The organism is Pedobacter jamesrossensis (genome assembly GCF_042650905.1).
GTDB lineage: Bacteria > Bacteroidota > Bacteroidia > Sphingobacteriales > Sphingobacteriaceae > Pedobacter > Pedobacter jamesrossensis.
Window position 1 is genome coordinate 57,672 of record NZ_JBHSBY010000142.1, and the last position, 57,671, is coordinate 115,342.

Annotated in this window: 49 protein-coding genes and 1 pseudogene (2 of these 50 cut by a window edge); 31 read left to right on the forward strand and 19 right to left on the reverse strand. The window is 35.6% G+C overall.

From position 1 onward, the window contains the following. The 3 genes from ACFOUY_RS18580 to ACFOUY_RS18590 form a co-directional block, all read left to right on the forward strand. Window positions 1-351 carry the 3' end of a DUF4350 domain-containing protein gene (locus ACFOUY_RS18580; protein WP_378962755.1) on the forward strand. It extends 843 nt beyond the left edge of the window, so 351 of the gene's 1,194 nt are visible here — the last part of the coding sequence; its start codon lies beyond the left edge, outside the window; it ends in the stop codon at window positions 349-351. After that, entirely contained in the window at window positions 332-1,309 is a 978-nt protein-coding gene (locus ACFOUY_RS18585) for an AAA family ATPase (RefSeq protein ID WP_378962756.1), read from the forward strand. Before ACFOUY_RS18580 ends, ACFOUY_RS18585 begins: the two co-directional genes overlap by 20 nt. Before the next feature lie 79 nt (window positions 1,310-1,388). Next, complete coding sequence (locus ACFOUY_RS18590) at window positions 1,389-2,735, forward strand: DUF58 domain-containing protein (RefSeq protein WP_378962757.1); 1,347 nt, start codon at window positions 1,389-1,391, stop codon at window positions 2,733-2,735. Between the two features lie 69 nt (window positions 2,736-2,804). Here the strand turns inward: ACFOUY_RS18590 and ACFOUY_RS18595 are convergent, their stop codons facing one another. Together ACFOUY_RS18595 and ACFOUY_RS18600 are read right to left on the reverse strand one after the other, a co-directional pair. Beyond that, window positions 2,805-3,863 carry a nucleoid-associated protein gene (locus ACFOUY_RS18595; RefSeq protein ID WP_378962758.1) on the reverse strand — a complete coding sequence of 353 codons (1,059 nt, stop codon included), beginning with the start codon at window positions 3,861-3,863 and terminating at the stop codon, window positions 2,805-2,807. Window positions 3,864-4,067: 204 nt separating this feature from the next. Continuing rightward, entirely contained in the window at window positions 4,068-4,640 is a 573-nt protein-coding gene (locus ACFOUY_RS18600; protein ID WP_378962760.1) for a TlpA family protein disulfide reductase, read from the reverse strand. 85 nt (window positions 4,641-4,725) lie between these two features. Between ACFOUY_RS18600 and ACFOUY_RS18605 the strand changes: the two genes are divergently transcribed. Then, window positions 4,726-5,058: a hypothetical protein gene (locus ACFOUY_RS18605; protein ID WP_378962761.1), complete on the forward strand. Its 333-nt coding sequence runs from the start codon at window positions 4,726-4,728 to the stop codon at window positions 5,056-5,058. Between the two features lie 121 nt (window positions 5,059-5,179). Beyond that, window positions 5,180-7,495, forward strand: coding sequence for a TonB-dependent receptor (locus tag ACFOUY_RS18610; protein ID WP_378962762.1), 2,316 nt, complete (start codon window positions 5,180-5,182; stop codon window positions 7,493-7,495). A 303-nt stretch (window positions 7,496-7,798) separates the two neighbouring features. Here the strand turns inward: ACFOUY_RS18610 and ACFOUY_RS18615 are convergent, their stop codons facing one another. Together ACFOUY_RS18615 and pdhA are read right to left on the reverse strand one after the other, a co-directional pair. Continuing rightward, window positions 7,799-9,466 (reverse strand): pyruvate dehydrogenase complex dihydrolipoamide acetyltransferase, encoded by a 1,668-nt coding sequence (locus tag ACFOUY_RS18615; protein WP_378962764.1) that lies wholly within the window; start codon window positions 9,464-9,466, stop codon window positions 7,799-7,801. 32 nt (window positions 9,467-9,498) lie between these two features. Further along, the gene (pdhA, locus tag ACFOUY_RS18620; protein ID WP_378962765.1) at window positions 9,499-10,494 is read right to left on the reverse strand and encodes a pyruvate dehydrogenase (acetyl-transferring) E1 component subunit alpha; all 996 of its coding nucleotides are present in this window, start codon (window positions 10,492-10,494) and stop codon (window positions 9,499-9,501) included. A 786-nt stretch (window positions 10,495-11,280) separates the two neighbouring features. On the opposite strand from pdhA, the gene ACFOUY_RS18625 reads away from it, so the two are divergent. The 3 genes from ACFOUY_RS18625 to ACFOUY_RS18635 all read left to right on the forward strand — a co-directional run bounded on the left by ACFOUY_RS18625 (window position 11,281) and on the right by ACFOUY_RS18635 (window position 13,455). Then, the gene (locus ACFOUY_RS18625; RefSeq protein WP_378962766.1) at window positions 11,281-11,838 is read left to right on the forward strand and encodes a C40 family peptidase; all 558 of its coding nucleotides are present in this window, start codon (window positions 11,281-11,283) and stop codon (window positions 11,836-11,838) included. Between the two features lie 208 nt (window positions 11,839-12,046). Further along, a complete protein-coding gene (locus ACFOUY_RS18630) occupies window positions 12,047-13,141 on the forward strand; it encodes a CapA family protein (protein WP_378962767.1) in 1,095 nt (364 codons plus the stop codon). A 131-nt stretch (window positions 13,142-13,272) separates the two neighbouring features. After that, complete coding sequence (locus ACFOUY_RS18635; RefSeq protein ID WP_378962768.1) at window positions 13,273-13,455, forward strand: hypothetical protein; 183 nt, start codon at window positions 13,273-13,275, stop codon at window positions 13,453-13,455. Between the two features lie 95 nt (window positions 13,456-13,550). On the opposite strand, the gene ACFOUY_RS18640 is transcribed toward ACFOUY_RS18635, so the two are convergent. Both ACFOUY_RS18640 and ACFOUY_RS18645 read right to left on the reverse strand, forming a co-directional pair. Then, complete coding sequence (locus ACFOUY_RS18640) at window positions 13,551-13,736, reverse strand: hypothetical protein (protein WP_056848243.1); 186 nt, start codon at window positions 13,734-13,736, stop codon at window positions 13,551-13,553. Between the two features lie 168 nt (window positions 13,737-13,904). Next, window positions 13,905-15,947 carry a M13 family metallopeptidase gene (locus ACFOUY_RS18645; protein ID WP_378962769.1) on the reverse strand — a complete coding sequence of 681 codons (2,043 nt, stop codon included), beginning with the start codon at window positions 15,945-15,947 and terminating at the stop codon, window positions 13,905-13,907. 91 nt (window positions 15,948-16,038) lie between these two features. Between ACFOUY_RS18645 and ACFOUY_RS18650 the strand changes: the two genes are divergently transcribed. Further along, entirely contained in the window at window positions 16,039-16,983 is a 945-nt protein-coding gene (locus ACFOUY_RS18650; protein ID WP_378962772.1) for an SPFH domain-containing protein, read from the forward strand. 72 nt (window positions 16,984-17,055) lie between these two features. On the opposite strand, the gene ACFOUY_RS18655 is transcribed toward ACFOUY_RS18650, so the two are convergent. The 4 genes from ACFOUY_RS18655 to ACFOUY_RS18670 form a co-directional block, all read right to left on the reverse strand. After that, window positions 17,056-19,245: a carboxy terminal-processing peptidase gene (locus tag ACFOUY_RS18655; RefSeq protein WP_378962773.1), complete on the reverse strand. Its 2,190-nt coding sequence runs from the start codon at window positions 19,243-19,245 to the stop codon at window positions 17,056-17,058. A gap of 323 nt (window positions 19,246-19,568) precedes the next feature. Beyond that, window positions 19,569-20,237: a tetratricopeptide repeat protein gene (locus tag ACFOUY_RS18660; RefSeq protein ID WP_378962774.1), complete on the reverse strand. Its 669-nt coding sequence runs from the start codon at window positions 20,235-20,237 to the stop codon at window positions 19,569-19,571. A 44-nt stretch (window positions 20,238-20,281) separates the two neighbouring features. Beyond that, the gene (locus tag ACFOUY_RS18665; protein WP_378962775.1) at window positions 20,282-21,124 is read right to left on the reverse strand and encodes an isoaspartyl peptidase/L-asparaginase; all 843 of its coding nucleotides are present in this window, start codon (window positions 21,122-21,124) and stop codon (window positions 20,282-20,284) included. Between the two features lie 129 nt (window positions 21,125-21,253). Further along, window positions 21,254-22,129 (reverse strand): cyanophycinase, encoded by an 876-nt coding sequence (locus ACFOUY_RS18670; protein ID WP_378962776.1) that lies wholly within the window; start codon window positions 22,127-22,129, stop codon window positions 21,254-21,256. 294 nt (window positions 22,130-22,423) lie between these two features. On the opposite strand from ACFOUY_RS18670, the gene cphA reads away from it, so the two are divergent. The 4 genes from cphA (at window position 22,424) to ACFOUY_RS18690 (ending at window position 27,607) form a co-directional block, all read left to right on the forward strand. Next, the gene (gene cphA, locus ACFOUY_RS18675; protein WP_378962777.1) at window positions 22,424-25,039 is read left to right on the forward strand and encodes a cyanophycin synthetase; all 2,616 of its coding nucleotides are present in this window, start codon (window positions 22,424-22,426) and stop codon (window positions 25,037-25,039) included. 426 nt (window positions 25,040-25,465) lie between these two features. Next, entirely contained in the window at window positions 25,466-25,780 is a 315-nt protein-coding gene (locus tag ACFOUY_RS18680) for a hypothetical protein (RefSeq protein ID WP_378962778.1), read from the forward strand. 114 nt (window positions 25,781-25,894) lie between these two features. Beyond that, window positions 25,895-26,209 carry a hypothetical protein gene (locus ACFOUY_RS18685; protein WP_378962780.1) on the forward strand — a complete coding sequence of 105 codons (315 nt, stop codon included), beginning with the start codon at window positions 25,895-25,897 and terminating at the stop codon, window positions 26,207-26,209. A 66-nt stretch (window positions 26,210-26,275) separates the two neighbouring features. Beyond that, on the forward strand, window positions 26,276-27,607 hold the full coding sequence (locus ACFOUY_RS18690; protein WP_378962781.1) for a sigma-54-dependent transcriptional regulator: 1,332 nt from the start codon (window positions 26,276-26,278) through the stop codon (window positions 27,605-27,607). 98 nt (window positions 27,608-27,705) lie between these two features. Here the strand turns inward: ACFOUY_RS18690 and ACFOUY_RS18695 are convergent, their stop codons facing one another. Further along, on the reverse strand, window positions 27,706-30,177 hold the full coding sequence (locus tag ACFOUY_RS18695) for a hybrid sensor histidine kinase/response regulator (protein WP_378962782.1): 2,472 nt from the start codon (window positions 30,175-30,177) through the stop codon (window positions 27,706-27,708). 123 nt (window positions 30,178-30,300) lie between these two features. Here ACFOUY_RS18695 and ACFOUY_RS18700 point away from each other — a divergent pair, with 123 nt between their 5' ends. Further along, on the forward strand, window positions 30,301-30,990 hold the full coding sequence (locus ACFOUY_RS18700) for a helix-turn-helix transcriptional regulator (RefSeq protein WP_378962783.1): 690 nt from the start codon (window positions 30,301-30,303) through the stop codon (window positions 30,988-30,990). 129 nt (window positions 30,991-31,119) lie between these two features. Here ACFOUY_RS18700 and ACFOUY_RS18705 read toward each other — a convergent pair whose 3' ends face one another. Next, the gene (locus ACFOUY_RS18705; RefSeq protein WP_378962784.1) at window positions 31,120-31,305 is read right to left on the reverse strand and encodes a hypothetical protein; all 186 of its coding nucleotides are present in this window, start codon (window positions 31,303-31,305) and stop codon (window positions 31,120-31,122) included. Between the two features lie 368 nt (window positions 31,306-31,673). On the opposite strand from ACFOUY_RS18705, the gene ACFOUY_RS18710 reads away from it, so the two are divergent. From ACFOUY_RS18710 to ACFOUY_RS18735, 6 genes and pseudogenes are all read left to right on the forward strand, one after another. Then, complete coding sequence (locus tag ACFOUY_RS18710; protein WP_378962786.1) at window positions 31,674-32,234, forward strand: DinB family protein; 561 nt, start codon at window positions 31,674-31,676, stop codon at window positions 32,232-32,234. Between the two features lie 102 nt (window positions 32,235-32,336). Beyond that, window positions 32,337-33,299, forward strand: a complete 963-nt coding sequence (rluF, locus tag ACFOUY_RS18715; protein ID WP_378962787.1) for a 23S rRNA pseudouridine(2604) synthase RluF — start codon at window positions 32,337-32,339, stop codon at window positions 33,297-33,299. A 115-nt stretch (window positions 33,300-33,414) separates the two neighbouring features. Continuing rightward, window positions 33,415-33,657, forward strand: coding sequence for a DUF2683 family protein (locus ACFOUY_RS18720; RefSeq protein ID WP_378962788.1), 243 nt, complete (start codon window positions 33,415-33,417; stop codon window positions 33,655-33,657). Continuing rightward, window positions 33,639-33,920, forward strand: a complete 282-nt coding sequence (locus ACFOUY_RS18725; RefSeq protein WP_378962789.1) for a Txe/YoeB family addiction module toxin — start codon at window positions 33,639-33,641, stop codon at window positions 33,918-33,920. The genes ACFOUY_RS18720 and ACFOUY_RS18725 overlap by 19 nt, the downstream gene beginning before the upstream one ends. 1 nt (window position 33,921) lies before the next feature. Beyond that, window positions 33,922-34,983: a 23S rRNA (adenine(2503)-C(2))-methyltransferase RlmN gene (gene rlmN / locus ACFOUY_RS18730; RefSeq protein WP_378962790.1), complete on the forward strand. Its 1,062-nt coding sequence runs from the start codon at window positions 33,922-33,924 to the stop codon at window positions 34,981-34,983. 416 nt (window positions 34,984-35,399) lie between these two features. Further along, window positions 35,400-35,588, forward strand: a pseudogene (locus ACFOUY_RS18735) (hypothetical protein); the annotation flags it as partial. Between the two features lie 343 nt (window positions 35,589-35,931). Here ACFOUY_RS18735 and ACFOUY_RS18740 read toward each other — a convergent pair. Genes ACFOUY_RS18740 through ACFOUY_RS18750 form a run of 3 tightly spaced genes read right to left on the reverse strand, consistent with a single transcriptional unit; the run spans window position 35,932 to window position 38,387 of the window. Next, the gene (locus tag ACFOUY_RS18740; RefSeq protein ID WP_378962791.1) at window positions 35,932-36,234 is read right to left on the reverse strand and encodes a hypothetical protein; all 303 of its coding nucleotides are present in this window, start codon (window positions 36,232-36,234) and stop codon (window positions 35,932-35,934) included. Further along, window positions 36,215-37,507 carry a hypothetical protein gene (locus ACFOUY_RS18745; RefSeq protein ID WP_378962792.1) on the reverse strand — a complete coding sequence of 431 codons (1,293 nt, stop codon included), beginning with the start codon at window positions 37,505-37,507 and terminating at the stop codon, window positions 36,215-36,217. The genes ACFOUY_RS18740 and ACFOUY_RS18745 overlap by 20 nt, the downstream gene beginning before the upstream one ends. Further along, complete coding sequence (locus ACFOUY_RS18750; protein WP_378962793.1) at window positions 37,500-38,387, reverse strand: HEPN domain-containing protein; 888 nt, start codon at window positions 38,385-38,387, stop codon at window positions 37,500-37,502. Before ACFOUY_RS18750 ends, ACFOUY_RS18745 begins: the two co-directional genes overlap by 8 nt. A gap of 123 nt (window positions 38,388-38,510) precedes the next feature. On the opposite strand from ACFOUY_RS18750, the gene ACFOUY_RS18755 reads away from it, so the two are divergent. After that, window positions 38,511-38,873 carry a helix-turn-helix domain-containing protein gene (locus tag ACFOUY_RS18755; RefSeq protein WP_378962795.1) on the forward strand — a complete coding sequence of 121 codons (363 nt, stop codon included), beginning with the start codon at window positions 38,511-38,513 and terminating at the stop codon, window positions 38,871-38,873. A 346-nt stretch (window positions 38,874-39,219) separates the two neighbouring features. Beyond that, a complete protein-coding gene (locus ACFOUY_RS18760; RefSeq protein WP_378962796.1) occupies window positions 39,220-40,596 on the forward strand; it encodes a hypothetical protein in 1,377 nt (458 codons plus the stop codon). A 350-nt stretch (window positions 40,597-40,946) separates the two neighbouring features. Here the strand turns inward: ACFOUY_RS18760 and glyA are convergent, their stop codons facing one another. After that, window positions 40,947-42,218, reverse strand: a complete 1,272-nt coding sequence (gene glyA / locus ACFOUY_RS18765; protein ID WP_378962797.1) for a serine hydroxymethyltransferase — start codon at window positions 42,216-42,218, stop codon at window positions 40,947-40,949. A gap of 64 nt (window positions 42,219-42,282) precedes the next feature. Then, window positions 42,283-43,026: a segregation and condensation protein A gene (locus tag ACFOUY_RS18770; protein ID WP_378962799.1), complete on the reverse strand. Its 744-nt coding sequence runs from the start codon at window positions 43,024-43,026 to the stop codon at window positions 42,283-42,285. 197 nt (window positions 43,027-43,223) lie between these two features. Between ACFOUY_RS18770 and dxs the strand changes: the two genes are divergently transcribed. Beyond that, window positions 43,224-45,152, forward strand: a complete 1,929-nt coding sequence (gene dxs, locus ACFOUY_RS18775; RefSeq protein WP_378962800.1) for a 1-deoxy-D-xylulose-5-phosphate synthase — start codon at window positions 43,224-43,226, stop codon at window positions 45,150-45,152. A 78-nt stretch (window positions 45,153-45,230) separates the two neighbouring features. Here dxs and ACFOUY_RS18780 read toward each other — a convergent pair whose 3' ends face one another. Then, the gene (locus ACFOUY_RS18780; RefSeq protein ID WP_378962802.1) at window positions 45,231-46,838 is read right to left on the reverse strand and encodes a gliding motility protein RemB; all 1,608 of its coding nucleotides are present in this window, start codon (window positions 46,836-46,838) and stop codon (window positions 45,231-45,233) included. Between the two features lie 114 nt (window positions 46,839-46,952). Beyond that, window positions 46,953-48,344, reverse strand: a complete 1,392-nt coding sequence (locus ACFOUY_RS18785) for an undecaprenyl-phosphate glucose phosphotransferase (RefSeq protein ID WP_378962803.1) — start codon at window positions 48,342-48,344, stop codon at window positions 46,953-46,955. Between the two features lie 268 nt (window positions 48,345-48,612). Between ACFOUY_RS18785 and ACFOUY_RS18790 the strand changes: the two genes are divergently transcribed. The 8 genes from ACFOUY_RS18790 to ACFOUY_RS18825 form a co-directional block, all read left to right on the forward strand. After that, on the forward strand, window positions 48,613-49,812 hold the full coding sequence (locus ACFOUY_RS18790) for an oligosaccharide flippase family protein (protein ID WP_378962812.1): 1,200 nt from the start codon (window positions 48,613-48,615) through the stop codon (window positions 49,810-49,812). Further along, window positions 49,805-50,722: a glycosyltransferase family 2 protein gene (locus ACFOUY_RS18795; protein ID WP_378962804.1), complete on the forward strand. Its 918-nt coding sequence runs from the start codon at window positions 49,805-49,807 to the stop codon at window positions 50,720-50,722. The genes ACFOUY_RS18790 and ACFOUY_RS18795 overlap by 8 nt, the downstream gene beginning before the upstream one ends. Continuing rightward, window positions 50,719-52,131 (forward strand): O-antigen ligase family protein, encoded by a 1,413-nt coding sequence (locus tag ACFOUY_RS18800; RefSeq protein WP_378962805.1) that lies wholly within the window; start codon window positions 50,719-50,721, stop codon window positions 52,129-52,131. The genes ACFOUY_RS18795 and ACFOUY_RS18800 overlap by 4 nt, the downstream gene beginning before the upstream one ends. After that, a complete protein-coding gene (locus ACFOUY_RS18805) occupies window positions 52,124-53,227 on the forward strand; it encodes a glycosyltransferase family 4 protein (protein WP_378962806.1) in 1,104 nt (367 codons plus the stop codon). Before ACFOUY_RS18800 ends, ACFOUY_RS18805 begins: the two co-directional genes overlap by 8 nt. 66 nt (window positions 53,228-53,293) lie before the next feature. Further along, window positions 53,294-54,229, forward strand: a complete 936-nt coding sequence (locus ACFOUY_RS18810) for a class I SAM-dependent methyltransferase (RefSeq protein ID WP_378962807.1) — start codon at window positions 53,294-53,296, stop codon at window positions 54,227-54,229. Continuing rightward, complete coding sequence (locus tag ACFOUY_RS18815; protein ID WP_378962808.1) at window positions 54,226-55,458, forward strand: glycosyltransferase family 4 protein; 1,233 nt, start codon at window positions 54,226-54,228, stop codon at window positions 55,456-55,458. The genes ACFOUY_RS18810 and ACFOUY_RS18815 overlap by 4 nt, the downstream gene beginning before the upstream one ends. A 10-nt stretch (window positions 55,459-55,468) precedes the next feature. Next, a complete protein-coding gene (locus tag ACFOUY_RS18820; protein WP_378962809.1) occupies window positions 55,469-56,569 on the forward strand; it encodes a DUF1972 domain-containing protein in 1,101 nt (366 codons plus the stop codon). Between the two features lie 139 nt (window positions 56,570-56,708). After that, on the forward strand, window positions 56,709-57,671 hold the 5' end (the start) of the coding sequence (locus ACFOUY_RS18825) for an SLBB domain-containing protein (RefSeq protein WP_378962810.1). 1,350 nt of this gene lie beyond the right edge of the window; only the first 963 of its 2,313 coding nucleotides appear in the window; its start codon is at window positions 56,709-56,711; its stop codon lies off the right edge, out of view.

The window sequence follows — 57,671 nt, forward strand, 5'->3', positions numbered from 1 at the left end:
ATTCCAATAGCCGATCCCTATACCAATACTTCTGTTGCATTTGCGAATGTTGTAGGCAGCGTATATTACCACGAGCGAAATAATTTAGATATTGCTAAAAAGAAAATTAACTATTTAATGGAACATTTGCGCAGCAGATATTACCTAAAAACCAATGAAATTGATGCCAATTTCGCTGAGATATTGAGATTAAAAACGGGGATAAATGAGCCGATGGCTAAAAACATAACCAGGTATTTCATGCAAATTCCTTTGGCAAATAGCTTTGGCGACGGCGAATTAATTAACCTGAACGATATTATAGAACAATTTTATAAAAATACTAAACCTAATGGAGCAGGAACAATTTAACCAACGTACTGATTTAAGCGCTTTGAATGAAGCGGTAACTCAAATCAGAACTGTACTTGGCAACATCATCGTAGGGCAAAAGCAAGTCATCGATTTTTTAATTGTGGGCTTGCTTGCCGACGGACATATATTAATTGAAGGTGTGCCTGGAGTTGCAAAAACTTTAAGTGCCAAATTACTTGCAAAATCTATCGATGCCCGGTTCTCAAGAGTGCAATTTACGCCCGATTTAATGCCTTCTGATGTTTTAGGAACTCCAATTTTCAATACTAAAACCGGCGACTTTGAGTTTCGAAAAGGTCCCATTTTTGGTAATATAATTTTAGTTGATGAGATTAATCGTGCTCCGGCAAAAACACAATCAGCATTATTCGAAGTAATGGAAGAACGCCAGGTTACAATTGATGGAACAACTTACCAAATGGATGAACCTTTTATGGTTTTGGCTACGCAAAATCCAATTGAGCAAGAAGGAACTTATCGTTTACCAGAGGCACAGTTAGACAGGTTTTTGTTTAAAATTGAGGTAAAATATCCATCACTGGAAGAAGAAACAGAAATTTTATTAGCCCAACATACTTTAGTTAATAAAACATTGTTGAACGAGGTAAAACCGGTGCTTTCTGTTCAGCAAATTCAAGAAGCAAGAAGTATTATCAGAGGTTTATTTGTAGAACCAAAATTGCTTGAATTTATTGCAAAAATCGTTAACGAAACCCGTAATAATTCTTCACTTTATCTAGGTGCTTCGCCTAGAGCCTCACTAGCAATTGTACATAGTGCAAAAGCTTTGGCAGCCATTCAAAACCGCGATTTTGTAACTCCAGATGATATTATTACCGTTGCAGTTCCGGTTTTAGCACATCGTATTATTTTATCTCCAGAGAAAGAAATGGAGGGCATAACCACAACAGATGTGGTAAATCAAATTATTAAGAGAATAGAAGTACCAAGATAAAGTAGTTAACAGTTGTCAATTTACAGTTCCAAGAAAAACCTGTCAGCTTAAACTTGTTGAAGGATAAAAATCTAAACACTTGAAAAAAATATTTCAGCAATATTATGCCAATCTATTTCTAACCGATCGTTTATTCGTCGCGTTAGCTTGCTGTGTTTTGCTTTTTGTTTTAAAGTTCTTTTTCAATTGGCTCGGCGAAATTCCAGAGATTGCAAGCGGTGTCACATTCGTTTTACTTTTCCTTGATATTTTTATTTTATACCGAAACGAAAACGGCATTGAAGCAAAAAGAATAACAGCTAAAAGATTAAGTAATGGCGATGAAAATCCAATCGAAATCTTGCTGAAAAACAGATACGGTTTTGGCGTTAAGCTTCGTGTTATTGATGAAGTTCCTTTTCAATTTCAACTACGTGATAAGGATTTTAAACTGGCACTAAAACCTTACGAGCTAAAGTCTATTCACTACAACTTACGCCCAACCAAACGTGGCGAATACGATTTTGGTTTTATCAGGGCTTACACAGGCTCACCACTGGGTTTTGTAAATAAAAGATACAATTTTGACGGCGCTCAGATTCTTCCAGTTTATCCTTCATTCATCAATTTGGGTCAATATGAATTGATGGCAATATCTCGCAACTTAACAGAGTTTGGCATCAAAAAAATTAGAAAAATAGGGCAGAGTTCAGAATTCGATCAGATTAAAAACTACGTTGGTGGCGATGATATACGCACCATAAACTGGAAAGCTACTGCACGAAAAGGCGGTTTAATGGTAAATACCTATACCGATGAGCGCTCGCAAAATGTTTATTGTATAGTAGATAAATCGAGAGTAATGCGAATGCCATTTGAAGGTTTAAGCCTACTTGATTATGCAATTAACGCAAGTGTTGCCTTATCAAAAGTTGCCATGCTTAAACAGGATAAAGCAGGTTTAATTACCTTATCCGAAACTATTGGCTCGATTATACCTGCTGATAGAAAAGCCTCTCAACTTGGTCATATTATTCGGGTTTTATACAAAGAAAAAACCCGTTACCTCGAAAGTAACATGGAAGCTTTATATAGCTCCATCAGAAACGTTGTTAAGCAGAGAAGTCTTCTCGTTTTCTTTACCAATTTCGAAAGTTTATCTGCGCTGCAACGGCAAATGCCTTACCTGAAACGAATTTCGAAATATCATCTACTTGTTGTAGTGTTCTTTGAAAATACAGAGCTAAAAAGCTTAAGTACAGAGCCAGCAAAAGATGTTGAGGGTATTTACCATAAAACAATTGCCGAAAAGTTTATTTACGAAAAGAAATTAATGGCGCTCGAACTGAAAAAGTATGGTATACTTTCTATTCTAACTCCACAGCAAAAACTAACTGTTAACGTAATTAATCAGTACTTGGCATTAAAAGCTCAGCAGAAAATATAATTGAGTTAGGTTCACATCCATCGTGTGTGTCCTCACAAATCAATTAAAATAAAGAAGCTTAAAAACACTTTACTCCTCTTCCCTAAAATAAACCTTATAAAAGTTCATAGATTTATCATCGTCATAACCTTTCTCAATCATATCCTTATTGCCATGAATATAAATGTGGAAATTCTTATCCAGTTTTAAAACACTTTTATAAGCACGAGCTTGTTTTTTAACTGCCGATTCTGCAATCTCAAAACTATCTGCAATCGGACTTTCGTACTCTTCTTCGTAGTTCTTTTTATAATTTTTAAAAGATTCTATTCCTTCAGCATTGCCAATAACCTCATTACCAAATTCCTCAATATCGAATGTTTCTTTCTCCTTAAAATATTTCATCGACCGATTGAGCAAATCAATTTTATCAGCCTTGCTTATCTCATATTCATCATCCATTTTTTGGGTTACAAAGTTTTTGTAAACGCCCAAAACATTATTGGTTTGGTTATAACTATCGTTACGGATTTTCAGTTTCAAAAACTCATCTTTCCAATAAACAGCACTTTCGTTGTTGCTTTTCGCCTGGTCTAAAACCACAACTTTGTAACCTTCTTCCTTATCAACATTAAAAATTAAACAGCCTTTATCCAATTTATTAATGCTGATGGCATCTTGCTCATAACTCATATTAAAGCCATCTTCTTTCGGAAAAACCTTTAGATAAGTATCTTTCGTTTCCGATTTAAAAATCCCAATAACATCCAGCTGCTCACCTTCAATCTGCACCTTTTCAAAATATGCCACATACATTTCTCCCGACTTAATTTTAGGATGGTTTGCCACATCATATAAGTATTTGGCCAATTGCTGAGAATCCTCATGAAAAAGCGCATTGTTTTCAAAAATTTCATTTGCGAAATGAAAAACTTCATTCAGCTGCAAGTTATCATTCGGATGGTAAAAACGATATACTTCGTTAACCTTTTCAAAAGGCTTTAAGAAATATTGCATTAATAAATTGCCTAATAATTCATCCTCAATTTTTAATGGTTCATCAGATAATTTATAGTATTCATCAAGCAATTTATTGCCTGTATGGTGTATAGAAAGTTGCTTTAACGAAGCTTCGAAAAATGAAATCATGCGGCAAATTAACGAAATAAATAGCGAGTTTAATTCCAATTTTTGTAATTGTATTAATCATTTGATAAGCAATTGCAGTGCTTATCGGCTTGAGATGTCCTGCCTTTTGCAATAGCTTCGATAGAAAAATCGGAGGCTGCCGTTCCCATCAAGTTTAAATTGCAAAACCAATGCTAATCCATTAACACCTGGCAAGGTTTCCAATTATTCTGAAACTTTTAATTTGTTCAAAAAATCTATAAATTTCTTATCAAAGTAATTAGCAACGCCTTCATGTTTAAAAGATATTCGTCCTTGCTTATCAAAAATTAATGTAGTTGGCAGCGAGCCAGTAAAAATTTGTTCTGGCACATCGCTCTCAACTTTATAAACTGGCATTTCATATTTTCTATCAGTCATGAATTTAGCCGATTTTAGCAAATCGCCATCTGCATCAGCAAATAGGAAAACAATATTCGAGTCGTTTTTAAACTGGTTATAGAGCTTATTCAACGAAGGCATTTCTGCCCTGCACGGCGGACACCAGGTTGCCCAAAAGTTTAAGAAAATTACTTTGCCCTTCAGTTCACCCAAATCAACCAATTCGCCTTTTACATTTTTAAACCTAATACCAGAAAGATTTGCAACCTCGATTTTAGTTTCCTCAACCTTTGGTGAATAGAAACCAATTTCCATTAATCCTTTTAAAAAAAATGCTTTTGCATCGGGTACAAAAACGATTACTAAAAGAATTGCGACAAATATGGTATTGAATATATTTTTCTTGATGAATTTCATCCTAAATATCATTTTATAAACACTATAAAAGCAATGTTACCTTACAAAGGTATATAATTGAATACTAATTGTTACTTTTGGCAAATTGAAAAAGCATAAGCAACATATTACCCGATTATTATCAGCATTAATGCTGACGGTTTTTGCTATTGCTTTAACGCCCTGGAATTTATTACACCATCATCAACCAGTTCCTGTAATTACTAAGGAAATTAACTGCAAACATTTAAGTCATGTTCAGGCTCATGCCGATAATTGCTTAATTTGTAATGCTGGTTTCGAAAAAAACTACGTTCAAACACATCACCTTTACAAAATATATTTTTCAGCAAAAATATTTAGCCAGGCTAGCCCTGTAATAAAAAGTTTTTATACTGAAATTAAGCGTACATCCCTACGCGGACCTCCTATAGCATAATTTTTTCAGCTTACAGCAATTCTTTGCTGAACCAAATCTTTATTTATTTACGAGATACTAAAGCAAGGTCGCTACAGCGCTTTTGTTTTGGCTATTTCTGATTATTCAAAATACGCAAATCATGAAAAAATTACAGCTTATAGGCTTTGTAATTCTATATACATTATTAACTACTACTGCTTTTGCAAATGTACTTAAAGACATAAAAGGTAAAGTTATCGATGCCAGTAATAAACAAACATTGCCTGGTGCAACTATATTTATCCCGGATTTAAAAGTTACCGCAGTTACCAATGCTGATGGAGAATTTACATTAAATAACCTTCCATCCAAGGGAAGTTATCTGGTTGAAGTACATTTTATCGGTTACAAAACAGCAACTCAAATTGTTAATTTTACTAGTACAGCTGGCTTAGAGTTTGCTTTGCAAGCTACAGCAATAGAAACTAAAGAAGTTGTAATTACAGGGAGTTTAATTAGTAGTACAAGCAAACGAAATAGTGCTTCATCTGCCGTGGTGGGTAAAGATCAGCTTTTACAACCATCAACAAATATAATTGATGCCTTGACTAGAATTCCTGGCGTTTCGCAAATTACAACAGGCCCGTCAATTTCAAAACCCGTAATTCGAGGCTTAGGTTACAACCGTATTGTAACTTTAGATGATGGCATTAAGCAGCAAGGCCAGCAATGGGGCGATGAGCATGGAATAGAAATAGACCAGTTTAAATCAGATAGAATTGAGGTCTTGCGTGGCGCAGCATCTTTAATGTATGGTTCTGATGCACTTGGCGGCGTAATCAACCTCTTAGAGCCAAGCTCAGCACCAGAAGGACAAGTTAAAGGTGAATTCATCTCAAATTATTCTACAAACAATGGCCTTACCGCTAACTCCTTAATGTTAAATGGTAACGAAAACGGTTTTGTTTGGAGAGCTCGTGGAACGTACAAAAATGCCTATTCTTTTAAAACGCCAACAGGTTATTTCCCTAACTCGGGCTTTAACGAAACCGATTTAAGTGGTATGGTTGGCTTAAACAAAAGCTGGGGTTATACGCACTTAAATGTTTCGAGTTTTCGTAACAATATTGGTTTCTATGAGCCAACTTTAGATGCTAATGGAAATTTTGTTAAAGAAGACGGCGAAGCATTCATTACTTCTGACTACAAAAGCAGAGATTTAGATTATCCCCGTCAGGATATCAGACATTTTAAAATTGCGCTAAATAATAACTTCGTTCTAGGAAATGGCAACTTAAAGGCCGATTTCGGTTATCAGCAAAACCAACGTCGCGAATTAGAAGACGGACCAGAACCATCGTTGTTCTTCGACCTTAAAACTTATAACGCAGATTTAAAATATTACATCCACGAAACCAATGGATGGCAGCCCGTTTTCGGTATTAGTGCAGATGCTGGTAAAAGTCAGAATAAAGGAATCGAATATTTAATTCCTGATTATAATACTTACGGAATTGGTGTTTTTGCTTTCGCGAAGAAAAACTGGGATAACAATACCTTTAGCTTAGGTGCTCGTTACGATTATCGCAAAAACAACGGCAAACAACTATTTGTAGATGGCGATGAGTTATTTGCGCCTTTCCAAAATAAGTTTTCAAATGTGAGTGGTGCTTTAGGCTTTACGCATCAGTTTAATGAAGAATGGAACTTTAAAGCGAATGCAGGTTCTGCCTTTCGTGCACCAAACCCAGCAGAATTAGCCTCGAACGGTGTGCACGAAGGTACTTATCGCTATGAAATTGGCAACACAAATCTTAGTCCTGAGCGCAGCTACCAGGTCGATGCTGCATTAGAGTACGAAGGCAAAATTGTGAGCGCAAGCGCAAGCATTTACAATAACTATGTTCATAATTTTATTTATGCTTCGAACAATGGGGAAACCATTATGGCTGAAGGTGACCAATATCCGGTTTACCGTTACGGACAGGTTAATGCAAATCTTTATGGTGCTGAAGCCAGTTTAACCATTCACCCGGTTTCTTTTATACATTTCGAAAATACATTTGGTTATGTTCATGCTGAAAATAGCACTTTAAACAGGCCGTTGGCTTTTATTCCGGCAGCAACTTTAAGAAATGAGTTACGTTTCGAACCTAAGTTAAAAGGCACAAACGATGCTTATTTATCGGTTGGGATTAATTCTGCATTTAAGCAAACACGTGTTGATGATGTTTTTGAAACACCTACAAGTGGTTACACGCTATTAAATGCAGGTATTGGTGCAACTTTCAATTTAGGTAAGCAGCCAATTAAGTTATCCGTATCCGGTAATAATTTACTTAACCAGAAATATTATGACGCTTTAAGCAGATTTAAACCTGGTCGTTTTGATTATGAAAACCCAAATCTAGGTGTTTATAATACTGGTAGAAATATCACCTTCGGTTTATATGTGCCATTTACCTTGGTAAAATAAAAGAGGAAAATCGTCTCCATTAAGAATAGAAGTCCAGCAGTCCAAAACTGCTGGACTTCTTGTTATAGTAATAAATTAAGCCGGAAAGGATTTAGATTTTTTTTTATTCGTACTTCAAATAAAAATCTGAGTGTATGTGTTAAATTAGCGACAGAAACTATGAGTAATTGCTTCCTATAGATAGGAAATGATTTCTGCAGAACGAATTTTGAAGAGAAATTTAAAGCCAAAAAAGCCACTCCTTTTCAGGAATGGCTTTAAATATTTATCCTTCGACTACGCTCAGGACGACAATTACTTAATTTAAGCTAATAATCTGATTGGTTCTTCTAATAAACCTTTTAACGTTTGTAAGAATTGCGCTCCAGTTGCACCATCAACCACACGGTGATCGCAACCTAAAGTTAATTTCATTACGTTACCCGGAACAACAGCACCATTTTTAACAACTGGCACTGCTTGTATAGCCCCTACTGATAAAATTGCACCATCAGGAGAGTTTATGATTGATGTAAACTCATCAATACCAAACATACCTAAGTTAGAAACGGTGAAAGTCGAACCTTCCCAGTCTGCTGGTTGCAGTTTTTTAGCTTTTGCTTTAGCGCCAAAGTCTTTTACTTCAGCAGAAATGTGAGATAATGATTTACCATCTGCAAAACGTACAACTGGCACCAATAAACCATCTTCTACGGCCATAGCAACACCAATGTTAGTATGCTCGTTGAAACGGATTTTATCTCCACCCCATGATGAGTTAACAGCAGGGTGTTTTTTCAATGCAACAGCAACCGCTTTAATTACGATATCGTTGAAAGAAACTTTAACAGGAGCAACAGCATTGATTGCCGTACGGGCAGCCATTGCGTTATCCATATCTATACTAACAGTTAAATAGAAATGTGGCGCAGTAAATAAACTTTCTGCCAAACGTTTTGCAATTACTTTACGCATTTGCGAAACAGGCTGCTCTGTAAATTTAACCTCACCAACAAATGTTGGAATAACTGGAGCAGCAGCAGGCGCACTATTGCTTTCCACTTTAGCGTTTCCACTTTCCGCTTGTGCAGCAGGTTTAAAGTTTTCGATATCTTTCTTAATGATACGACCACCTTCTGCACTACCTGCAACTTGCGATAAATCAATTCCTTTATCCTTAGCAATTTTTTTAGCTAAAGGAGATGCTTTTACACGACTATCTGACAAGCTTTCTGCTACTGGAGCACTTGCGCTTGCATCCGCAGTTGCTTTTGGTGCTTCTTCTTTGGGAGCATCAGCGCTTTCAGCTTTAGGCTTTGAGCTCTGAGCACCACCTGCCAAAATACCACTAACGTCAGTTCCTTCTGGTCCAACTATAGCAATAATGCCGTTTACTTTTGCCGCCGAACCTTTTTCTACACCAATGTGCAATAACGTTCCAGTTGCATACCCCATAACTTCCATAGTAGCCTTATCGGTTTCTACATCAGCTAAAACATCATCATCTTTAACTTTATCGCCAACTTTTTTATGCCATTCAGCAATTACGCCTTCAGTCATTGTATCGCTTAACAAAGGCATACGAATTACGGTAACGCCTTTTGCTGCTAATTCTTCTTCGCTTAAACCACCACCTTGAGCAGGGGCAACTTCCTCTTTTTCTTTCGGAGCTTCAGCACTTTCAGCTTTAGGCTTTTCGCTTTCTGCTTCACTACCACCCTTTTCAGCCTCTAAAGCCGCCTTGTAATCTTCGCCTTCTTTACCTATAACGGCCATGATTGCATCAACCGGAACTGCAGTACCTTCTTCTACACCTACGTATAAAAGAACACCATCCCAGTAAGATTCCATATCCATTGTTGCTTTGTCAGTTTCTACTTCTGCCAAAACATCACCGCTTTTCACTTTATCGCCCACTTTTTTATGCCACTTCGCCAAAACCCCTTCGGTCATGGTGTCGCTCATTTTGGGCATTTTAATTACATCAGCCATTATATCTAATTAATTGAAATCTTTTTAAAATATTAGTCCATTACGTAAGGGTAGTTCTCCGTTTTGTATACATCTTTGTATAGCTCAGATGCATCTGGCCAAGGAGATTCCTCTGCAAATTTTACAGCTTGATCTACAATAGCCTTAACTTTAGCTTCTACCTCTTCAACCCAAGCTTCATCTGCATACTTTTCATTAAGAATAGTTTCTCTTGCATGTTCAACTGGATCTTTTGCCTTATAATCTTCTAACTCTTCTTTAGTACGATATTTTGCAGGGTCAGACATTGAATGACCACGGTAACGGTAAGTTCTCATTTCTAAGAAAGTTGGTCCTTCGCCTTTACGAGCTCGTTGAATAGCTTCATCCATTGCGTTATGAACAGCAACTGGATCCATACCATCAACTGGTGCGCATGGCATATCAAAACCTAAACCAATTTTATAAATATCGGTCATGTTTGTAGTACGTTGTACCGAGGTACCCATTGCATAACCATTGTTTTCGCAAACAAAAATCACAGGCAATTTCCACAACATAGCCATGTTAAAAGTTTCGTTTAATGCGCCTTGACGCACAGCGCCATCACCCATATAACAAATATTAACGTTATCTGTTCCTTTATATTTTTCTGCAAAAGCAACACCAGCACCTAGTGGAATCTGACCCCCAACAATTGCATGGCCACCATAAAAGTTATGTTCTTTGCTAAACATGTGCATCGAACCACCTTTACCTTTAGAACAACCAGTAGCTTTACCATACATTTCTGCCATGATGCTATCAGCGCTTACTCCTAAAGCTAAAGCATGAGCGTGATCACGGTAGGTTGTAATCATCGAATCACCTTTTTGCATTGCAGATATAGCACCTGCAACTACAGCTTCTTGTCCAATGTATAAATGACAAAAGCCACGTATTTTTTGTTGTCCGTATAGCTGGCCGGTTTTTTCTTCGAATTTACGCATTAGTAACATCGACTCGAACCACTTTAACCAGGTATCTTTATTTATTTCTACTGCACTCATTTTAGGGTATTTGTTTTTTTGCGACAGCAAATCTAATTTTTTTATTGTAATTTTTGGCACTTTCTAGTGTAAAAACATCATGTTATTTAGCTTGTTACTAGATTTAACACTCTTTTTACATTTAAATATCGCCAATCATGGCTATTTCTCTCAAAACACCGATTTTTTAGATTTTATACTTCGCGGTTTATCAAATTCCATATTCAATTTATAAGGAAATTTAATTCTGTAAATTAACATTTTTACCTAATTATAAATATTTTCAGGAGGGCAAATGCAGAAGCTTTTTGTTTACTACAGTCCCGCCATTCACGTTATCTTTTTTTCAAAAATTTCCCTAGATACTTAAGTTTTTGACACAAAAAAGTATAATTACTGCTGCCGGGCTTAGATAATTTTGGTTTGCACAGGTAAAATCGTCTTTTCAAACTACAAACTAAAGCCTCAACAGAATGGAGAATTATTTTGACTATTAGACAGGTTCAAATTTATTTGGCTTTAATGAAAAAGATCACATTAAAAATGTTCAGATTGCTTTCGCGAAAAGATTGTATTAATGAGCAGGACTATCTTAAACGATCAAAAACAAAAACTGCTTTTGAAGATAATTTTAATGCCTAAACGTCGTTTTAAAACCAAGACAAATTGTCGAAATGTTAATAACTTTCACTTTTTAACACAAACATTTGGATAACATTTGTATAATCAATACTTTTGAAACTCAATAATAAGCCCATGTGGTTTACGTTACTGTGTAAGTGAATTACCCAAACATAACTGTATAACATGATTAAAAAATTTTTGTTTTCATCCCTAATCGCTATCTGCACGCTCTCTGCCGCATTTGCGCAAACAAAAACAAAAGAAACAGGAAAAGAATTAACAGACCCTGACAACCTTGCATCACAGTATTTCTCTCAAGTTATGGGTGTTGCAGTTGATGCGACTTCGAACTTAAAATTATACAAGTTTGTTTACGAATGGATTGGAACTCCTTATAGTTTCGGCGGAAACACAAAAAAAGGGATTGATTGTTCGGCTTTTACTAAAGCGATTTACGATAAAGTTTTCAACACTACAATAAGAAGAAATTCTAGAGATATTTTTAGCATGGTTGACCCACTGTCTAAAGAAGATTTAAAAGAGGGAGATTTAGTTTTCTTCAAAATTAAAAGCAGAAGTATTTCTCATATTGGCATTTACCTTGGCGATAACAGATTTGCACATGCATCAAGTTCGCGTGGTGTTGTTATCAGTAATTTAAACGAACCTTATTATAGTCGTTACTTTTATAAGGGCGGGCGTATTTTAGAATCTTTTAAGAAAGATTTTACAGTAGAATAGTTTATAATTAACTTTAATTAAAATATACAGTCCTCCTTAAGAAATTTTGGAGGATTTTTTTATGCATCAAATTTATCATACTTTGTGCTGCTGATAAGCACAGACATTCCTAACCAGCCGTAATTGAAAGGCCACAAAGCAACTTCTCCTATTAAATAGATGCTTCATGCCTCACAAATAACGATAAGAGAAAATAACTATTATATCAATGAAATTAATAAAGAGCATAATTTTATCTTCAATAGCAATTGGACTGCTAATAAGCTGTACAAGTAATAATGCACAGGTTATTACTGTAGCAAAAGCTGATACAGTCATCCGAAAAATTAAGGATACCATTTCAATAACTGCTGTTGGCGATATTATGCTTGGTTCAGCATTTCCATCGAAAACAAATCTTCCTCCAGATGATGCCGTAAATAGTTTTCAAGCAGTAGATAGCTTGTTAAAAGGCGATATTATTTTCGGAAATTTAGAAGGTTGTTTTTTAAACTCTGGCAACTCAAATAAATGTAATGGCATTAATCCAAACAACTGCTATGCTTTCCGCATGCCGGAACGTTATGCCGGGATCTACAAAAAGGCTGGCTTTAATGTTTTAAGCATCGCGAATAATCATGTGGGTGATTTTGATTCAAGGGGAAGAAAAAATACTGCCCGAATTCTTGATTCCTTGCAAATTCATTATGCAGGCCAATTAAATAAACCTTTCGAAGTTTTTGAAAAAGATAGCGTAAAATATGCTTTCTGCGCTTTTGCACCAAATGAAAATACAGTTTCAATTAATAAAATAGATAGTGCAAAAGCATTGGTTGCAAGACTTAAAACTATGGCCGATATTGTTATTGTATCGTTTCATGGTGGCGGTGAAGGCGCAAGATTTGAGCACGTTACACGTAAAAATGAAATTTTTTATAATGAAAACCGTGGTAACGTTTATGCTTTTGCCCACGGGGTAATCGATGCTGGTGCAGATGTAGTTTTAGGCCATGGACCACATGTAGCCCGTGCAGTTGAAGTGTACAAAAATAAGTTTATCGCTTACAGTTTGGGTAACTTTTGTACCTATGGCATGTTTAGTTTAAAAGGAAATAATGGTATTGCACCATTGCTGCAACTTAAAATAAATAGCAAAGGCGATTTTCTTTATGCCGATGTAACTTCTGTACAGCAAGATAAAATTAACCAACTAACAATTGATGAGAGCAACAGGGCTTTTAAAAGAGTTAAAAAGCTAACTGACGAAGATTTTACAGGACATCAATTAAAATTCGAGAACAACAAAATCACTTTAAAAGATTAATCTTCTGTTACATCAATTTTAATTTATTTCTGAATATTTGCAGCTTATGAAACTACCATGATTTGCAAAATCACAGAATGGAGATAATAAATCGTGGTAGCTTGATCACAATTGAAAATAAATTTTAACAGATGAAAAAAGGATTGATACTTCATTACATCATTGGAATAGCTGCAGCGATTTTGGTATTGGCAGCGGCCTACTATATTAATCAAAACCCAAAAAACTTATTATCTGCGGGAATAATCATTCTAGCGGGCTGTTTGGTTTCGTTTAGCCAATATCAAATAATTAAGCACAAGAAAAAGAAGTAATGGATACCTAAGTCAGTTAATTTGAAGGAAATCCAATTTGTTTGTGTTGGTTTAGACTTACAGTTTAAGCTAATCACAATCAGAAGGAAAAGAGATTAACTCTCATCCTTAGTATTTTTCACCAAGCCAATTCCCGAAACAAAAAATATCAAACCGATAATCCCATAAACCATTAATCCTCTTGTATCTTGACTGTGGTTTACGAAACCCCATCCTGCATAAATTAGTCCTATTATACCTAAAATAGTCAATACGGTTCCAAAAGTTCTTTTTACATTCATGTTTTTTAGATTAGTAATGTATATACAATGTTTTTACTCATTTGTTTTAATTCTGCAAATTTTAGAATCGAATTTCAGTAGCTTAAAAAAGGCAAAGCCACAGATTTAAAGATTGTATTAAAATCTGCAAATCTGTGGCTTTAAATAAATCCTAATTTTATCTGCGTGTTACCAAACACCTAACCGGTTTGCAGGTGCAATGTACATTTTTGCAGTTGCAGGAACATTGAATGCTTTATAAAATGCCTCCATATTATACACAGGTCCATTGACACGGAACATTTCAGGACTATGCGGATCTGTCTTTAAACGCATACGCATACGCTCATCTTTATTTTTAATTCTCCAAACCTGTGCAAAGCTTAAAAAGAAACGTTGATCAGGCGTAAAACCATCAATTTTTTTATCTCCTTTACCTTGTTCAGTGAGTTTGAAAGCATCGTAAGCGATATTTAAACCACCAATATCAGCCAAATTCTCACCCAATGTTAAAGCGCCATTAACATGTTGATTATCTAGAAGAGCAAAATTGCTATAGAATTTTTCAACTTTATCTGCTTTGGTTTTAAATTTTGCTGCATCATCTTTTGTCCACCACTCCTTTAAATTTCCAACCGCATCGTACTGACGACCCTGATCATCAAAACCATGAGTCATTTCATGTCCGATAACAGCACCAATTGCACCATAATTGATAGCGTCATCCGCATTAAAAGCAAAGAATGGAAATTGTAAAATTCCTGCTGGAAACACAATTTCGTTATATGCAGGATTATAGTAAGCGTTTACCGTTGGAGGAGTCATAAACCACTCACTTTTATCAACTGCCTTTCCTAATTTATTTATCATTTCTTTGTAAGCATTCTTTTGCGCAGATTGAAGGTTTGCAAAAAATGTGCTTTTAGAAATCTCTACATCATCATATTTTTTCCACTTATCGGTGTAGCCAATTTTCTTAACAAATGCGTTTAACTTTTCAAGTGCCTTCTTTTTTGTTTCGGCACTCATCCAGTCTAAATTTTTAATTCGTTGTTCATATACTCTCTGAAGATTATTAACCAACTCTAGCATACGTTTTTTAGCTTCTGGCTTAAAATATTGTTCTGCATATAACTGGCCTAGCAAATCGCCAAGGTTCCTGTCAGCATTATTTACCATCGATTTCCATCGCTCTGTTTGAGATTGACGTCCTGATAATGTTTTATCAAAGAACTCAAACCTGGCATCTCTAAACTTTTGAGTTAAGGCATACGAGCTTTCATTTAAAGCGTCGAATTTTAACTTCTCTTTCCAAATTTCAATTGGCTGTGATTTTATAAGGTTTGCCAAAGCAATATAATATTTCGGCTGACGAACAATTATTGTATCAACATTTACACCTAATTTGCTTAAAACAGCTTTCAAATCGATATTAGGAATTTGCTTTTGAAAATCGGCAACAGCAAATTTATTATAGTTTTTCTGCGGGTCACGCTGTTCAACTGGTGTAAAGTGCGACTGTGCTAAAGCGGTTTCAAGTTTTAATATATCAGTGGCGTATTTTGCTGCATTTGCTGAATCGCCTGCAAGTGTAAAAATTTTAGATATATATGCCTGATATTGAGTTCTAATCTTTTTAGCTTTATCATCCTGATCTAGATAATAACTTCTTTCGGGTAAATTAATGCCAGATTGATAGAATATTAAAGCATTTTTTGAACTCATCTTATCATCAGGTTCTACGCTAAAACTTAATAAATCGCCTTCAGCATTTTTAAATCCTTCAGCAATAAAATTGATTAAATCTTTATCATTTTTAATTGCATCAATTTTCGATAGTAATGGCTTGATTGGCTCGATACCTAACTTTTCTATAGTGGTTGAATCCATTCCGCTGGCATAAAAATCGCCAACTTTTTGTTCAGCTGTTCCTTTTGCTGCATTTCCTTTTGCTGCATGCTCTAAAATACCTTTTAGGTTTTTAAGGTTATCATTATACAAAGTATAAAATGAACCCCAACCAGTTTCCGTTTTGGGAATTTCGGTGTTTTTTACCCATTTACCATTCGCATAAAGGAAAAAATTATCCCCCGGTTTTACGGTTGTATCCATACCTGCTGTATCAAAAAACACGGTACGCTGGTCTGCCTCAGTAGCCTGATGGCTTTTATCGTTCTGGCAGGCAGCTAAAAATAATAGGGCTGCTGCCGGAAGAAAAATACTTTTTTTCATATTGTTGAAATTAGTTAGTTAAGTAAATCTACAAAAAGCAAGATGTAGTTTGTATGATTTTTTTTATAACTTCATAAAAAAATATCTAATTATGCAATACGCAATTTACATTTTAATCATTTTTGCGGTTATCCTCCTTTTAAGTTCTTTTGTAACTGTAAAACAAGGAACGATTGCCGTAATAACTGTTTTTGGCAAATACCAGCGACAGTTGAGGCCCGGTTTGAACTTTAAAATTCCTTTAATCGAGCAAATTTACTCCCGCATTTCGATTCAAAATCGTTCTGTAGAATTATCTTTCCAAGCGGTTACTCAAGACCAGGCGAACGTTTATTTTAAAGCCATGCTTTTATATTCTGTTGTTAATCAGGATGAGGAAACCATTAAAAATGTAGCCTTTAAATTTGTTGATGCGACAAACTTAATGCAAGCTTTAATCAGAACGATTGAAGGTTCGATTCGTGCTTATGTAGCAACACAAAAACAAGCAAATGTTTTGGCACAACGTAATGAAATTGTGCTTCATGTTAAGGAACAAATCGATCAGGTTTTAGATGGCTGGGGTTATCACTTACAGGATTTACAGTTAAACGACATCACTTTCGATGAAGAAATTATGCGCTCAATGAGTCGTGTTGTAGCTTCAAATAATTTAAAAGCAGCTGCAGAAAACGAAGGTCAGGCTTTATTAATCACGAAAACTAAGGGTGCAGAAGCTGATGGTAACGCAATTAAAATTGCTGCAATGGCCGAACGTGAAGCAGCACAGCTTCGTGGACAAGGTATTGCTTTGTTTAGAGAAGAGGTGGCGAAGGGTATGACCAATGCAGCGCATGAGATGCAACAAGCTAACTTAGACACCTCAGTGATTCTTTTCACGATGTGGACTGAGGCAATTAAACAATTCGCTGAATATGGCGAAGGCAATATTATCTTCTTAGATGGAAGTACCGAAGGGATGAATAAAACCATGAAGGAAATGATGGCCATGCAAATGAACCGTCAAAACGAGCCAAATTCTCCGCTTAATAAATAACTTATTTTACACAAATAGAAAAGCCGCTTAAGTTTAAAAACTCAAGCGGCTTTTTGTTAGCAATATTTTTTGCTAGTTATTCGTTGGCATCAAACCAAGGTTCATAACATAGTTGCCAGATTGTTGCATAAAATCGCCCATTACATGTAACGATTCATCTTCAATAAAATCGAAGGCATCTTGCTTGGTTAATTTATCACCTTTCTTAATCGCTGGCAAACCTCTCGCCGCTCTTAATTCATTAACTCTTGCCAAAGATTTAACCTCCTGAGCTTCCCGTTCTGCCTTTAATTTAGCTTCGTTTAAGGTAACCGAAACTTCAGCATCGCGTTTTTTCATTTCTGCGATATCTTCCTTCAAATATTTAAAATCTAAAGAGTTTGCAATGCGTTGCTCGCTGTTTTTAATCAGGTTAGGCTTAACTGCGGTTAAATTGGCAACAGCTTTAAAGTTTGAGCTTGGAATCACATCCCAAGGTAATGCAGACGGCTCTGTATCTTCACCAATTTTATCCATTGGATATACTGAAGGGAAAACAACATCTGGTGTTACTCCTTTATGCTGCGTGCTGCTACCAGCAACTCTGTAAAACTTAGCCATAGTCAAGTTAATTTGACCAAGATTAATATCTGCAGCAGTTGTAGCGGATGGAGCAGTACCTGTAGTTTTATTTTTGGTAATTAAACTTGCCATTCGTTGTAGCATGCTTGGGTTCACCAATTTATTTAAATCGATTGATGATTGAACGGTTCCTTTACCATAAGTTTGGCTACCCATTATAATACCACGACCATAATCCTGAATTGCACCAGCAAAAATCTCAGAAGCCGAAGCACTTAAACGGTCAACCATTACGCCAAATGGACCTTCCCAGGCCACACCTGAGTTTTCATCTTCATCAACTTCGATTTTATTACGTAAATCTTTAACCTGTACAACTGGACCTCTATCGATAAATAAACCTGTCAGCGAAATAGCTTCAACTAACGAACCACCACCGTTTCCGCGTAAATCCATTACGATGGCATCAACTTTATCAAAAGTTTTTAAAGAGTCAATTAATTTTCTAACATCACGGGTTGTGCTTTTATAGTTTTTATCCCCCGCATTTGCAGCTTTAAAATCTGCATAAAAAGCAGGCAAGGTTATAATACCCATTTTGTATTCTTTACCATTTTGATTAATGGTTTTAACCTTTTTCTTAGCAGAAGTTTCTTCCAAAACGATTTTATCGCGAACCAATGAAATAATCACAGGCTTAGACGACATTTCCTTTCCGGAAGGAATTACCTTTAAGCGAACTTTAGTTCCTTTAGCGCCTTTAATTTTAGCTACAGTTGCATCTAATCTCCATCCAACAACGTCAACAAACTCACCATCACCTTGTGCCACAGCGATAATTTTATCGCCAGGAGCAAGTTGTTTATCTTTGAATGCTGGTCCGCCTGCGATAATTTCTGAGATTTTAACAACTTCGTTTTCCAGTTGTAAACGAGCGCCGATGCCTTCGAAAGAGCGAGACATATCTTCGTTAAAAGCAACTGCATTTACTGGGTTAAAGTAATTTGTATGCGGATCAATAGATTCTGTAAATGCATCCATCAAAATCTGAAATACATCTTGATTATTAGTTTTAGCCGTTTGCGATTGAAGATTCTGATAACGTTTTGTTAAAGTTTCTACGTTTTTAGCTTGTGCTGTACCTGCTAAATTAAGGTTGATTAACTCGTATTTAACTCTTTTTTTCCATGTATCGTTTAGCGCGGTACTAGAAGCTGCCCAGGGCATCTTCTCTCTATCGTAGGTATAAGAATCAGTTTGGTTGAAATCGAATTTGTTTTTAATTTGAGCTAAAGAATAAGAGAAATATTCGTTCAGGCGTTTCGCGTAAACGTTATAGATAAAGAATGGACCACTTAAATCACCGTTTTTAAAATCGTCATCAAGGGTGTATCTGTATTTTTCAAATTCTTTAATATCAGAAGCTAAAAAATAATTTTTGCCCTGATCAAGAGACTTAATATACTTATCAAGAATTAAGGAAGAAATAGAATCGTTGATTTCTAGCTTCTTGTAATTATAGCTTTCAATCAAATTAACAACTTCTTTAATAACTAATTGCTGTTGTTCGTCTGGTTTCACATTGGTAACACCATCAACAATAGGTTGTGTTTTAGGAGCGGCATGGCAAGCTAGCACTGCAGCGGTAAAAAATACAAAAAATATTCTCTTCAACATCTCTTTAAATAATTTAAAATCCATTTCTAATTCTATATAGCCAATATGATACCATTTTCTCAAATAAACAAAAAAGAGACAGCTTTATTACCGTCTCTTCTTAAAACGTATCAAATCTAACTAAAAGGTTTTTATTTATCAATCTTCCAAAATAACGATAATGTAAGCTTTTTGTTTTAAAATGAAGGGTTTGCAGAAGTTTTGAATTATAAGATTACACTCAAATTAGACGTATGTTAAATAGTGTTAAATTATTTTACATATGGTGGCAGAATAGCCAACCCACAACAATTTGAGACTTATTAAAACGAAAACCAAACCTTTAGGGGCTGATTAAGAAAGTAGAATTATTTTTTTGAAGAGGTTTTGCTGGCGATAACGTCGCGAGCATCTTTAATCTGAGCTTTATATTGAGTGCTTTTTATTGAGCTGGCTAAAGCTTCTGCTTGTTTTAAATCCTTTGAAGCAAGTACAAAATCTTTCTTTTTAATCTTTACCTGAACTAAACCTAAAACAGATTCAATATATGAAGTGCTGCTTTTAAGCTGTTTTGCCAATATGCCTTGCTGCGTGTAAAACCACATCGATTGTGTGTATTTATTATTAGCCAGATAAACTTTCCCTAAAATGTTGTAGGTATTCATTTGCCCAACTCTACTACCCATTTTGGAGTAGTTTTTTAAAACTACATTAAGTAAAATTTGTTCTGCATCGCTAAAACGGCCTAGCTGATAATGCATATTGCTCATTTTAATAAGTGCCTGGCAATAAAGATTAAAGTTTTTAACCGCATTAAATTCGAATGCAGCCTTGCCAAATAAAGTTAAGGCTTCAGTAAATTCACCTTTTTTCTCCAGGCCTTCAGCATCTTCAAAATAGTTATTTCCTTCGGCAAGGTCGTATTTAGACACAGCTATATTAATAGCGCTGCCACCTAATCCGGGTTCCTGATTATCAGACTTATCTATATTTTGTGCGTAAAGATTTAAGGAGGCAAAAAGGCTTAAAAAAGCCATAACCATTTTAGTCATGCAACAAAAATAATACTTTAATTTAATTTTTAGTTAAATACCTGTAAATTAACATCAAAAGCCGCCCAAACCATGTAGGGATGAGAATCGCAGTGGTAAATTTCGCCTTCAGTAGTAATTCCTACCACACCAGCAAAGCCATCGAATGCTTTAAGCTCTTTAAATGACTTATCAGCTGCGTCTTTTAAAGTGAAACCATCGGTAACTCTGGTTACAATTTTTGCAGCTAAAGCGCCACTAACAATATCTTCCCCTACGCCCGTACAAGAAATACCTGCATATTGATTTGCATAATTGCCGGCAACAGTTGCAGAATCGCTCACACGACAAGGAATTTCGAAACCTTTACCGCCTGTAGAAGTTGCCGCAGCAAGATTGCCTTCGCTATCTAAAGCCACGCAACCAACTGTACCTTTATTATTTTGCTGGTTTAATTTTGCTTCATATTCAGATTGGCGTTGTGGTGTAATTGGGTTGAAATATTCAAAACCATTTTTACGTGCAAAATCCTGAGCGCCTTCGCCACTTAAAACTCTGTCATCGTAAGTTAAGAGGTGTCTAGCAATTTCGATGGGGTTTTTAACATCTTCTAAATTAATAACACCACTAAACTTTTCCGTTTTACCATCCATTAAGGCAGCACTTAAGCGCACTTTACCATCACTTTGAATCTGAGAGCCAATGCCTGCATTAAAAAGTTCATTATCCTCTAACAAAGCAACCGTATATACAACAGTTTCTAAAGCCGTGTGGGTTTTTAAATATTCATGACCAAGGGTAACAATATTTGCTAATGCATCTTGCTTGGCTTTTTTTGTCTCCTGATTGGTAGATGACTCACTGAAAAAGCCACCGTGTATAATCAATTTCATTTTATTAGTGTCGAGATGTAAGTATCAAGATTTAGTATCGAGTATCAAGAGTGATTGGCAAATATGCTATCTACCTTATTTATTCAATTTTAAGCTTTTCGCTTTAGTCTTTCCGCTTTTAGCTTAATACTATCCTGCCGGAACAACTTTTGGATGATGAATAATCAAACTATGATCTGTTAAATCATAAACATCGCCATCGCACATTACATGTACAACCATATTTTTGATAGAAACCGGTTGTCCCATTTCAACATCAGTTAAATTTGTATCAGCCATTTGGCGGCCATCTACCAAGATAACCATGCCAGAACCAATGGCTTCCATAACATGACCATCAGAAATAAATAGCCCCGTATCTTCGCCCAAACCGATACCTAAAATACCTGGATTACTTGCCGCAGCATATAACAAACGGCCAATTCTACCACGCTGAACAAAGTGCGTATCAACAATTACATCATCGATAAAACCTAATCCACCAGTAATTTTAACTTCGCCTTTTAGCAAAGCGTCTTTACTGCTTCCCTGGTAAATCATGTTTTTTGAACTTGCGGCAGCTCCTGCCGATGTACCTGCGATAACTACAAGTTCGTTTTTGTACTTTTCTAAAAGGATTTGATGGATTTTTGTCCCGCCAAAAATAGAAGATAAACGCAACTGGTCTCCACCGGTAAAAATAATCACATCAGCAGCCTTTATGCGCTCGCAATTTTCTTCAGAATTCGAATCTTCTCGATTTGCAATATTTAATACACCTACATTATGAACATCTAATTGAGCGTACGCTTTTATATATTCTTCGCCAACCTTTTCAGGCATTAAAGAAGCCGTCGTAATAATTTCGAAACGCGAATCAATATCTTTTATCGATTCTGTAGTAATTCTTTTTAAAATTCCACGTTCAAAAAAATTCATGTTTTCAGGCAATCCGAATTGCGTTTCTGCAAAGCTGCCAGTGTTTATTGCGCCACCTATAATGATGAGTTTACCTTTCGGAACCATTCTCTGTGTATTATTATTGTATCAAAAAAATCAAATATATCAGCTTATGATAAAAAACACGACTTTTTTTGTCAATAATATTCACTTTATTAACATAGGTTGAAATTTTTCTCCTAAAAACTTATGCTCTTAGGGCTGAAAATAAAACAATTATACCAAAAAATTGATTTAGGTATTTGCAGTATCAATTTTCAAAATAAATTTATAATTTACAATCATCAATTTTACAATTCCTAATTGAACTAAATTGGCTATCCCAACCCACTTTTTTAACAAAAAACGACGAAACATTAAATGAAGATATCAAACATACAAGTATTGCGAGGGCCGAATATTTGGTCGATAAGTCGCAAAAAGTTAATCCAAATGCGCTTGGATTTGGAGGATTTAGAACAAAGGCCAACAAATACAATTGAGGGATTTAGCGAGCGTATTGAAAAATTGCTACCTAGTATGTTCACCCATCGTTGCTCGAAAGGTGTTGAAGGCGGTTTTTTTACACGTGTAAAAGAAGGAACATGGATGGGCCATGTTATAGAGCATATTGCTTTAGAAATTCAAACAATCGCCGGAATGGAAACCGGTTTTGGACGTACACGCCAAACTAAAACCGAAGGTATTTACAATGTAGTTTTCAGCTATCTTGAAGAAAAAGTTGGCGTTTATGCGGCAGAAGCGGCTGTAAAAATTGCTCAGGCTTTAATTGATAACCAAGAATACGATCTGGAACATGATATCCGTAGGATGAAAGAAATCCGCGAGTTGGAAGCACTTGGTCCAAGTACAGGTTCTATTGTCCAGGAAGCGGTTAGCAGAAGCATTCCATGGATTAGACTAAATAAAAGTTCTTTAGTGCAGTTGGGTTATGGTAAAAACCAGGTTCGTTTTAGAGCAACCATGACCGAAAAAACAAGCAGTATTGCTGTTGATATTGCGAGTAATAAAGAAGAAACTAAACGTTTATTAACAGAAGCTGCAATTCCTGTAGCATCTGGTGTTACGATTTCTAATATTGATGACTTAGAAGCTTCGGTAGATAAAGTTGGCTTTCCACTAGTTTTTAAGCCGCTTGACGGAAACCACGGCAAAGGCGCAACCATTAACGTTAAAACGATGGAAGTTGCCAGAGAAGCCTTTGAATATGCTAAAACTTATTCACGACGGGTAATTATAGAGAAATTTATTACCGGTTATGATTTTCGTGTTCTGGTAATCGACCATAAAGTTGTTGCTGCAGCGCAACGCGACCCTGCACACGTAAGGGGAAATGGAATACATACGATTCTAGAATTAATTGATAAGGAAAACGAAGATCCACGCCGTGGTTACGGGCATGAAAATGTGCTCACCGAAATCGCCGTTGATAGAGATACTTTAGATTTATTAGCCAAAAAAGAATATACATTAGAAACGATACCTGAAAAAGGGGAAATTGTTTATCTAAAATCTACTGCGAATTTAAGCACCGGAGGAACATCAATAGATGTAACCGATATTGTTCATCCGCAAAATATTTTTATTTGCGAAAGGATTTCAAGAGTAATCGGTTTGGATATTTGCGGTATTGATATCATGGCGCAAAATTTAACGCAACCACTAACAGAAAATGGCGGCGTTGTTTTAGAGGTTAACGCAGCACCAGGTTTCAGAATGCATTTGGCTCCAAGCGAAGGGTTACCAAGAAATGTGGCCGCATCGGTAGTAGATATGCTTTATCCGCAAGGAAGGCTATCACAAATACCAATTATTGCGGTTACGGGTACAAACGGCAAAACAACCACAACCCGTTTAATTGCACATATTATCCGTAGCAATGGAAAACGCGTAGGATTTACCACCAGCGATGGTGTTTATGTGCACAACACCATGCTGATGAAAGGTGATACAACTGGACCAGTAAGTGCTGAGTTTATCCTCAAAGATCCAACTGTAGAATTTGCTGTTTTAGAGACGGCTCGTGGTGGAATTTTGAGAGCTGGTTTAGGTTTTAATGCTTGCGATATTGGTGTAGTAACAAATATCCAGGAAGATCATTTGGGCATTTCTGACATTCATAATCTTGATGACTTAACTAGAGTTAAAGCAGTTGTAATTGGTGCTGTACGCCGTAAAGGATGGGCAGTACTAAATGCAGATAATGGTTATTGCGTTAAAATTGCAAGAGATGCCCGTTGCAATGTTGCTTATTTTAGTATGGATGAAAATAATCCGGTTATTAAAGAGCATTGTAAAAAAGGTGGCATTGCAGCAATTTACGAAAATGGTTTTATTACCATAAAAACCGGTGATTGGAAATTAAGGGTTGATAAAGCGACACACATTCCCTTAACTTTTGGCGGTTCGGTAAACTTTATGATTCAGAATGTGTTGGCAGCAACCTTAGCTACATATTTATGGGGCTATAAACCCGAAGATATTCGTTTATCTCTTGAAACCTTTATCCCTTCGGCGGCGCATACTCCTGGGCGAATGAATATTTTTAGATTTAAAGATTTCAAAGTGCTAGTTGATTTTGCCCACAATCCTGATGGTTTCAATGGTGTAAAATCATACCTACAAAGCGTTGAAGCTACAGAACATGTTGGAATAATTTCTGGAACTGGAGATAGACGAGATGAAGATATTGTTGAAACAGCCAGAATCTCAGCGCAAATGTTCGATAAAATCTACATTTGCCAGGAAAAATATTTGCGTGGTCGCCAACAACAAGAATTGGTAGATTTATTGGTAAAAGGAATCAAAGAGGTAGATCCGAATAAGGAAATTATAATTAATAACAGGAGTACAGAATGTTTGCAAATTGCAATAGAAACTGCAAAAAAAGGTTCTTATTTAACAATTTTAAGTAATACGATTGATAACACCATACAGCGTGTTACCGAACATTTAGATAGAGAACTAGAATCTTAGATTTATCTGCAAAATAGTTTATGGCTTTCTGATTAAAATCGGAAAGCCTTTTTTCGTTTAGGATATCTCAAATCAAAAATTTTTACGTTTTGCAACCCTAATTTTTGCAAAGGCCGAAGTAATAAATCTGTATGCGTGAATGCCCATTCTTCATCGGCAGAAGCATTAGCGAAAAGAAGGCTAAATATCACTACTGTTTTTGCTTTCCAAATCAAAAAAATCACGGTTATAGATATAGGCATCCATTGTAAATACAGCAAATTCTGTAGTGATTCCCCCCAATATGTGGAGAAACTCCACAACTTTAATTTTCTGGCATAGAATTAAAACACTGAAAATAAGATAGTTGAATATAATAATCAGCTTTGGCATTATTATGAAACATTAGCAAGTATTGTTACACATATTAAATTTTAAAATCATACTATGAAAAAGTTCATTTTATCAGCTACATTTTTAGCGTTCGCAGGATTCTCAGCAGTACAGGCAAGTGAAGTAAAAGATTTAAAAACTACTGCAATTGTTGCAGTTCAAGATAGCGTTGTAAAAACTCCAGTTAAATTAGAAGAATTACCTGAGCCAGTTACAACCGCATTAAAATCTGATGCTTACAAAGGTTGGACAGCAACTGAAGCTTGGGCAGCTAAAGAAGGAACAAAAGAATATTACATCATAAATGTTAAAAAAGAAGCAGAAACAGGTTCTTTGAAAATCGACAAAGACGGTAAACCAGTTCAATAATAGTTGCCAAAAAAAAGGCATAATCAACATAAAACACAGCTTTCGGGCGGTGTAAAATTAAATTAGAACCATGAAACTTTTAAAACCAGTTTCAAATTTTAAAAATCAAATATCATGAAAAAATTAATTTTATCAGCTGCGTTCTTAGCATTTGCAGGATTCTCAGCAGTACAAGCGAGCGAAGTTAACCCAATGAAAAATGCTGCAATCCTTGCAGTTCAAGATAGTGTAGTAAAGACTCCGGTTAAATTAGAAGAATTACCTGAGCCAGTTACAACCGCATTAAAATCTGATGCTTACAAAGGTTGGACAGCAACTGAAGCTTGGGCTGCTAAAGAAGGAGCAAAAGAATATTTTATCATCAACGTTAAAAAAGAAGCGGAAACAGGTTCTGTGAAAATTGATAAAGATGGTAAACCAGTTCAATAATCCCTAAAATTACATCTACCTTAATTGAAAAGCCAGTTTTTAACTGGCTTTTCTTATTTTTGTTGTATGGCGAGAATCCTGATTTTAGAAGACGATAAAACATTTGCTCAATTACTTGAAGGTTTTTTAACTAAAAACAAACATGAGGTTACACTCGTAACTCATATCAAACGGTCATTTAAGCTAATCGAAAATCAGGAGTTCGATTTATTTTTAATTGATTATCGCCTGCCAGATGGAATAGGTTTTGAAGTAATTACACACTCCAGAAATCTTGGCCTTTCTACTCCAATTATCATCATGACGAGCTTTAACGATGTGCGTACGGCTGTTAAATCCATGCAAATGGGTGCTTTCGATTACATCACAAAACCCGTAAATCCGGATGAACTTTTGATGGTGATCAAGAATTCTTTAACCAAAAAGGATTCGGAAGATATTAAGGTTGAAACTGCAGAATCAGATTTTATTAAAGGCAAAAGTGCAATTGCGGATAGACTTTATGAACATATAGCTCTTGTTGCACCAACTGACATGTCTGTAATTATTCAGGGGGAAAGCGGAACAGGGAAGGAATTTGCCGCAAGAACGTTGCATCAACAAAGTAAACGAGCTGATAAACCGTTCGTAGCTATTGATTGTGGCGCCTTATCGAAAGATTTGGCAGCCAGCGAATTATTCGGACATATAAAAGGTGCTTTTACTGGCGCTGTAAATGACAAAAAAGGTCAGTTTGAAGCAGCAAATGGTGGAACCTTATTTTTAGATGAGGTTGGAAACCTAAGCTACGAGGTGCAAATTAAATTACTTCGTGCTTTGCAAGAAAGGGTTATTCAACCTTTGGGTAGCACGAAACAAATTGCGGTTGATGTTCGGATTATTACTGCCACAAATGATGATTTGCTGAACAGTATTTCTGGCGGAGAATTTAGAGAAGACTTATACCATCGTTTAAATGAATTTAAGATTCTATTGCCGCCGTTACGAGATAGAGGAACAGACCTGGAATTATTTATTAATCATTTTATACAACTTTCTAACCGCAATTTGGACAGAAATGTTAAAAGTATTTCTGCCGAGGCAAAATCTTTATTATTAAATTATGATTGGCCAGGCAACCTACGCGAATTAAGCAACGTAATTAAACGCATGGTTTTATTAAGTCCGGGAGATATTGCACAGGTAAATGCATTACCTGATGAAATGACCATTGCAGTTAATCAGCAAACCTTACCCGGAAGTTCCTCTGACTTGAAAGCGGTTAACGAACAGAATGAAAAAACCTTAATTGCAGAAACGTTAATCAAAGCCAAACACAACAAATCTAAAGCAGCAAAAATGTTAAACATTGATAGGAAGACGCTTTATGCGAAGATGGAAAGATACGGGATTGAGTAGAATACTCTTCTTAACTAAAAAGGAAAAGGCACAAGAACTTTAAGACAAATATGCTTAGCGTTCTTTGCGAAAAAGCGAATTGTTCTTTGTGGTTAAAATTAAGCTGAATAATCCATTTCTTCCATTAAAGCAATAAGCGCATCTAATTTCTTCAATTGCTGTAAAACTTCTTCCTTATTCTCCTCCGTTATGCCTTGCTCTGCAACCTCTATTTCTAAATTCCTAAAAGCATGAGCTAAAGTTTTCGAACCCATTTGAGCAGTTCTGCCAGCAAGTCGATGGACAATTAACCTTGTTTTATCCTGATTATTTTCTTTCAAATATTGAGTTAATTCCAAAGCATCATCTACACAATCTTGCTTAAAACGATTCAGAATTTTTTCCAGCATCTGTTGATCACCAAAAGTCATCTTTTCTATCGATGAAAAATCGAATTCAGGCGCTTCAACCATAATCTCTGTTTTATCAAAAATAGACAATAAATCTACCGCACGGAAAGGTTTCATAATTAACCCGTCGAAACCTTCACTTAAAACCATTTCCCGCTCTTCAGGCAGAACCTGTGCGGTTATGGCATAAAACTTAATATGCTGAGGCAGCTTTTTCTTTAAGATATGGCAAAGCTCCAAACCATTCATTTCTGGCAAGCGCATATCTACAAGCACATATTTCAATTCATCGAGAGGCGTTTGCTGTAAAATATCAGCAACCTGATTAAAGCTTTTATATGGAATTTTATTCTTTTCGAAAATCATTCCGCAGAGATCGAGTATTAGTTTATCATCATCAATTATCCAAACCATTCCAGGGTTTACAATTGCATAATGTTCTAAATCAAAGGCATCATTTATACGTTCTTCTGTTTCAGTGTACGTTAAATAAATATTGAAAGTTGTGCCAATCCCAGGTTTACTTTTAACATGAATACGGCCGCCCTGTGCCTCGATTAGCGATTTAACAATCGGCAAGCCTAAACCCGTTCCTGTTTGATTAATTATATATTTTTCTGGCGATTCGATTTGCTCAAACTCATTAAATATTTTAGAAATGTCTTTTTCTTCAAAACCAATTCCAGTATCTTTTATCGTAAATTGAAAGTGCAGGTTATCGGCTTGCTTTTTGCATAATACAGCCAAACTAATTTCGCCTTTCAACGTAAATTTTACTGCATTTCCCAAAATATTAAACAAGATTTGTTTCAGTCGAAATGCATCACCTTTAACAAACTCTAGATCACCTAAATCTAAATCAGTTATTAATTTAAGCGACTTTTGCTCAGCCAACGGACGCATTACAGAAGTCACTTCATCTAAAATCTTTCGAATATCAAACACTTGATTATTAAAACTAAATTCACCAGAAATGATTCGGTTATAATCTAAAACTTCGTTAACAATTTGCAGCAAATGAATAGAAGATTGATAAATCGCATCAATATCCTTTTTCTTCGGATTATCTTGTTGTGCAATTAATTCTGCGTAGCCTAAAATAGATTGCAAAGGCGTACGAATTTCATGACTCATATTCGATAAGAAACGTTGCTTGGCTTTCCCATGATATTCAGCCTCATCCTTTGCCGCCTCCAATTCCTTTCTATATTTATTGCTTTTTGTAATGTCGGTTAAAATCAGGTAAAGCAGAATAACGGTAATTAAAAAGAATGCGATAATGATTATTGTAATTTGAGTGATTCCATCATTAACAACCTCTTTTGCCTGTATACCGTTTAAATCTATCTGCGCGACGGCTTGTCCCTCAACTTCCCGCAAAATCTGCAGCATTTGATTGGTTAGAGCATTACTGGCGTTTGACAAATCTGCCTCACGCTTTAAAAACTTTTCACTTTTTTGCCTTTGTTCTTTTTCGATAGATTTTAAGGAGCCAGTCATGCTTTTCATAATGCTGTCTTCCGCTTTTGCATTTAAAGTATCGCGTTTTACCTTAAACTCTTCATTTATGATTTTGTAAACATCGGCCTTCTTTTTACCAAATAGCTTACTCAAAAAACCTCTCGATTTTTCTTCCTCTTCTGGTGCAACGGTAGTGGTAGAAGTGGTAGTTTCAGTCGTTAAAACCGCACTATCCGTTTGTCTGGAACGTGTAGTAACCAATTCATTTAATTTCTGAACTTCATCAGAGAAAGATTTAGTGTTAACTAAAGTCTCGCGAACCTTTAAGTAAGAAATAAATTGTTTATCTCGCTCTATAAGGAGGTTTTTTATAGATTTAATACGTAACAACTGTAAAGAATCACCGGTGTATAACTTTCTTAACGTGTCTAAACTCGAACGTAACTTTCGAGACTCTGCAAGAAAACTATTATTTCCTTGCTTATTAAAGGCTTCATCACGTTGCAGTTGGTCTAGCCTTGCAATTTTATGCGATAAATCGTTCACAATTCTCAATCTATCGTTCGGAGCCGAGATTTCTTCAACCGTATTCAGCATTCGCGTAAAGGCGAATTTGCTTATTCCCCAAGCTAAAAGTAATGCAAAACAGGCAAACAAAAACCCAATAATCACTTTGCTTTTTACTGCCCTGAAAAAACGTTTCTGTATAACGGCCGCCATTAATGTTAGATTGTGTCTTTATTACTTAACGAATTTTTCTACTAAAAAGACATGTAGAACTTTATAATACAATTAGTATGCCCAAAAGGTTTGAAATTTCCTTAATTTTAACTTAGCAAAACTATGAACCGTATCGACCGTCTTTTTGGAATTTTAACCTTACTGCAATCGCGGAAGTACATTACTGCCGAAAAAATTGCAGAACGTTTCGATATGAGCATTCGTACCGTTTACCGGGATATCAAAGCTTTATGCGAACAAGGAATTCCAGTTAGTTTCGAACAAAATAAAGGTTATTTTCTTGTTCAAGGTTACTTTCTGCCACCCATTTCTTTTAATATGGATGAGGCAAATGCCCTCTTGTTGGTGGAAACCTTGGTTAATGGCTTCGCAGATAATTCCATCCGTACGCATTATTCAACTGCCTTAACAAAGGTAAAAGCAGTTTTAAAAACAAATCAGAAAGAGAAACTGGAGCACATGAATCAGCACATCAAATTGCAGGTTCCCGAGCGATTATCATTCAATTATGAATACCTCTCGCTTATTCAAAATGCGATTTCTGAAAAACAAATGATTGAGCTGGATTATAAAAATGCAAAAGAAGAGGTAAGTAAAAGGCAGGTTGAGCCAATAGGATTAATCTTTTATGCCTTTAGCTGGCATTTAATTGCCTGGTGTCATTTCAGAAATCAATACCGCGATTTCAATTTAACCAGAATTATTTGTTTAAAAAATCTTGAAGCGCCATTTTTAAAAACCGAACACATGCCATTAAGCGATTATATGAGCATGCTGCCTGTTAATTTTTAGTTAATTAATCCTAGGTAATTCCAGCATCTTTTAAGCGAAGTAATATTTCTTCAATATCTGCAGAATGCTCACTTTTAAGCTAAATTTCTGTGAGATATACGATTTCATTTGCTATAACTACATAAGTAATTATTCTAACTCCGCCCAATTTCCTTTTGCTAGTACCAGAAATGGCCAATCTGATTTATAAACATTTTGCCCAAGATGAACTCCCAAATTTGGGTTCAATTCTAAATCATCAGTTATTTTTGATAAATCTGACTTTATTCCACGATGTTTTTTTGAAAATTCTTTTAGCAGCTCTTTCGAATTCAAAAACCGTTTTAACCTTTATAACTCATTTAACAAGTCCTTTGCATCTCGAAGTTCTATTTTACCTTCCTGATGAAGTTTGATTTGTTCGAAAGAACTTTTTAATCAGCAATAAATTGCTTTTTCCGATATATTAAGTTGTTTTTTTCTGTTTTAGATTCAGACGCGACTTCAAAATTTAACCCAAAGCATCGAGCACAGCTTTTACAGTCTTTTCAGATTTTTTGTTTTCAATATTTACAGTTAAAGTATTCATTACTAAAATAATACATTTTTTAAATAAAACATTTAAAAAATGATAATTAATTTTTCGCACTGCCATAGGGTTGTCAGTCTGTGCTATTTTCTTTGTATCACCAAAACGAAAAACCATGAGCTTTACAGACTTAATATTGATGGAACTAACTACAATCGAAAAAACAAAACAAAAAAATATGGATATCATTAAAGCATTATTGAAAGAATTTGAATCAGAATTCAACACGACCAAAAAATTTTTAGCACTTGTGCCAGTTGATAAATTTGACTGGGCACCGCACGAAAAAAGTATGAAAATGAAATCTTTGGCAAGTCACATCGCCGAACTTCCAGGTTGGCTAAATTTAGCATTTACCGCCGACGGCTTAGATTTTGCTACTGCACCTTACGAAGAAAAGAAGGTAGAAAGCAATGAAGACTTACTTAAACTTTTAGAAGAAAGTTATGAAAGTGGTAAAGCCGAATTAGAAAAAGCAAGAGTAGAAGATTTTGACAAACAATGGATTCTGCGCAATGGAGACCAAATTTTAGGCGACTTAACTAAATATGAAATGATGAGAATTGCATTTAGTCAAACAACGCACCACAGAGCACAATTGGGTGTTTACTTAAGATTATTGGATATTCCGATTCCGGGTAGTTATGGTCCAAGTGCCGACGACCAAAGTTTTTAAACTTAGCAATGAATTCTCTGTGGTTACAATTTTTACCACAGAGAATATATTGCTTTAATGCCTTTTACTTAATAAAACAATTTATTTCCGTAAAATTGCACAATGAATAACAGCGCTGCAACCCGGTTAAATAAGTTTATCAGCGAAAGCGGATTGTGTTCTCGTCGCGAGGCAGATAGATTTATAGAAAAAGGCAATGTGTTCATCAACGGTAAAAGAGCCAAAATCGGCGACCAGGTATTGGCCGGAGATAGGGTTATGGTTAACGGACACAATATCGAACCAAAAGAAGAAAGTAATTTTATCCTTTTAGCTTTTAATAAACCGGTTGGCATTACCAGTACAACAGAATCGAACGTTCGCGATAACATTGTAGATTATGTAAATCACAGTGAGCGCATCTTTCCAATTGGGCGTTTAGATAAAGATTCTTCTGGCTTAATTTTTTTAACCAACAACGGCGATATCGTTAATAAAATCTTAAGGGCTGGTAATAAGCACGAAAAAGAATATTTAGTTACTGTGAATAAACCCATTACCGAAGATTTCATTTTTGAAATGGGTAATGGCGTACCTATCTTGGGTGTAAATACCCGAAAATGCAAAGTCCGTCAAATTGGTCCATTTGTGTTTAATATTATTTTAATTCAAGGTTTAAACAGGCAAATCCGTAGAATGTGCGAACATTTCGGCTACGAGGTAACCAAGCTGGAACGAACCAGGATTATGAATATAAATCTGAAGGGCATCCCGACAGGTGAGTTTAGAGAACTTAGCGAAGAAGAAATGACTGGCATTATGAAAAGTGTCGAAAAATCATCTTCAGAGGCTACATCTAAACCAAAAAACACGAAGAAAAGAACAAATTCCTGGGAAGAAATTCCAGAATTAAAAAAAGATCAGCCTAAAAAACCATTTAAACCAAACAAACCATCTTCTCCTAAATCCGCTGGTAAAAAAATTGGCTCAAATACTAATGCTAAGTCACCAGGCAAAGGCAGCTCAAGTAATCGTAATACGAAACCAACAAGGGGCAAACCAAGTTCTAAAGGACGAGGAAGATAAGCCAACAAATTGTAAAATTTAGCGCTTTTGTAAAGAGCCTAAACCTTCAACCTTTCTACCTTAAACCTTTTTAAGTATCTTTGTATTAATCGTTCAGTACAAAAGGAGATTACATATGGAAACTTTAATTATGCACCCTGAAACTAAAGAGCAATTGGCCGCTTTAAAAGCAATAGCCAAAGCTTTGAAGGTGCCTTTCCAAAAGAAAGACAAAACAGCGTTAACTGAACGTGAAAAAACCATTAATTTATACGGAATAGAAATGGTTGAAGCTATAGAAAAAGCCGAAGAATCTATAAAGAAAGGTAATGTCAAAACTTTAGACCCCACGAAATCTTTATGGGAAAATATTCAGTAGTTTTAGAAAAAATAGCCGAGAAACAGATAAAATCCCATTTCAAATCAGGTGATAAAGCATCAATAAAAAAAATAAATCAAATTTTCGAAGAACTGAAATCCAACCCATATTCTGGCACCGGAAGCCCTGAGGCTTTAAAATATAGCTTATCGAATTTTTGGTCGAGAAGAATAAACCAAAAAGACAGACTTATTTATAAAGTAGAAGAAAACATTGTTACAGTTTTCATTATTTCTGCCATGGGTCATTACAGTGATAAATAAAATGTTAGAAAAAACAGCAAAAAAGCTCGATATCCGCTCATTAGATTTGCCTCAATTGCAACAGCATTTAACCGCTATGCAACAGCCTGCTTTTAGGGCAAAGCAAATTTATCAGTGGTTATGGGAAAAATCGGCTACTAATTTCGATGAGATGAGCAATCTTTCTAAAGATTTGCGCAAAACATTGGATGAAGCTTTCGTTATTAATGCTGTTCAGGTTAACAATTCTCAATACAGTAACGACCATACCATTAAAAATACTTTCCGTTTGGCCGATGGCAACATCGTTGAAGGTGTGTTAATCCCTTTAGAAGACCGAATGACAGCCTGCGTAAGTTCGCAAGTGGGTTGCAGCCTTACTTGTAAGTTCTGCGCAACAGGCTATATGGACCGGAAAAGAAACCTAAATGCCGATGAAATTTACGACCAGGTTGTATTAATCGATAAACAGGCCAAGCAGAATTACAACAATCCGCTAACCAATATTGTGTATATGGGTATGGGCGAACCGTTGCTAAATTATGCCAATGTATTAAAATCTATCGAACGCATTACAGCGCCGGATGGTTTAAATATGAGCTATAAACGCATCACAGTTTCTACAGCTGGGATTGCTAAAATGATTAAAAAATTAGGTGATGATGGTGCAAAATTCAATCTTGCGCTTTCGTTACATGCGGCTGATGATAAGAAACGTAATGAAATCATGCCAATTAATGAGGCGAATACATTAAAAGCATTAGCCGATGCCTTGAAATACTATTTCGCTAAAACAAAAAATCCGGTAACTTACGAATACATCGTTTTCAATCATTTTAACGATGAGATTTCTGATGCGATAGATCTGGCAAAGTTCTGTAAGCACATTCCTTGTAAAGTAAATTTAATCGAATACAACCCAATTTCTTTTGCCGATTTTACCAATGCCGAGGGCGATAAAATAGATGCATTTGCAAATTATCTGAAATCTCAGGGCATTACCACAAATATTCGTCGTAGCCGAGGTAAAGATATCGACGCCGCTTGTGGTCAACTAGCGGTTAAAGAAGAGGCAAAAGCTTAATTATTCAGCCATATTTTTTTCAGAAAAGCAAAACCAGTTCGACAGTTGTTCTACGGTTCCACTCATTTACATCTTCTGCTTAGCGCCAATGTCATTTAGTTAATGATCTCAGGTGTCGGTCTTAGCAGGATCGCACAAGATAGTATAAAAACTACATAAAAGCTTGCAAATCAAATGACTGCAAGCTTTTTTTTGTTTTAGTAGAAAAACTAAAATACTCACCAATTCCCATATTAGAAGTGTGTAATTCGGTGAGTAATTTAGGCACTAAAAGAACTCACCGAATTATTTATAACCACTTGTTATCAAGTCGTTCAACCATCGGACATCTTGACGTTTCCAGACTGTAAGGCTAATTTTGTTAACCTTAATTCAGTTGATATGAAAACTAATTTTAGCCTGCTTTTTATCTTAAAAAGCAGAAAAACTATCGTGGCGGCCATGTGCCAGTTTATTTAAGAATAACTGTTGGCGGAAAAAGGGCGGGAATGACCAGCGGGCTTGAGTGCGATCTGAAAAGTGGAATGCCAAATCAGGCAGACAGGATGGAAAAAAGGAAGACGTCAAAAGCTTTAATGCTTATCTGGATAATCTCCAGTCCATGACCAACCAGGTCTAAAGGGGCCTTTTTGATACAGACGAAGTTATTACAGCCGAAGGTATCAGTTGCAGATTTGTCGGGCGGGAAGTCCGGAAGCATATGGATGAGCTGTTAGCGATAAAGGGACACCTGCCCCAAATGAAAGAGGATCGGGATCAAACCAGACGAACTATAGTGCTTAGAGGCAGAATTGCATTTCCGTATATACCATAGTGAAAACCCTTGGCAAGTGAAGTGGGCTTTCACAGGCCGAAAATGCGGGAGAATCGACTATCGCAGTTGCGGAAAAAAATCTTAATGATAAAAGAAAGCAACTCCAACGAATACTCTTACTTTCTGTTCTTTTCTCATTTTTTTAGTCTCTGTCTGGTTACTATAAAAGAAAAGTTTAAAAAGCTGATCATCTGGTTACAAAAGAAAAGCATATTAGTCATTTCTTCTCCTTCCGGAGATTCAGCTTCCAAATGCACCCAACCCTTGTGAAGTTCCCATAAATTTGCCCTTGCCTCATGCAATGGGAAGTTGACGAAGAAGTATTCCATTTCAGAATCCGCATTTCCAATTTCTTCATCAGAAAGCCCTGAAGGTTGATAATCGAGTAGTTTTTTAATCTCTTCCATGTCGCTGTTTCTATCTGATTTCAAGTTCATACTGTCTTTTTATTTCGTCTACGTATGGTTCGAAATGCTCCTTATAATAACCCTTAGGGATTTGAATCTTAAAGTTTTTACGACTAAAAAAAAGAACTACCCTAGAATCCGTTTCGCATTCCAAAAGATACCAAACAGTGGGGTTTAAAGACGAACAGATGAAAAACATAGCATTCCTATCTGCGCAAAAATTAAAGATCTTTCCTTTTACCTTGAATCTCAACTTAAGTTCGTAATAATCACCCTTATCACTAAGTAAAAAATTTAAACTCGGTACTTCAACTGAGAATCTGGCAACCTGCATATCCTTTTTCATAGGTCTCTTCTGAATATTTCTCATCCCATAGGTAAACAGGTAATGTGTAAACGGCTCCCTCGATAGCATTGGGAGTGCTTTATTGAATAGTTCAAAAATCTTCCTCTTATTTTTGAAATTGAGATCGTCTATTTCGTGAGAACGTTCATCACTGTCTCCATATTCCCTAAACTGAATCCTTGCAATTTTCTTCATTTCGTAGCAGATACTGTTCAGCTCAATTTGATTTACGGACAGTTCAGATTGTTCAAAACTATCATCTTCTTCGAAAAGAAAACCCGTAAAAGATTTTACAGTCTTATTATCCACATTTAAGGTAAAGCTATACGGTATCAGAAATGGATAATGGTTGGAATGGAACCTGACAGGATCGGTATTTGCAAGGCAATAACCAATAAGGTATTCTTGGTTTAATGTCTTGAAACTATCAGTCACAAGCTCTCTCTCCAATACCTTGCGTTCGGATATGTGCAGGAAATAATCATCTGGCCTGAAAAAACCTTTAAATTCTTTTTTTAGCCTGATATCCACTCCATATCTATCACAGATAACTTCAAGATATTTGGATTTTCCGGTTGCTTCATTGAAGCATTCCGGCCAATAATATTCCTCAAAGTCATGAAATTCATTCCATAACATCGCCCTCAACGTTCGGTAGGCATATCTTCCTAGATAATTTTCATCCGTATCAATATTACAGCTTACCAGTAAATGATCATACTCGACCTTTAGGTAAACTTTTACAGGTGGCTCATTTTCAAGCTTTACCCTAATTGTCAATACCCCTTTTTTAAATGAAAGCACCTTTCTTTCAACCATGTAATATGGTCGGTTCCCAGCTCTAAGTTCTGTGTTTGACTCCAAAACATTTAACCTCAATATGCGGGTGTTCTTCTCAAACGGAAGTTTATAGAACTGGGATTTAGGTTTTCCGGCAAGCATCATTTCATCAGCCATTTCCAGTTTCTCCTTTCGATGCTTCCGCCTCGTCACATTCGGCAGTTAAAAGATTGATCTTCTTGTCGCAAAGATCTTTGGCGAGAATTAAAAAATTATGAACCAGGCTATGAAGTTTATCAGCATCGCCCATCTCGACATTGAAATTGTCCTTATACCTGGCGTGGCTGTAACTATTCATGAGTTTCTCAAAAAGCCTTCTGTTTTCTGGCGTTCCAAGCAAAAGCGCTCTTGGCTGCTCCGAGAAACATGCGCAGATATCCAGTAGCCTGCCCAAATGATGAATATCCGACCTGTAAGCCATAAAAACCCTAATCATCGCAATGCAGGATTGCTCAACAACCTGGTGAAGCATAAAAACGCACACATTGAATCTTTCATTGCTGTAGCATTCTCCTGCTCCGTCCAAAAATCCCTGCGCCATTGGAATCCTATGGTATAGATGCTTACGGGCTTTTTCAAGAGATATCTTTTTATCAAGAATATATTCAGGAAACAGATTCAGCGTACCATCATGACTGTATAGCTGAATGCCGGTATTAAACACAGTTATAAAAAATCTGTTATTACCGGCAATAGCTGTAGCCACGCTCTCCTGGCTATGAACAAGTATCGTAATTTTGCCATGGTTAAAATGTGTATTTACATAGTCTTGAACACCATGCTCGATTCTTGTGGTGCCCTCTATTACCATTAATAGATAATAGTGAAAACTATTGTTGGCCTGTTCGGGCAAGAAAGAAGTAAAAGAATTCTTTGTAGAACTTATTTCACCGAACTTTAAAATTTGCAAGGGCGTGAATCGCTGTGCAAGTTCTCTAACAAAATTGGAGAACGGCTCTTGCCTGTCCTCCAGTGGTTTTAATGACTTCTTTTTCATATCTTTATGATTATTACGAGAACCAATTTCGATCGAAAAAAGCCCGTACCGAACCAATACAGATTGTTTAATACAACTGCAGGGTTGTTTTTAACTGTCGGAATTTTTTAAATATATTTGGCCATGGAAACCTCAGAAAAAACGAACAGAATGCATCTTGGTAGAAAAATAAGCCGTATCAGGGAACTGCGTGGAATGAAACAGGAAGCGCTTGCGACTGAACTTGGGATAAGCCAGCAGGCCATTAGCAAACTGGAACAAAGCGAGGAAATTGAAGAATCTACACTAGAGAAAGTGGCAAAAGCACTGGGCGTAACTGCTGAAGGGATTAAACACTTTACAGAAGAGACAATTTTCAACAACATCAATAATTTTCATGATAACTCAATTCAAAATAATTTCAATCCGATCGAAAAAATAGTTGAATTGTATGAACGCTTGTTGGCGAGTGAAAAAGAAAAAATTGAACTTCTGAAAAAATTGTAGTTGTAAAACATTCCTTGTCGTATTATTTACAAAATATTGCGTTTTCACCTGGTGGCTAATTAGTAAAGCTGTAACTAGATAATGATAGTAAGTCATTTATTGGATAGTGTCAAGTATATAAAAACTTTAACGAGATAATAGTGAATTCAATTTAATTTGTTAAATTACTTGAATACATCCTTGATTTTCTGTAGATACTTCTTCTCCCAAACATAGTTAGGTTCAATAACAGTACCTTCAGCATATTCATTCCCTGCGAAGTCACGGCATCAATTTAGAAAACGGTGCTGCAAAAGTTAGTACCACCGCACTCGCTTTCGCTGAATAATTTTCTCATATTTGATTTATGCGTTCAACATTTGGCCTTTTTCTTTTCTTGTTCATTCTAATTTCTGCCTGCAGAAAGGATGAAGGCATTACCAAGGATCCAAATGCGAAACTGAGTTTCTCCAAGGATAGCCTTTTGTTTGATACCATATTCACATCAATTGGCTCTACAGTTAGAAATCTTAAAATTCTAAATAAAAACAACGATGCTGTAAACATTTCTGAAATTAAACTTGCAGGTGGCAATTCATCCGCCTTCAGCATTAACATTAACGGACAAAACATTTCCACCAAAAACAATTTAATCTTAAATGGTCAGGATTCTTTAAATGTATTTGTTAAGGTTAACATCAATCCAGATGCTAGAAACTTAACCTTTCTGGTTCAGGATTCTATAATTTTAACAACAAATGGCAACCGGCAATCGATTCAGCTTTTAGCTTACGGACAAAATGCAGTTTTTATAAATAATGCAAATATCACCACAAATACAGCTTGGTCAAAAAACCTACCTTACATTATAAATGGTTCAGTAACCGTAAAAAGTGGCGCATCATTAAACATTCAGCCTGGTGCTAAAGTTTATTTCCATAAAGATGCTGTAATGAACATTGAAGGCATTCTAAATGCTTTAGGTACAAGTAACCAGCCCATAGAATTTTGTAGCGACAGATTAGAAACTATTTATAGTGATGAGCCCGGCCAATGGAAAGGCATTTATCTTAAGCCTGGAGGAACTGGAATTATAAAAAATTCAATCATAAAAAATGCTTCGGTTGGTATAACTTCCGACTCTTTATCTACAAACTCTAATCCTAAACTAATTTTAAGCAATAACATAATTAAAAACATGCAAGTTGCTGCCTATATGGGTTATCACACAGAACTGTTGGCTTTTAATAACCTGTTATATAATTGTGGTAATTATTTAATTTATGCCATTGGTGGCGGAAACTACAATCTAAAGCAGAATACATTTGCGGGGTATAATCCTAATTTTCCACGCAAAACTGCAGCATTAGTTTTCTCTGATTATTTATCATCAAAAGCTTTTAACGAACTTCAATTAGATTTAACCAACAACATTATTTGGGGAACTTTAACAAATGAGCTGGATATTCAAAAGAAAAGTATGGCAATTGTTCAAAGTAATTTATCTAACAACCTGATTAAAACAACCAGCACGAACTACAGCTCAAATGGAAATATTATAAATTCAGATCCTTTGTTTGTTTCTCCAAGTTCAGGGACTTTTGTGATTTTAAACGGAAGTCCTGCTTTAAAAAAAGGCATAAACCTGAGTGCTGATGTCTATTTTAATCAATATTTAAATAAAGACTTAGCAAACAAAACAAGACTTTCCCCCTCATCTTTAGGCTGTTACGAAAATTATTAATTTTTTTTATCTTTCACAAAACAAATTATAATTCATTGCGTTTATATATTCGAGAGCGTTAATTTAGATGGTAAGGGTCGATATTTCTTCAAAAGAATATCGGCCCTTTACTTTTTTAGCACGGGATTTTTAATAAATTCTTTATAAAAGCTCAATATCAAAATAGCAACACTATTTACAGTTATTAAACCAGATTGAAGCGGTATATTTTAGGTTTCTTTTTTTTGAGACCAAAAGATTTAGCGGATGAGCTGGACTTAACATTAATAACATTACATGCTTTGCCTTCTAAAACAAAAAGAGCCTTACAAACTAATGTAAAGCTCCTTTTTAACCATACTGGTTAATAGTTATTTATATAGTGGAAAAGCACTTACTAACTTAACAACTTCAGCTTTTACTGCGTTTAAGTTAGCTTCATCTTCCGGATTAGTTAAAACCTGGTCAATTAAATCTACAATTTTTTCCATCTCTGCTTCTTTTAAACCGCGAGTTGTAATCGCTGCTGTCCCAACACGGATACCCGAGGTTACAAATGGAGATTTATCATCGAAAGGAACCATATTTTTGTTCACAGTAATTTCAGCTTTCTCTAAAGCATTTTCAGCCAATTTACCTGTGATGTTTTTATTACGAAGGTCGATTAACATTAAATGGTTATCTGTACCACCAGAAATAATGCCATAACCTTTAGCTACAAAAGCTTTAGCCATAGCCTGTGCGTTAGCGGCAACTTGTTTAATATAAACACCGTATTCATCGCTTAATGCCTCGCCAAAAGCGATTGCTTTTGCTGCAATTATGTGCTCCAACGGCCCGCCCTGAGTTCCTGGAAAAACAGCCATATCTAGCAAATTACTCATCATACGAGGTTCGCCTTTTGGTGTTTTTAAGCCCCAAGGATTTTCAAAATCTTTACCCATCATAATCATACCACCACGAGGACCACGCAAAGTTTTGTGGGTTGTAGTGGTTACAATATGGCAGTGAGGAAGAGGATTTGCCAGTAAACCTTTAGCAATTAAACCTGCCGGGTGAGAAATATCAGCCAAAACCAAAGCACCAACTTTATCGGCAACTGAACGGATAAAAGCATAATCCCACTCACGTGAATAAGCTGAAGCACCGCAAATGATTAATTTAGGTTTTTCTGCTAACGCAACTTCTTCTAATTTTTTATAATCGATTAAACCAGTTTCTCTATCTACACCGTAGAAAAATGGCTGATACAACTTTCCTGAGAAATTTACCGGAGAACCGTGTGTTAAGTGACCTCCATGCGAAAGATCAAAACCTAAAATTTTATCGCCCGGCTGAATAACCGCAAGCATAACCGCAGCGTTAGCCTGTGCACCAGAATGTGGCTGTACGTTAACCCATGCAGCACCAAATAATTCTTTTGCTCTATCGATAGCAATTTGCTCTACAACATCCACAACCTGGCAACCACCATAATAGCGTTTACCTGGTAAGCCTTCTGCATATTTATTGGTTAATACTGAGCCAGCGGCTTCCATAACCTGCTTGCTTACAAAGTTTTCTGATGCAATAAGCTCTAAACCGTGCTCTTGGCGGTCTAATTCCTTATCAATTAGTTCAAAAATTTGGTTATCACGTTTCATCCTTAAAATTAGGTTTGTTATTTTTTTGGCAAAAGTAAGCAATTTGAAGCTAAATGCGGTTGTATTAGGTTGTTGCTTTTACATTAAAATTATTAAAGCCGCTTCCAATGGTTATCTCGACGATTTGCTGTTGCAACATTTCTAAAATAGCCAGAAAATTATACACAAAATGAACTTTGTTTTCCGAATTCTTTAGCACAATCGCAAAATCGATTTGCTTATTGATATCTAATAGATTAGCAATGAAATGTTTTTGTTGCTCGATTGTATAAGGATATTGCACAACAGTATGTTTAACTTCCTGACTACGCAATTCGTACTTTTGCATAGTTCTATGGTAAACTGTAAGTAGTTTATATAAGTCAAGCGATAAAAGTTCATCTTGATGGGTGGAAGATTCGGCAGCTAGCGTTAAATCGCTTTCAATATTACCCCTACGTTCTTGTTGCATTCTGGCATCTTCGAAAACCTTTAGTTCTTCTGCGGCAGATTTAAACTGTTTGTAAGCAATTAGTCTCGCTATTAAATCCTGTTCAGGATTTAGCTCATTACCAGCCTCATCCACCTCAATTCTTGGCAGAAGCATTTTTGATTTTATACGCATCAGCGTTGCTGCCACAAGAATAAACTCACTTGCTACTTCAACATTTAAAGCGAGTAACTGATGAATATAAGCCAGAAAGTCGTTTGTAATTTTGGAAATCTCTATATCCTGAATGTTAAGCTCATCACGTTCGATAAAAAACAACAATAAATCGAAGGGGCCTTCGAAAACAGGAAGTTTAATTTCAAAATTCTCAGTTTGCATCTTTAAAACAAACATAACAAAATTACAAACACAAATTGATTTCGAGATTGTTAAAATGTATGTTATTCAATACTTTATTGTAAATTATCAAACGATTTAACGCATTCATTATCAGTTGCATTTATTGAATGTTTTTTTCATAAATATTAAAACAAAAATACCTTTCTTTGTATCTTGTTTTTTACCCAAAATACCGAATGCAAGTAAAAGCTGGTCCCCTATTATCTAAAATTAACTATCCTGCTGATTTAAAGCAATATAGTGAAGCTGACTTAGAACAAATAAGCCAGGAATTACGTCAATACATTATTGATGTTGTAAGCGTTAATGGTGGCCATTTCGGTTCGAGCTTAGGCGTAGTTGAATTAACAGTTGCCTTACACTATGCTTTAAATACACCTTACGACAGGTTAGTTTGGGATGTTGGACATCAGGCTTATGGGCATAAAATACTAACAGGCCGTCGCGAGCTTTTCCATACAAACCGTATATATAAAGGTATAAGTGGTTTCCCGAAAATAAGTGAAAGTGAATACGATACTTTTGGTGTTGGCCACTCTTCTACTTCTATATCGGCAGCTTTAGGCATGGCGGTTGCCTCGCAAATTAAAGGCGAAACGGATAGGCAGCACGTTGCTGTAATTGGCGATGGTGCAATGACCGCTGGTTTAGCTTTCGAAGGTTTAAACCATGCAGGTATCGAGAATAGCAATGTTTTAGTGATTCTTAATGATAACTGCATGTCAATAGACCCGAATGTCGGCGCATTGAAAGAATATTTAACCAATATTACAACCTCAAAATCCTACAATCGCTTCCGCGATGATATTTCCAACGTATTAGTCGGGCTTTCTAAACTCGGTCCAAATGCACATAAATACGTTAAAAAGATTGAGAAAAGTATAAAAGGAACACTTCTAAAACAAAGTAATTTATTCGAATCTTTAAATTTTAGATATTTTGGTCCGGTAGATGGTCATGATGTTAAACGTTTAGCTGCTATTATTAAAGATTTGAAGGAAATTCCTGGCCCTAAGTTATTGCACTGCATTACTGTAAAAGGAAAGGGTTTTGCACTAGCCGAAAAAGACCAAACGAAATGGCATGCACCTGGCCTTTTTGATAAAATTACCGGTGAGATTAAAAAAAGTATTCCAGATAAACCTCAAGCACCAAAATATCAGGATGTTTTCGGACATACTATGGTAGAACTTGCAGAAGCTAACGATAAAATTGTAGGGATTACCCCTGCAATGCCATCTGGCTCATCATTAAATATTATGATGAAAGCAATGCCAACCCGAGCATTTGATGTTGGTATTGCTGAACAACATGCAGTAACTTTTTCAGCAGGATTAGCTGCGCAAGGATTAGTACCTTTTTGTAATATTTACTCTAGTTTTATGCAGAGGGCTTACGATCAGGTTATACATGATGTAGCCATTCAAAAGCTTAATGTAGTTTTTTGTTTAGATAGAGCAGGTTTAGCTGGCGCTGATGGCGCTACGCATCACGGCGCTTATGATATTGCATATATGCGTTGTATTCCAAACTTAGTGGTTTCATCACCAATGAATGAAGAAGAATTGCGCAACCTGATGTTTACCGCCCAGCAAGAAAATGCAGGTCCTTTTGTTATTCGTTATCCTCGTGGTAATGGCGTTATGCCCGATTGGAAAAGACCTTTCAAAGCATTAGAAATTGGCAAAGGCAGAAAAATATGCGACGGTGAAGAAGTTGCCCTATTAACAATCGGACATGTTGGTAATTTCGCAGTTGAAGCCCGTGCAGAATTAAACAGTGAAGGTATTTACCCCGCACATTACGATTTACGCTTTGTTAAACCTCTGGATGAGCAAATGCTTCATGATGTTTTCTCAAAATATAAACATGTAATTACGGTCGAAGACGGTTCTTTACAAGGTGGAGTAGGTTCTGCTGTATTAGAGTTTATGGCAGATAATGGTTACAGTGCCAATGTAATTCGCTTAGGTATTCCCGATGAGTTTATCGAACATGGCGAGCAAGCCGAACTTTGGGCAGAGTGCGGTTATGATAAAGCATCAATTATTGAAGCCGTTAGAAAAGTCGGTACCAAGCGCACAACAAATACAATGGTAGGGTAATTTCAAAACCATATATAATAAAAAAACGCCATCTGATTTTTAAATAGGATGGCGTTTTCTTTTTGATATTATTATGCTTTAAAAGTCAGTGTATAAATTTCTGAACGAACTTCTCAAACCGAAAGTAATGATACCAGCATTGCTTGTGCCAACAGCGTTACTTTCTCTTCTAAAAATACCACCTAGTTCTAAGCGAAGATTATACTTTGGATTTACAATGTAAGCAACTCTTCCCTCAGCATAATACAAATCTGTCCGCAAGCCCTGAGTAGTATAATTGCCAAATTGTTTAATGGCTTCTGCATAAGGAATACTTAAATTTTTACCATAATCCTGGCCATTTAAATCCAAACCATACTTCGCGTACTGCAATTGACCAGTAAAGTCAAATCGTTTCCAGGAGTAATTAGCAATACCTATTAGCTCTCTAAAATTTGCACCTAATCTATGTGCAAGTGGTTCTGCAAATGAAGTATAATTAACAATTGTTGTCCGACCAGTATAAGTGTAAGGTTTTGCTGTATTATATTCAAGCAAATAATTAAGATTCTCAATCTTAAAAACATCAGCACCTCTTATACCCAATTGCCAGGCATATTTATTACGCGGACTTCCATTGCTGGAAAAGAAATTTTTGGCCTCAAATTCATCAAGAGAGAACTGACCATAAGCTACAATTTCTTTAGATAATTTATATTTAGCAGTTAAACCAATCATCGAATTATCGGGCGAACCACTTGATGCTTCTACCGGACGAAGGAAAATAATAGGATTTGCATAGCCCCAATCAAAGCCTCTTTCATTACCTAAATCATCTGTTTCTCCCCAAATGATAGAATCAAAAAATCCAATTGATAATCTATTGTTAACATTCCAATCTAAATAATGAAAAACGCCGCCTTTTTTACGGTTTCCAGCTTCATAAGATAGCTTTGGAACGCTCGGATCTTGCATTGCAGCCCACAAGGCCATATACTGAACATTGCCTAAATTTCCGGTTAGCTTTAAAAATGGATATGGAGAAGAAACATCAGATAAAAGTACGGAACGATAACCATCACCAATAAAATTCTTATCGTAACCAACAGTAACATTTAAATATTTAATAGGTGTATAAGAAATTAAAGCGGTGGCATACGACCAATCTAAAGATGTTTTACCGGCATTAGTACCATAATCCCTATTATAAGATTGTCCTGGCACTACATTTATGTTTCTTGCATAATCAGTGTAGTACTTAGCAAACTGACCTTGATTTTCAAATCCACTTGTATAAAAAGAGAATTTTTTACCAACCGTACCACCAACTTGGTAGCCACGGGTATTTAACCAGGTATTCTGCTTTCCAGAAAAATCTTTACCAATCTGAAAGTCGGGTAAGAAATCTGCGTAAAATGTATAATCTGGTTTATTAACTTCTATCAAATGCTCATTAAATATTTTTCTGCTTATCCATGAGTGCCTTGTAGAATCGATACCTATACTTAATAATTGTTTTCCATGCTCTACTAATAAACTATCATCAATAAAAAATGGTTTTAGGCTACTGTGAAAGCGAGTTTCGGGGTTATAAACCTCTCTGTTTAACTTTTGATAAAATTGATACGAATAAGGTTGGTACTGTGATTGAGCCTGTAGTTGGTTAACAGCAAAAATTAAAAACAAAAAGGGTAAAAGTTTCTTCATCAACATAGTTTTCTCATTAAAATGATTTCGCAAAGGACGGAAAATAATTTGATTTGCTTTAGAAATCATCGAATTTGTATTTTAGATTTAGGTTTAAGCAATTCAAACTCAGATTTAATTTGCTTTTTTATGCCCTACAAGTACTTGCCAAATGGTTAAAAAGGTAATTTTCAGATCTAGTAGTAAAGACCAGTTTTCCAGATACCAAATATCTGCCTTAACACGTTCTTCCATCGAACCATCCTCTCTGGTTTCTCCTCGTAAACCGTTAACTTGTGCCCACCCGGTAATCCCAGGCAAAAGAAAATGCCTGACCATAAATTGATCGATTAGTGCAGAGTATTCCGCTGTATGTTGTAACATATGAGGACGGGGACCAACAACGGACATTTCTCCCAAAAGAACATTAAAGAATTGAGGCATTTCATCTATGCTTGTTCTACGCATAAACGAACCTATTTTAGTTACCCTCTTATCCATTGGGCTTGCTTGTCTTGTATCAGCTTCGCCATTTACATACATGCTTCTAAATTTCAAACAATAAAAGGAATGATTATCCTTTCCCGATCTTAATTGTTTAAAAAACACAGGTCCTTTTGATTCTAGTTTGATAAGTATAGCCATAATAGGTACCAGCCAGCTCATAACAAAAACAACAATCAATATGGAAAAAACAACATCAAAAATTCGTTTAATAACCTGATTGCTAAAGATTTCCAGTGGCTCAGTTCTCGGGCTTAATACAGGCAAATGCCCGTATAATTGCACCATAACGTTCTTCTTAAAATAATCCTTAACATCTGGCACTAGTTTAAATCTAATCATGGCCTTATCAGCCTGACGCATCAAAATATCAATCTTTTTTAAAGCTCTGTCTGGTAATGCACAATAAATTTCTTTGATATTACTTTCTGTTACGTAATCGATACACTCATCAACCCGACCAATAACATGATTTTGAAGTAGTTTTTCAGGCGCATCATCAAAAAAACCAACAACTTTATAACCCAGATGAGTATTTTTTTCAAGGTGATTTTTCAAATCTAAACCCAAAGGGCCTGCACCAACAATAACAACTTTTTTATAATTAATCAGCTTAGCCCTGCTAGAACGCCTCAATAATAAAAATACGATTTTGCCAAAAATAAAAAGCGGGACAAATATTAGTCCTGTATAAATGAGTAGCCTATATGAAACGCTGAAATCGCGTAGGTAAACAACAAGTAGAAAGATTATCAGACCGAAAAAGAATAGGCTCCACAAAGATTGCTTAATGGTAGGTATAGCATCTTTTACAAACATATCCTGATACAATTTTGTAATTTGAGTTACATTGAACCAAACAAAATTGATAAGCAAAATATGCAAAAAATTAATTCCTCTTCCATCAGACATGCCAAAAGTGCCGTACGCAATCACGTAACCCAGGTAACCAGAAAGATTAACCAGAAGAAGATCTATCAAAATACTTATTGTCTTAAAATAAGTACTATTACTTTCAATCATTAATTAGGTAAAATTTTGCCAAATATAGCAACCCTGCTTTGAATACCGATAATTTGCTTGTTAAACATATAGCTTAAAGGTTTGATAAGCTACATACGCTGCCTTAGAACAAAAAACAAGCCAATCCCGCTTATCAGTAAAAACTTATAAAAGCATATATTATATTTTATTTATTCTAAATTTGCCAAACATCTGTCAAAAAGTTTTGAAACAAGTTTTATCAAGTTTTATTAGTGGTTTACGAGAAACTAAAATTGTTTCCAATTTTTTGAATTTGAGTAGTATTCAAATTTCAAATACGCTGCTTATATTACTTATTTACCCGGTAATCACCCGAATTATCGGCATCGAAGATTTCGGCTTAGTCATGTTGGCGAATACTTTCTCTGGCTTATCAGCCATTGTTATAAATTACGGCACGAACCAATCTGGCGTTAGAGATGTGGCTACAAATAGCAGCCATCATAAAAACCTAAATGCTGTATTTAGCAATACGTTGTGGATAAGAATATTAATTTTTATTGGCTATTGCATTCTTATTTTCTTTTTGCAATGGGCAAACATTAGATATTACACTTATATTTTATTATCAGTTCCAATTGTTCTTGCCGAAGTTTTAAACCCCCTTTTTTTCTTCCTTGGCACAGAAAAATTAAAGCTTTATAACCTTACTAACCTAATTTCTAAAGCGGTGGTAATATTAATGGTAATTTTATTCATTAAAGGTTCCAAAGACTCTGAATGGGTTAACTTTATAATTGGAATGGCTAGTACAGCGGCCTACGCAGCATTGCTGATTTTTTTGGTTACCAAATATAAGTTGACTTTTCATTTCCCACAAAGAAAAGAACTGGCAAAGATTACAATAGATAATTTTTTCCTAACCATTAATAATATTTCCGTTCACTTGCAACAATCGCTGATGATATTTGCGCTGGCAAAATGGGGAAATCCATTATGGCTTGGTGCATATTCTTTATGCGATAAAGTTGTGGGTTCATCCCGTATTTTAATCATTTCAGTATCGAATGCGATATATCCAAAAGCAGCACAACTTTTTAAAGAAGGTACACATATTTGGATTGCTTATAAAAGCAAAATGAAAAAACTAATAGCCTTCATGTTTTTTCTTCTCTCGCTGGGCTTATTTATAATGCCAGGCTTCGTTATACATATCCTATCAGGAGAACATAACGAAACAGCTATAAATTTTTTAAGGATTATGGCATTTGTACCAACCTTGGCTGCATTAAATGTACTTAATGTATTGGATTTGCTTTTAAAAAACGATACACTCTCCATATTCCGTATTGCTTTAATACTGTTAGTAATTTCTGCTTTTACAGCCTGGTTTTTAGTTACTCAAGCTTTACAAAATTGGTTCGGGATTTATACCTTATTAATCGAAGGTAGTGCATTGTTAATGTACGAATACGTAATTCGAAAATCATCAGCCAAAAATGCCTAAGCAAGTAGCTGTTATATTGCTTAATTGGAATACGCCGACACATACAGCGAATTGCATTTCATCGCTTATACAATTTTGCGATCATAATGTATTCGATTTAATAATTGCAGATAATGGCTCTACAGACAATTCATTATCAATATTGCAAAGTAAATTCCCAAAGCATATATACATAGATAACAAAGAGAACTTAGGTTTTGCAGGTGGAAATAACCGGGCGCTTGAATACAGTATAGCTCACAACTACAATTACTCCATTTTGTTAAATAATGATACTGAGGTTGATGAAGATTTCATTACACCAATGCTCAATTATTTGGAAAATCACCAGGCAGTTGTAGCCGTCCAGCCTGCAATTTATTATCTACACAAAAAAGATAAACTTTGGAATGGTGGTTCATTTTTTAATAATTTTTTAGGAGAAACCTATTCCAAAAATCAAAAAAGCAGACAAGCCCTACGTAATCCGGAAAAAGTAGATTGGCTAACTGGTTGTTGTTTTATGGTTAGAAATAACGCACTTAAACAAGCTGGCCTTCTTAATGAGAAGTTTTTCCTTTACTATGAAGATGTTGAACTTTCTTACCGTTTAAAAGCATCATTTGGCGAACTACATTATTTTCCCGCCACAAAAATCTACCACGAAGCTGGTGTTTCTGGTCAGCAAACAAAAAATAAAGAAGGAACACTTAGCCCAATTATACATTACTATCTTTGCAGAAATAAAATTTGGTTTCTACGCAAATATTCGAATCCATTTTTTGCCTTGGTAATATTTTTAAAAAATGCAATTTACTACAGCGCATTATTAAGTTATTTTCTTTTAAGAAAGCGGTTTAAAAAAGCAAAGTATTTGTACTTAGGTATAAAAGAAGGTTTGTTTACACCAAAAAGCAGTATTTGGCCATGATGATAATATTTCCAATAGTTTACCTTTTTGCATTCATTTTGGCAATGTCCGATGTGATTCAGGGTAAAAAAGAAGGATTTATTCTATTCCTGATTTTCGGCTTATCTATTTATGCCACAGTACTTTCTATAACCTTCATGTACGGCTTTAAAAGCTGGATAGTTTATTTGCAGTCGTTCAAAGAGATTTTTGTCTTTGTTATTTTAGGCATGAGCATTTGGAAGCTCAAGGCCAAAATAAAACTACACCTCCTCGATTATTTAATTTGCGCCTTTTTTGCTTACACTTTAATTTATGTTTTCTTACCTATTGGCGAGCAAGGCTTTGTAGACAAAGTAATGGCATTCCGTAGTTTATCTTTCTTTATATTAGTTTACGCTTGCGGAAGATTATATCGCCCGGAAGAAATCTATATTAGCAAGTATTTTCATTATGTTTTGCTGTTATCTATTGCGGCAGCATTAGTGCTAATTACAGAGGTTATGGCAGACCAACACCTGCAAACCAGCACAGGTTACGCAGATTATAACTTCTACCTGTTTAACTTCGAACCTAGCGGAAACTATGGTTTAACCTGGACATTTGAATCGGAAGGCGGTTATAAACGTTTTGCCAGTTTCTTTGCAAACCCACTCGAATTTGCATCTGCAACAATTATCGCAATAGCAGTACTCGGGGCTTTATATACAACAGACGATTATAAATTAAAGCTCGATAATTTTGGCTATTTGGCCTTAGCTGCAACTTTAACCTGTATAATTTTCGCATTCTCAAGGTCTGCATTTATCAGTTACTTTATTCTGGTTTATGCTTATTCTATATTTACAGGCAGAAAATACATTTACCACACCGTTCATGCTGGCGCAGCTATTGTTACCATTTACGTAATTTATTTGCTCACAAAAGAACAAGATCAAAATGATGGTTTACAAATGGTAATCATAAATACCATTAATTTCAGTAATCCATCAAGCGTTGGCCACGTTGTAGAGTGGATTCAAGGTGCGCTTGCAATTGCTTCAAACCCTCTTGGTTTGGGCTTAGGTTCTTCTGGTAGAGTTGCAGGTTCTCTTGGCGAAAATATTGGTGGCGAAAATCAATTTATAATTATTGGTGTTCAGGCGGGTCTTGTTGCATTAATTTTATACTTATCAATCTACGTTACATTTATTAGGGCAGCTATAAAATGGTTTTATCGTTTAGAAGGTAAAGAAAAAAAGATTTGTTTAGCCCTTTTACTTATTAAAGTCGGTTTTATAATACCCTCTTTAACTTCCGAAATCGAATCCTCCTCTTACATCTCTTACTTTACCTGGTTTATTTCAGGCTTATTTGTTAGTGTCATCTCGGTAAAAGTAGCTGTACCAGACGAAAAACCTATAACTGATAAGGAGTTGTTAAATGAGTAAACGATTGGTTATTGGAATTGATGTTCGTGATTTAAAAGTGGCGCAGACAGGTACAAAAACCTATCTGGAAGAACTTTGTAAAGTCTTCAAAAACATGGATGATACTCGATTCAAATTCATTTTTTTTGATAATATCTTTCCCATTTATTCGGGTAGCAACAAAGCTTTAAAATTCTTAGGTCACCTTCGATATCAATTCTGGAAACAAGTTAGTCTTCCTTTAAAAGCCTGGGTAAATGGAACACATATTTTATTTTGCACAGATAATATTGTTCCAATTATACATTTGGGATTTAAAACAGTTCCGGTTTTTCATGATGCCTTCTTTTTTGAAAACCCCGAACATTTTAGCAAAATCTGGCTTAAAATAACTTTGGCAACTGCTATTCCTGCAGCCCGCCGTTCACCTATTGTAATTACCCCAAGTAATTATGCCAAACAGCAAATCCATAAATACACGCAAATTCCATTAGAAAAAATGCCTGTTATTTATGAAGGACCTAAAACATTAAAAGAAGACTCTACGCAAAATAGCTCAATCAAAGGAAACTACATCCTGCATGTTGGGGTGATGAATAAACGAAAAAATATTCCAGCCTTAATTTATGCTTTTAAAAAATTAAGAGATAAAGGATATAAAGCTTTAAAATTAGTTCTGGTTGGTAAAATTGAAGATAAAAAGTTTAGTGATAACAAAGCAGAAATTCAGAATGCAATAGAAGAAACTGGCCTTAAAAACGAGGTGATTCTTACTGGTTATTTATCCGACGACGATTTGGCGGCACTATACAGCAACGCATCATTATATGTATTTCCATCTTTAAACGAAGGCTTTGGAATTCCAATTTTAGAAGCTTTTAAATATAACCTGCCCGTTTTAGTTGCCAATAACACATCCTTACCAGAAATTGGAGGCAATGCCGTTATAACCTTCAATCCTTTTGATGCCGAAGACATTTCCGATAAAATGAAAATGGTTTTGGATAATCCCGAGCTCAGAAAATCATTAATAGAAAAAGGGAAACAAAGATTAGAGGAATTCTCCTGGGAGAAAACGGCCCAATCATTGCTTAAAGAATTTGAACGCATCCGCTAGTTTAATTTTTTGATTAACTTTGGAGGCTTCAAGCTTCTTGTTAAGTAGCTTGCCCCATTACACACTATGATTAACATTACCTGCCCTGTCTGTCTTGAAACTAAAACAAATTCTAATGCTGTTGTTTTCGAAGTTAAAGCAGATTCCGATGAAATTTATCAAATCAGGCAATGCCAAAACTGTAATCATATTTTTACTTATTTCAGCCACGAGGTAGACATAGAGCGCTACTATGATGAAAAAGATTATGCTGTTCAGGATACTAAGGAAAGTATCTTCTTTAAAATTCAAAAAGTTGAATATGGCCAGGTGCTGAATAATATTAAAAAACTGCAGCCATCATCCACCTCCCTTTTAGATTTTGGATCAGGAAAGGGTTTATTTCTTCAATTCGCAAAGCAAAAAGGATATGAAGTTAAAGGCATAGAAAGTTCTTTACCCAGAGCAAACTATGCCAAAAGCCATTTTAATTTAGATATTAAAACCGATTACTATATCTCAGGCGCAGCCTTTGATAAAAAATTCGATATTTTGACACTATTTCATGTTTTAGAACATATCCATCTTTCTGGCAATCTTTTAAACAACCTGATTGATGGTAATTTAAAAGATGAAGGCTTGCTGGTTATAGAAGTACCTAACTTCGATAGCTGGCAATCAAAATGGGCAGGCAATAGATGGCTACATTTAGATGTTCCAAGACATATAAGCCACTTTACACCGAAAATTTTAACTAATTTAATTTCGCAAAGCGGATGTGCGGTTAAAAGCGAGTCCTACTTTTCTTTACACCTTGGTATCGTCGGCATGGTTCAAACCATATTTAGCTGGTTTGGCTATAAAGGATTTTTAATTGCTGATTTAAAGCGTAAAAAAACAATTCAATTAATGATTGGTTTGCTATTCGTTCTACCTGTTGCTATTATTTTAGAATCACTTTCTGCAGTTTTTAAAAAGGGTGGTGTAATTAGGTACTATGCGGTAAAACAACCTAAAGCATGAATATTTTAGTTGCAAACTGGACATGGTTTCCCAGTGGAGGCGATTGGACATACATTGAAAATGTAACAAAGCTCTATGAAAAAAATGGCCATCAGGTTATTCCATTTTCCATGCAGGATGAAAGAAATTTTCCAACGGCTTATCAAAAATATTTTATAAGTAACATTAATTATAAAAACCTTAACCTAAACAAAAAATTAACCGCAGGCTTTAAGGTTCTTTCTAAAAGTATCTATTCCAAAGAAGCGCAGCAATGCCTCGAAAACTTACTCAATACGGTTGATATTCAGTTGGCGCACCTTAATCTGATAAATCACTACATAACGCCTAGCATTCTAAAAATCCTAAAACAAAAAAATATTCCAATAATTTGGACACTGCATGATTATACGGCTATTTGTCCCGAAAGTACTTTTATCAGCAATGATAAAATCTGTGAAGCCTGCAAAGGGGGGAAATTCTACAATGCGATTTTAAATAAATGTAAAAAGAATAGTTTATTGCCAAGTATTGCAGCTTCAGCAGAAAATTATGTGCACCATTTAAATGGATACTATAAAGATGTAGACCACTTTATTTGCCCTTCCGTTTTTTCATACGAAAAGTATAAATCTTTTCATTTTTTTGAAGACAAACTACATCATTTATATCATGGATACGATTTTAATGGAAACATAAATATACAGCCACTTCAAAAAGCTGGTGAAAAATATATTGTTTATGTTGGCCGTTTAGAAAAAATTAAAGGTGTTCATACACTGATAAAAGCGATGAAGGCAAACCCTGGAATTCCATTGAAAATTATTGGATACGGAACTCAGGAAGAGGAATTAAAGAAATTCGTTGCAGAAAATCAATTAACAAACATCGAGTTTACTGGCAAAAAGAGCAAAGAAGAAGTTTGGACATTGATCAATCAGGCGGCGTTTTTAGTTTGTCCTTCAGAGTGGTACGAAGTTTTAGGTTTTACAATAGTGGAAGCAATGTTACTCGGCAAACCCGTAATTGGCTCGAACATTGGTGCCATCCCCGAAACGGTTATAGATAATCAAACTGGCTTACTTTTCAATCCTGGAGATGAAACAGAGCTGGCGAATAAAATAAATAAGTTGTTTAACGATGACGCATTAATTGCTAAATTAGCCGGAAATGCCAGAATACATGCTGATAATTTATTTAACCCGCAAAAGCATTTTGAAGGATTAAAAAAAATAATCCCGGCGTTATAAAAAAAAGTTAATGAGAATTGCAATTATAGGCTCCAGAGGCTACCCTTACGTATATGGTGGCTTCGAAACCTTTGTTAAAGAGTTAAGTGAAAGATTGGTGAAGCAGGATGTTGAAGTTCATATTTATTGTCAAAAAAATCTATTCAAAACTTTCCCAAAACAAGTAAACGGAATTTACCTCCACTATATTCCAACTTTGCCACAAAAATCTTTAAACCAAATCATACATTCATTTTTATCAATTGTACATGCAACATTCAGCAAAGCTGATGTATTGCTTGTTGTAAATCTTGCGGCTGGCCCAATGGGTTGGATACCTAAGATAACAGGAAAAAAAACAATGATAAATGTGGATGGCCTGGAATGGCTTAGACCCAAATGGCAAGGTTTAGGCGTTAAATATTTTTATTGGGCAGCCAAAACAGCTACCAAACTTTACGATAAAATAATTACCGATGCTGAAGGCATGAGGCAGGTTTATCTAAAAGAATTTAATAAAGATTCTACCGTTATTGCATATGGTGCACCCGAATTTAAATCAGCAGAACCACATCTTATCCAACGATTCGATTTAAAGGATGAAGACTATTACCTGATTGTGGGGCGATTAATTCCCGATAATAATGCAGACCTTATAATCAAAGGCTTTTTAGAATCTAACTCTACAAAAAAAATGGTTGTTGTTGGTGATGTACCTTATTCAGATAAGTATGCATCCGACTTAAAAGCAATGCAAAACGAACGCTTAATATTTCTGGGATATGTTAAAAATCAGGAAGAATTAATGGCCTTATACCAAAATGCATTTGCTTACATCCATGGGCATAAATTTGGTGGTACAAACCCTGCGATGTTGAAAGCAATGTCTAACCACTGTGCAATTTTAGCACTAAATACCGTGTTTAATCGCGAAATGCTCAATGATGGAGAATTCGGCCTGTTCTTCGAAGAAAATTCTGCATCTGTAGCACAAGCTTTAGAAACAATGGAAGCAAGGCCAGAAAAAATTCATGCGCTTAAAGAAAAAGTAAGTTCGGGCTTAACTGAGAAATACAATTGGGACCACATCACAAATGCATATAAGCAGGAAATGATAAAATTGCTAAAATAAGTTTTGGCATAAATAATGCTTAACGCAGTTCAATATCCAAACATATTTATTTATCTGTGAGCCCGATATAAATTATTATTCGGATGCGTAATAATTAAATACTTTATATTTGTAGTTAATAAAAATTAAAATTCAATTCATGCGCTTTAAATTTATCTTTTGTGCCTTATTCTTCGGTTTAATACTATCTTTTTCAAACCTATTTGCACAAACTATGCCTGCCGACATCAGTAAAGTGAAAGTTCAGCAGTTATCTGATGCTCAGATATTGGAGATTTCAAAAAAACTCGAAGAATCTGGGCTATCTGAAGCCGACGCCACAAAAATGCTAGTTGCAAGAGGCATGGATCCAGCCGAAGTAGATAAATATAAAGAAAGATTGGAAGATCTAAAATCTGGCGGCAAAACCGCTAAAAATGCACCCGTTGCAGCTCCTGCTACAAAACCTCAGGCGTCAACAAGAGACACGACAAGGTTCTCAGATCCGAAACCAGTTAAAAAAAGCAGCCCAATATATGGATACGAATTCTTTAGTAATCCAAACTTAAAATTTGAACCCAATATTCGAATCGCAACACCAAAAAGCTACGTTTTAGGACCTGATGATGAATTAACCATCATGCTAACCGGCATTAATGAAAGTACAACTAATGCAAAAGTAAGCCCCGAAGGAACAGTAAAAATCCCGTATGCAGGCTTAGTTTATGTTAACGGACTTAGCATTGAGCAGGCAACTGCTCAGATTAAATCGAAGATGGTTAAAGCATACCCTGCTTTATCATCTGGGCAAACCAAATTAACCGTTAATTTGGGCACAGTTAGAAGCATACGGGTAACCATTATAGGCGATGTTGCTACGCCAGGAACTTATACAGTTTCTTCACTAGCTACATTGTTTAATGCTTTGTACCAGAGTGGTGGACCAACATATCGAGGTTCTTTAAGAAAAATCGAATTGATAAGAAATAATAGAGTCGTTCAGGTTGTAGATTTATATAATTTCCTTCAAAAAGGTATTCAAACGGATAATGTTAGCTTACGCGATCAGGATGTTATCAGAATACCGGTCTACACAACACGTGTTGCAGTAGATGGCTCGGTT

Coding starts and splice junctions, on each gene's coding strand:
- ACFOUY_RS18585 (WP_378962756.1), top strand. CDS start 332: ATGGAGCAGGAACAATTTAACCAACGTACTGATTTAAGCGCTTTGAAT.
- ACFOUY_RS18595 (WP_378962758.1), bottom strand. CDS start 3,863: ATGATTTCATTTTTCGAAGCTTCGTTAAAGCAACTTTCTATACACCAT.
- ACFOUY_RS18600 (WP_378962760.1), bottom strand. CDS start 4,640: ATGAAATTCATCAAGAAAAATATATTCAATACCATATTTGTCGCAATT.
- ACFOUY_RS18610 (WP_378962762.1), top strand. CDS start 5,180: ATGAAAAAATTACAGCTTATAGGCTTTGTAATTCTATATACATTATTA.
- ACFOUY_RS18615 (WP_378962764.1), bottom strand. CDS start 9,466: ATGGCTGATGTAATTAAAATGCCCAAAATGAGCGACACCATGACCGAA.
- pdhA (WP_378962765.1), bottom strand. CDS start 10,494: ATGAGTGCAGTAGAAATAAATAAAGATACCTGGTTAAAGTGGTTCGAG.
- ACFOUY_RS18625 (WP_378962766.1), top strand. CDS start 11,281: ATGATTAAAAAATTTTTGTTTTCATCCCTAATCGCTATCTGCACGCTC.
- ACFOUY_RS18630 (WP_378962767.1), top strand. CDS start 12,047: ATGAAATTAATAAAGAGCATAATTTTATCTTCAATAGCAATTGGACTG.
- ACFOUY_RS18635 (WP_378962768.1), top strand. CDS start 13,273: ATGAAAAAAGGATTGATACTTCATTACATCATTGGAATAGCTGCAGCG.
- ACFOUY_RS18640 (WP_056848243.1), bottom strand. CDS start 13,736: ATGAATGTAAAAAGAACTTTTGGAACCGTATTGACTATTTTAGGTATA.
- ACFOUY_RS18645 (WP_378962769.1), bottom strand. CDS start 15,947: ATGAAAAAAAGTATTTTTCTTCCGGCAGCAGCCCTATTATTTTTAGCT.
- ACFOUY_RS18650 (WP_378962772.1), top strand. CDS start 16,039: ATGCAATACGCAATTTACATTTTAATCATTTTTGCGGTTATCCTCCTT.
- ACFOUY_RS18655 (WP_378962773.1), bottom strand. CDS start 19,245: ATGGATTTTAAATTATTTAAAGAGATGTTGAAGAGAATATTTTTTGTA.
- ACFOUY_RS18660 (WP_378962774.1), bottom strand. CDS start 20,237: ATGGCTTTTTTAAGCCTTTTTGCCTCCTTAAATCTTTACGCACAAAAT.
- ACFOUY_RS18665 (WP_378962775.1), bottom strand. CDS start 21,124: ATGAAATTGATTATACACGGTGGCTTTTTCAGTGAGTCATCTACCAAT.
- ACFOUY_RS18670 (WP_378962776.1), bottom strand. CDS start 22,129: ATGGTTCCGAAAGGTAAACTCATCATTATAGGTGGCGCAATAAACACT.
- cphA (WP_378962777.1), top strand. CDS start 22,424: ATGAAGATATCAAACATACAAGTATTGCGAGGGCCGAATATTTGGTCG.
- ACFOUY_RS18680 (WP_378962778.1), top strand. CDS start 25,466: ATGAAAAAGTTCATTTTATCAGCTACATTTTTAGCGTTCGCAGGATTC.
- ACFOUY_RS18685 (WP_378962780.1), top strand. CDS start 25,895: ATGAAAAAATTAATTTTATCAGCTGCGTTCTTAGCATTTGCAGGATTC.
- ACFOUY_RS18690 (WP_378962781.1), top strand. CDS start 26,276: ATGGCGAGAATCCTGATTTTAGAAGACGATAAAACATTTGCTCAATTA.
- ACFOUY_RS18695 (WP_378962782.1), bottom strand. CDS start 30,177: ATGGCGGCCGTTATACAGAAACGTTTTTTCAGGGCAGTAAAAAGCAAA.
- ACFOUY_RS18700 (WP_378962783.1), top strand. CDS start 30,301: ATGAACCGTATCGACCGTCTTTTTGGAATTTTAACCTTACTGCAATCG.
- ACFOUY_RS18710 (WP_378962786.1), top strand. CDS start 31,674: ATGAGCTTTACAGACTTAATATTGATGGAACTAACTACAATCGAAAAA.
- rluF (WP_378962787.1), top strand. CDS start 32,337: ATGAATAACAGCGCTGCAACCCGGTTAAATAAGTTTATCAGCGAAAGC.
- ACFOUY_RS18720 (WP_378962788.1), top strand. CDS start 33,415: ATGGAAACTTTAATTATGCACCCTGAAACTAAAGAGCAATTGGCCGCT.
- ACFOUY_RS18725 (WP_378962789.1), top strand. CDS start 33,639: ATGGGAAAATATTCAGTAGTTTTAGAAAAAATAGCCGAGAAACAGATA.
- rlmN (WP_378962790.1), top strand. CDS start 33,922: ATGTTAGAAAAAACAGCAAAAAAGCTCGATATCCGCTCATTAGATTTG.
- ACFOUY_RS18740 (WP_378962791.1), bottom strand. CDS start 36,234: ATGAACTTGAAATCAGATAGAAACAGCGACATGGAAGAGATTAAAAAA.
- ACFOUY_RS18745 (WP_378962792.1), bottom strand. CDS start 37,507: ATGGCTGATGAAATGATGCTTGCCGGAAAACCTAAATCCCAGTTCTAT.
- ACFOUY_RS18750 (WP_378962793.1), bottom strand. CDS start 38,387: ATGAAAAAGAAGTCATTAAAACCACTGGAGGACAGGCAAGAGCCGTTC.
- ACFOUY_RS18755 (WP_378962795.1), top strand. CDS start 38,511: ATGGAAACCTCAGAAAAAACGAACAGAATGCATCTTGGTAGAAAAATA.
- ACFOUY_RS18760 (WP_378962796.1), top strand. CDS start 39,220: ATGCGTTCAACATTTGGCCTTTTTCTTTTCTTGTTCATTCTAATTTCT.
- glyA (WP_378962797.1), bottom strand. CDS start 42,218: ATGAAACGTGATAACCAAATTTTTGAACTAATTGATAAGGAATTAGAC.
- ACFOUY_RS18770 (WP_378962799.1), bottom strand. CDS start 43,026: ATGCAAACTGAGAATTTTGAAATTAAACTTCCTGTTTTCGAAGGCCCC.
- dxs (WP_378962800.1), top strand. CDS start 43,224: ATGCAAGTAAAAGCTGGTCCCCTATTATCTAAAATTAACTATCCTGCT.
- ACFOUY_RS18780 (WP_378962802.1), bottom strand. CDS start 46,838: ATGAAGAAACTTTTACCCTTTTTGTTTTTAATTTTTGCTGTTAACCAA.
- ACFOUY_RS18785 (WP_378962803.1), bottom strand. CDS start 48,344: ATGATTGAAAGTAATAGTACTTATTTTAAGACAATAAGTATTTTGATA.
- ACFOUY_RS18795 (WP_378962804.1), top strand. CDS start 49,805: ATGCCTAAGCAAGTAGCTGTTATATTGCTTAATTGGAATACGCCGACA.
- ACFOUY_RS18800 (WP_378962805.1), top strand. CDS start 50,719: ATGATGATAATATTTCCAATAGTTTACCTTTTTGCATTCATTTTGGCA.
- ACFOUY_RS18805 (WP_378962806.1), top strand. CDS start 52,124: ATGAGTAAACGATTGGTTATTGGAATTGATGTTCGTGATTTAAAAGTG.
- ACFOUY_RS18810 (WP_378962807.1), top strand. CDS start 53,294: ATGATTAACATTACCTGCCCTGTCTGTCTTGAAACTAAAACAAATTCT.
- ACFOUY_RS18815 (WP_378962808.1), top strand. CDS start 54,226: ATGAATATTTTAGTTGCAAACTGGACATGGTTTCCCAGTGGAGGCGAT.
- ACFOUY_RS18820 (WP_378962809.1), top strand. CDS start 55,469: ATGAGAATTGCAATTATAGGCTCCAGAGGCTACCCTTACGTATATGGT.